This is a genomic window from Nocardioides sp. CFH 31398, assembly GCF_022436705.1.
Lineage (GTDB): Bacteria > Actinomycetota > Actinomycetes > Propionibacteriales > Nocardioidaceae > Nocardioides.
This window is the reverse complement of sequence record NZ_JAKUHT010000011.1, coordinates 114,092-168,376: the sequence shown is the minus strand read 5'-3', so window position 1 is coordinate 168,376 and position 54,285 is coordinate 114,092. Positions and strand designations below refer to the sequence as shown.

Genomic DNA, 54,285 nt, shown 5'->3' with positions numbered 1-54,285 from the left:
GCGTCACGTCGTGGGCGGAGCGACCCGGTCTCACGACGCGGGGTCGTGAGCCGGTGGACGCCGGGGCGTCGAAGGCCAGGACGAGGGCGTGCGGGAAGCGCGTCCGCAGACGCTCCATCGCGCCCGCCGGCCGGGGGCCGGCGTCGGTCAGGGTCGCCTCCACCCACGAACCCTCGTGCCCGGCGAGGTCAGGGTCGGCGAGGAGGTCGGCGAGGTCGCCCCGGATCCGCGCGAGGGGGCGAGGGACGGGGGCAGGCACGAACGTGGCGGTCGACGAGCCGTCGGCGGCCAGGTCGACGAGCCAGGACCCCTTGGTGTGGCCCGCCTCGGAGAAGGAGTAGGCGAGCGGGGACCCGGAGTAGCGGATGCGCTCCGTCAGCGTGTGAGCCCCGTGCAGGTGGCCGAGCGCGACGTGGTCGACGCCGTCGAACACCGAGGTCGGCACCACGGAGATGCCGCCGACCGCGATGTCGCGCTCCGAGTCGGAGGGTCGACCTCCGGCGACGAAGGCGTGCGCGAGGACCACCGACCGCGCGCCCGGCCGGCCGGCGAGGTCGGCCCGGACCCGGGTCATGGCGGCGTCGAGCGCCACCTCGTGGGAGCGCCCGGTCAGCCCCCAGGCCCCGCGGACCGCGTCCGGGTCGAGGTAGGGCAGGGCGTGGACCACGACCGGACCGTGGGCGTCGGCGAGCTCGACGGCGCGGCCGACGTCCTCCGGCCGGGTGCGGACGTGGAGGCCGGCGGCGTCCATCACCCGTGAGCCGAACCCGAGGCGCCGCGCGGAGTCGTGGTTGCCGGAGCTGATGACCACCGTCGCCCGCGACGCCGCGAGGCGCGCGAGGGTGTCGTCGGCCAGCGCGACCGCGTCGACCGGGGGCAGGGCGCGGTCGAACACGTCGCCCGCGACGACGACCAGGTCGACCTCCTCGGCCTCGACCACCTCGAGCAGGTGGTCGACGTACGCCGCCTGGTGGCCCAGCAGGTCCGCGCGGTGCAGCGAGCGGCCCAGGTGCCAGTCGGAGGTGTGGAGGATGCGCACACCAGCAACCTAGGAGCGACGTCCGACAGCGCCGGGAGGCCACGCCGCGGTGGGCGATCTCACGGCCCCGTGGGTCCTGAGGTGGTCGAGCAGCGAGGAGCCCTGGCGACGAGCGCGTCGAGACCGCCGGCGCGACCGGGTGGTTCCCGCTCAGGCGTAGCGGACGACCCGTCTCGGGGAGGTGAAGCCGTACAGGACGAGCCCGGACTCGGTCGCGAGGCGGACCGAGAGGCTGGTGGGGGCGCCCACCGACACCAGGGAGCCGATGCCCGCCGCCACGGCCTTCTGGACGAGTTCGAACCCCGCGCGCCCGGAGACGACCAGGCAGGCACCGGTGCCGTCCTCGCCGGCGAGCACCCGTGCGCCGGTGACCTTGTCGACGGCGTTGTGGCGGCCGACGTCCTCGCGGGCGACCAGGAGGTCGCCGTCGACGGTGAACAGCCCGGCGGCGTGGACGCCCCCGGTGCGGCTGAACACGGGCTGGTGCTCGCGCAGCACGTCGGGCAGTCCGCGGACGACGGCGGGCGTGGGCACCGGGCCGTCCCACGGCCGGCCCGAGGCGGCGGCCAGCACCTCGCCGACGCTGTCCTTGCCGCACACCCCGCACGCCGACGAGCCGGAGGACGAGCCGCCGTGGCGGTGGCCGGGGTCGCGGCGCGGCGGGGCCGCGAGGGTGACGGTGACGACGTTGAACTCCTCCTCGGGGGAGAGGTCGACGTCGGTGCAGTAGGCGACCCGTTGCAGGTCGCCGGGAGCGAGGACCTGCTCGTGGCGGAGGTAGCCCGTGGCCAGCTCGAAGTCGTGCCCCGGGGTCCGCATGGTCACCCAGACCCGTCGGGCGTCGGCCCCGGGCCACGCGAGGCGGATCTCGAGCGGCTCCTCGGTGGCCACGCGGTCCTCGCGGCGCCTCTCGCCCCGCTCGTTGGTCTCGGTGACCTTGACCCGGACGGAGGGGCCGGGTCGGCGGCTGCGACGGTCGGCGGTCACGAGGCGCTCCTGGGTCCGAACTCGCGCTGGACCGCGAGGTTGCGGGCGAGGTCGTCGGCGCAGTCCAGGAGGGTGCGCCGCAGGCCGGAGGCGAGGCCGTCCCGCGCGGCGAGGGCACGGACGCCGTCCACGGTGACCTGCGACCACCAGGTCCGGGGGAAGAAGGCCCGGGCGGCGTCCGCGAGCAGCCAGCCGGTGCGGTGCTCCGCGGTGGCGGGGAGGTCGGCGAGGTACCGGTCGGCGTACGGCGCCAGCAGCTCGCCCTGGTCGGCGTGCCAGAAGGCGTTGCCGGCGGCCTCGACCTCGTAGTTCGAGCCCTCCACCTCGCCGGTGAAGAGCTGCCAGGCCCAGGCCTTCGCCTCGGCCGTCGGCATCGAGGCGCGGGCGGCGACGCGCGAGACGACGGCGTGCGAGGTCCGCTCCCGGGCGACCTCGGCGTCCAGCTCCGCGACGTCGGTGGCACCCAGCACGGCGAGGCGCCGCAGCACGCGCCACCGCAGGTCGAGGTCGAGCGAGCAGCCCGGGGCGGGCTCGGCGCCCGCCAGCCAGCTCCGCAGGAGGTCCACGTCGCCGGCGGACGCGGTCGCGGCCTGCACGGCCGAGAGCTGCAGCGTCGACCCGGGCTCGGCGGACCGGGCGCGGGCCAGGGCGGCCTCGTGGACGTGCTGCGCGGCCGCCTCGGGGTCGACGGCGTGGGGGACGACGCTGCCCAGCACCCACGGCAGCACCCGGGTGACGGCGTCCTCGTCGGTCTCGGTGGGGATGGTCCGCTCGACCATGGCGAGGACGACCGCCGGGTCGACCGCGGCCTCCCCGAAACCGCTGCGGACCTGGCCCCAGACCGCGGCCCGCAGCGCCCGGTCGGTGGAGCCGAGCAGCGTCGGCAGGGCTCGCAGGGTCACCTGGTCGGGGACGGTCAGCGCCCAGGTGTCCTCCCCGGAGTCGACGACCACGGCAGCGCCGTCCGGGACGGACAGCTCGGCCTCGTCGCCGGTGACGACGAGGGGCACGCGCTCCCAGTCCGGGCCCAGCGCGACCTGGACGGCGTGCTCCCGCCGGGGCGCCTCGGGGGAGTAGGGCCGGCAGCGCACCACGCCCGCGGACCGGTCGAGGGTCAGGGTGTCCGGGCCCGCCGTCCGCAGCCACCCGGAGACGAACCCGGACAAGTCACCGGCGCCGGCACGCTCCCAGGACCCGACGAGGTCGGCGAGAGTCGCGTTGGCGAAGGAGTGGGTCCGCATGTGGTCGGACACGCCGGCCCAGAACACGCCGTCGTCGCGGGAGGCGAGCTGACGGAGCACGGCCGCGCCCTTGGCGTACGAGATGCCGTCGAAGTCGCCGAGGGCCGTGGCCGCGTCGGGCGCCGCCGTGCCCGGCTCGCCGGCGACGGGGTGGGTGGTCGGGCGGCGGTCGGCGCCCAGGCCCCACGGCCGGCGCACGTAGGACTCGTTGGTCCACGCGTCGTCGTACTGCGTCGCGTCGGCGGCGACGCGGGTGCCGGCGTACTCGGCGAACGACTCGTTGAGCCAGAGGTCGTCCCACCACCGCGGCGTCACGAGGTTGCCGAACCACTGGTGCGCCATCTCGTGGGCGATCGTGGTGGCGCGCCCGATGCGCTGGTCGCGGTTGACCCGGGAGCTGAACACCATCGGGTCCCGGAACAGCACGCACCCGGCGTTCTCCATCGCGCCGGCGTTGAACTCCGGCACGAACGCCTGGTGGTACTGGCCGAAGGGGTAGCGGATCCCGAACAGCCGGTGGAGCTCGTCGAAGCTCTGGCGGGTCAGCGTCCACAGCTCGTCGGCCTCACGGTCGAGGTCGGGGGCGAGGCTGCGGCGGGCCGACAACCCCAGCGCGATGCCGTCGTGCTCGCTCTCCAGCACGTGCCAGCCGCCCGCGACCAGCGTGACGAGGTACGTCGGCAGCGGCTGCGTGCGCTCGAGCCGCCAGCGGGCGACGTCGTGGTCGGCCCCCTCGCGGACGGCGACACCGTTGCCGCGCACCGTCCACGCCGCCGGGGCGGAGACCGTGACGTCGAACGCCGCCTTGAGGTCCGGCTGGTCGAAGCAGGCGAACGCCGACGGCGCGGCGTCCATGAAGCACATGAGGTAGAGGTACGGCGCCCCGTCGGCCGGGTCGATCGCCCGGTGCAGGCCCTCGCCGTCGCGGCGGTAGCCCATGGTCGCCCGGACGACGAGCTCGTGCTCGCCGGCGTCGAGGTGCAGCGGCAGGCGCCCGTCGTGGACGGTCGCCGGGTCCAGCGGTGCCCCGTCGAGGTGCACCGCGGTCACGGACCGGGCGTGGACGTCGACGAAGGTCTCACCGGCCCCGGAGGAGAACCGGACCGTCGAGACCGAGCCGAACTCCTCGTCGCCGCGGGTGAGGTCGAGGTCGACGACGTAGGAGTGCGTCCGCAGCAGGGCGGCGCGCTGCTCGGCCTCGTCACGGCGCAGGCTGCGCGTCGGCGCGGGGGTGGGGCTGCTCACGTCCTCACAGTAGGGCGCGGCCCCGACACCGGTTCGACCGGGAAAGCCGCTCCGGGTCGCCGAGCAGCCGGGCCCCGCGTCAGCGGGGCTCGTGGGTGCCGGTCTCGTCGGGGGTGCGGGGGCGGGTGAGGCGGAAGACCTCCGGCGGGTGGCCCCACTCGTCCCGGCCCAGGCGCGACAGGGGCTTGAGGGCCTCCATCGTCGGGTGGTCGCCGTCCAGGGCCGAGGTGTGCACCGACACCAGACGGACGTCGCCCAGCACCAGCACGGAGTTCCCCAGCTCGTGCGTGGAGTGCAGCGTGCACTCGATCGACGCCGGCGACTGCGCCAGGCGCGGCGGGGCGACGCTCGTGCTGGGGGCGAGCTCGAGGCCGAGGTCGCCGGCCTCGTCGACCTCGGCGTCGTACGGCGCGGAGGAGTCGTTCACGGCGCCGAGCAGGTCGGCGGAGGCGACGTTGACCACGAACTCGCCGGTCGCGAGGACGTTGCGCAGGGTGTCCTTGTTGCCCACCGAGGTGAAGCACACGATCGGCGGGTCGGCGCAGGCGACGCTGTAGAACGAGTGGGGCGCGAGGTTGCCGACGCCGTCGGGGCCGACGGTGGAGACCCACGCGATGGGCCGCGGGACGACCACCGCGGTGAGCAGCTTGTAGGGGTTGACGCCCTCGTCGCCGACGCGGAACTCGCGCCGCTCCGGCTCAGTCAAGGGTCACCGACTCGATGGTCGCGTCGTCCTCGGCGGCGGGCGCACCGTCCGGGGCGCCGCCCTGGGCGCCCTCCTCCGCGATCGCGTCGATCACCTCGAGGCCCTCCTCGCTGATGCTGCCGAACACCGTGTAGTCCGGGGGCAGGGGCGAGTCGTCGTAGACCATGAAGAACTGCGAGCCGTTGGTGTCGGGGCCCGAGTTGGCCATGGCCAGCGTGCCCCGGCCGTAGGTGTCGTCGGGCGACGTCTCGTCGCCGAAGCTGTAGCCGGGCCCGCCCGTGCCGCGCAGCATCGGGTCCTCGGTCGGGTCCCCGCACTGCAGGACGAAGATGCCGTCCGTGGTGAGGCGGTGGCAGGGGGTGTCGTCGAAGTAGCCCTGCTCGGCCAGCGAGGTGAACGAGTTCACGGTGCAGGGGGCGTCGGCGGCGTCCAGGGTGATCGGGACGTCGCCCCCGCCCAGGGTGATGGTCGCGGCGACCTCCCCGGAGGCCTGCGCCTCGGTCGGCGGCGGGTCGACCTCACGGGCCGGCGGGCGGCCGTCGGCGGGATAGTCGCACTCGACGGTCTCGCCGCCCTCCGACGCGGTGGTCCCACCGTCGTCGCTGCCGCACGCCGACAGACCCAGGGACAGCAGGACCAGGCACGAGGCCACCGAGAGCGAACGCATGACCGCGAGCCTAGGAGGGCCGACCCAGGACCCCGGCGGGGGCCTACATCTCCTCGTGGACGTCGGGGTCGCCGCCGAACAGCCGTCCGTCGGGCTTCGCCAGCCCCGAGATCGCGGCCACCTCGTCGTCGGTGAGCTCGAAGCCGAACAGGTCGATGTTCTCCGCCTGGCGCGACGGGGTCGCGGACTTCGGGATCGGGACCGCCCCCAGCTGCAGCTGCCAGCGCAGGATCACCTGGCCGGGCTCCACCCCGTGCGCCTCGGCGGCGGCTGCCACCGGCTCCTCGCCGTACGGCGCCTGGCGCTTGCCCAGCGGGCTCCAGGACTCGGTGACGATGCCGCGGCGCTCGTGCTCGGCGCGCATCTCGGCCTGGGGGAAGTACGGGTGGAGCTCCACCTGGTTCACGGCCGGGGTCACGCCGGTCTCCTCGACGATCCGGTCCAGGTGGGCCGGGGCGAAGTTCGAGACGCCGATGGAACGGACGAGACCCTCGCGCTGCAGGTCGACCAGCGCGCGCCACGCCTCGCCGAACCTCCCGACGCTCGGGTTCGGCCAGTGGATCAGCTGGAGGTCGAGGTAGTCGGTGCGCAGCGTCTCGAGCGAGGTGCGCACGGAGGCGAGCGCGTCGTCGTAGCCGTGGTGGCGGCCGGGGATCTTGCTGGTGATGAACACGTCCTCGCGCGGCAGCCCGCTGCGTCGCACCGCCTCGCCGACGTCGCCCTCGTTGCCGTAGTTCACCGCCGTGTCGAGCAGCCGGTAGCCGAGCTCGAGGGCGCTCACCATCGCGGTGACGCCCTCCTCGCCGTCCAGCTGGTAGCAGCCGAGGCCCACCACCGGGATCTCGTGGCCGTCGTTGAGGGAGCGGGTCGGTACGGCGGTGCTCTGGCTCATGGGCACAAACTAGAGGGATGGAGGTCGTGACCGAGGTGTGGGACGCCGTCGTCTCACGCCAGCCGCGCCTCGACTCGACCTACGCCGTGGCCTCGGCCGCCGTCGCCCTCGCGCTCGTGCTCGTGCCCGGCCTGTGGCGCCGGGCCCGCCACCTGGTGACGATCGCCCACGAGGGCGGTCACGGGGTGGTCGCGCTGCTGACCGGCCGCCGGCTGGCGGGCATCCGGCTGCACTCCGACACCTCCGGCCTCACCGTCTCGAAGGGTCGGCCCACGGGGCCGGGGATGGTGCTGACGGCGCTCGCGGGCTACACCGCGCCGGCGCTGCTGGGCCTCGCCGCGGCGTACGGCGTGGCCGCGCGTCATCCCGTCGCGGTGCTGTGGGTCGCGCTCCTGCTGCTGGCCCTCCTGCTGCTGCAGATCCGCAACTTCTTCGGCTTGTACGCCGTCGGGCTGGCCGCCGCGGGCGTCTTCGCCGTGTCCTGGTGGGCGACGGGACAGGTGCAGTCGGTCGTCGCGCACGCGGGGGCGTGGTTCCTGCTGCTCGCCGCGCCGCGCACCGTCGTCGAGCTCGCGCGGACCCGCCGCAGCGGTGCCGGCCGGAGCTCGGACGCCGACGTCCTGGCCCGGCTCACGCGGGTGCCGGCCACGATCTGGGTGGTCCTGTTCGGCCTGGTCGCGCTCGGCGCGCTGGCGCTGGGCGGCTCGGCACTGCTGGCCGCTTCCCGCTGATCCACCCCCTGTGCCAGGGTCGAGGGGTGACCCAGGTCACGCCGCGTGTCTCCGGTGATCGAGACCGGCGCGGCAGCCGACAACCGAGGGAGAGCTGCATGTCAGGGAACCGCGTCGTCGTCTACAAGGGTCCGGGAGAGGTCGCCGTCGAGACCATCGACTACCCCAAGCTCGAGATCCCGAAGGAGGTCGCGCAGGGGATGGGCATCAAGCAGGCCGCCCCCCACGCCGTCATCCTCAAGCTCGTCACCACCAACATCTGCGGCTCGGACCAGCACATGGTCCGCGGCCGCACCACCGCCCCCGTCGGGCAGACGCTGGGCCACGAGATCACCGGCGAGGTGGTCGAGGTCGGTGACGACGTCCTGTTCGTCAAGCCCGGCGACATCTGCTCCGTGCCGTTCAACATCGCCTGCGGGCGCTGCCGGATGTGCAACGAGGGCAAGACCGGCATCTGCCTCAACGTGAACCCGGCCCGCGCGGGCGCGGCGTACGGCTACGTCGACATGGGCGGCTGGCTCGGCGGCCAGGCGGAGTACGTGATGATCCCGTTCGCCGACTTCAACCTGCTGAAGTTCCCCGACCGCGACCAGGCGCTGGAGAAAATCCTCGACCTGACGATGCTCTCCGACATCTTCCCGACCGGCTACCACGGCGCCTACACCGCCGGGGTGACCACCGGGTCGACGGTGTACGTCGCGGGCGCGGGCCCGGTCGGGCTCGCCGCCGCCCACGCGGCGCAGCTGCTCGGCGCGTCGGTCGTCATCGTCGGGGACATGCAGGCCGACCGTCTCGAGCAGGCGCGCAGCTTCGGCTGCGAGACCGTCGACCTCTCCAGCGGCAACTCGCTGGTCGACATGGTCGAGCAGGTCCTCGGCGAGCCCGAGGTCGACGCCGCCGTCGACGCGGTCGGCTTCGAGGCCCGTGGTCACGGCGAGGGCGCGGCCGAGGCCCCCGCGACGGTGCTGAACGACATCATGACGCTCGCGCGTGCCGGCGCCTCGCTGGGCATCCCGGGCCTCTACGTCACCGGCGACCCGGGTGCGGTGGACGACGCCGCGAAGGAGGGCCAGATCGGCGTGAAGCTCGGCCTGGGCTGGGCGAAGTCCCACGCGTTCGTCACCGGCCAGTGCCCGGTCAAGAAGTACAACCGGCAGCTGATGAACATGATCCTGGCCGACAAGGCGCACGTCGCGAAGGCGGTCAACGCCAAGACGATCGGCCTGGACGACGCTCCGCGCGGCTACCAGGAGTTCGACGCCGGGGCGGCGACGAAGTACGTCATCGACCCGCACGGGTACGTCGGCTCGGCCGCCTGACGACGACCCGGCTCGGCCCGTGGAAACGGGTCGAGCCGGGGCTCGCCGCCGGGCATCATGTCCGCGGTGAGCACTCCGGAGGACGAGGACCTGGTCAGCGAGCTGGTCCGTCTGCTGCGACGCGCGGGCGAGCTGAGGACGGAGCAGGGCGGTGAGCTCGCCGCGCTCCTCGACGAGCACCTGGGTCGCCCCGCGGCGGAGTGCACGATCGTCACCGACGGGGTCGCACCGTGGCGGCTCGTGGACGCCGACACGGCCCTCAGGACGCTGGACCCGCACGCCCGGCTGGTCGGGGTGACCGTGCCCCGGGGCTTCGACGGCGACCTGCGCGGTCTGCTGCTCAGCCGCAGGCCGGGGATCACGGTCGGCCCGGTGGACCACACCACCGTGCCCGTCGGACCCGGTCTCGAGCGTCGGGTCATGTCCAGCGGCGTGCGCCTCATGACGTACGAGGGCCGGCCCGTCGCCGTCCTGCAGCGGGCAGCCGACCCCGACTGGGGACGGCGCGCCACCACGCTGGAGGTCGTCGGCACCGACCCGGACCTGGTCGACGCGTTCCGGGCGGACGTCCGGCGCCTCATGGTCGAGCACAGCGTGCTGCGCGGCCAGGTGATGAGCTTCAGCGGCGGCGGGTTCGACGAGAACCTGGGCGGTCTGGTGTTCGTGGAGCCGCCGAGGGTCGCTGAGGCGGACGTCGTCCTGCCCGACGGGGTGCTCGACCGGCTGCACCGTCACGTCGGGGGCGTCGGCGAGCACCGGGCGCGGCTGCTCGCCGCGGGCCAGCACCTGAAGCGCGGCATCCTGCTGCACGGGCCCCCGGGCACGGGCAAGACCCACACGGTGCGGCACCTGGTCGGGCGGACGGACGGGGTGACGGTCTTCCTGCTGTCGGGGGCGTCGATGCGATGGGTCCGCGAGGCCTCGCGCCTCGCCCGCGCCCTCGAACCGGCGATGATCGTCCTGGAGGACTGCGACCTCATCGCGGAGGACCGGGGCATGGGCGGCGGCGGTGAGCTGCTGTTCGAGCTGCTGGAGGCGCTCGACGGGATGGACGGTGACGCCGACGTCGCGTTCGTCCTCACCACGAACCGACCCGACCTGCTCGAGCGCGCCCTGACCAGGCGCCCCGGCCGCATCGACCTCGCGGTCGAGGTGCCGCTCCCGGACGAGGCGGCGCGGGCCCGGCTGTTCGGCCTGTACGCCGCGGGACTCGGTCTCTCGGACGCCGTCCTGGCCGACGCCGCCGCGCGCGCCGAGGGTGTCACGGCGTCGTTCGCCAAGGAGCTGGTGCGTCGCGCCGTCCTGGTCGCGGCGGTCGCCGGGGAGGAGCTGGCCGACGTCCACCTGACGACGGCCCTCGACGAGCTCCTCGACGACCGTGAGGCCCTGACCCGCAGCCTGCTCGGCTCGGGCCAGCGGGCCACCGAGGACCAGGGCGACCTCGAGCCGGCGGGACGGGCCTACCTGGCGTACGTCGACGACGAGGAGGACGAGGGCGGCGCGAGCTGGTCGATGCGCTGGGAGTGACCGCGCCGACCCGGCTACGTGCTCTCCGCCAGCGCCTGGCGGACGACGGGCTCGAAGGCCTCCGCGATCGCGGCGTACCCGGCGTCGTTGGGGTGGAAGAAGTCCGGGGCGAGCCGACCCGACCACGACTGGGGGCCGGCGGTGCGCATGTCGACCATCCACAGCCGCCCCCGTCGTACGGCGGCCTCGACGTGGCGGTTGGCTCGCTCGGCCGCGGTCGCGGGCTGGGGGAGCGTCGCGACGACGGCGCCGTGGGGCAGGGCCTCGACGAGGCGGCGGAAGGCGTCGGGCAGGGCGTCGCGCACGGTGCGACCGGCGAACAGGTCGTTCGAGCCGATCATCACGGTGACCAGGTCGGGACCGGCGCCCGGGCCCGGGGCGGGCGGCAGCCCGGCCATCACGGGGAGCTGCTGGTCGACGACGTCGAGCGTGCGGGCGCCGGTCGCGGACAGGTTGACGACGTTGGGCGGGGCGGCGTCACCGAGGAGCCCGACCAGGTGGCCGACCCAGCCGCCGTCCACGTGGGAGGCGCCGACGCCCTGGGCCATCGAGTCCCCGAGCACGATCCACCGCCGACCCGGTCGGGCGATGGTCTCGCCGTTGCGGGCGTGCCAGGCGTCGGCGTACGGCTCGACCTGCGCGCGGACCTTCGCCACCCCGGGCAGGACGCGCCCGAGGACCCGCAGGACCCGACCCGAGGGCCTGCCCGTCCGGTTGTCGTAGGTCAGGCCTCCGACCTCCGTCACCGCGCCAGGACCTCCCGCAGCAGGTGGAGCACGGACACGACGGTGCGCCGCCGCACGTGGTCCCGGTCACCCCCGAGCTGCAGGCGACGGGGATGGACGCCGTCCGGACCCGCCACGGCGACGTGCACCAGCCCGACCGGCTTCTCCGGCGTGCCGCCACCGGGACCCGCGACGCCGGTGACGCCGATGCCGTACGTCGCGTCGTACCGCTCCCGGACGCCCTCGGCGAGGGCGACCGCGACCTCCTCGCTGACGGCACCGACACGCTCGATCGTCTCCGCGGGCACACCGACATGGTCGGTCTTCACGTCGTTCGCGTAGGCGACGACCCCGCCCCGCAGGTACGCCGAGGAGCCGGGGCGGTCCGCCAGGCGACCGGCGACCAGGCCGGCCGTGCACGACTCCGCCGTCGCGACCGTCGCACCGGCGGCGATCAGCGCCTCGGCCACGAGGTCGTCGACCCGTTCGCCCGCCGGCGAGAACACGGCGTCGCCGAAGCGGTCGGTCAGCGCGGCGACGAGGGCGTCGGTCCGCTCCTGGGCCGCGGGGGAGTGGCGGACGACGACCTCCAGCTCGCCGTCGCGCAGGCAGGTGGTGACCTCGAGGTCGTCGAGCGCGCCCGGGTGGGTCTCCTCGTGGTCGCGCAGCAGCGCGGCCAGCTCGGCCTCGGGCGGCCCCCACAGCCGCACGGTGCTCTGCCGCAGCTCCTCGGCGCCGGACAGGGCCTCGCGCACCAGGGGGTGGTCGACGGCGTCGGTCCACATGGGCTGCAGCTCGCGGGGCGGCCCGGGCAGGACGACGACCACGGGCCCGTCCTCGTTCGCGGGGACGACGAGCCCCGGGGCGGTGCCGACGGGCTCGAGCACGCCGGCGCCCTCGGGGACCATCGCCTGCTTGCGGATGCCCGCGGTGAAGGCGTCGCTGTCGCCGTCCCAGCCGCGCTGTCGGGCGATGCCGGTGGCGATCGCGGAGACCCGCTCCTCGAGGTCGACGTCCAGCCGCGTCGGGCGGCCGCGCAGGTCGGCGACGACCTGGGCGGTCAGGTCGTCCGCCGTCGGCCCGAGTCCGCCGGAGGTGAGGACGAGGTCGTGGTCGGCCAGGGACCGCAGGGCCGCCACGAGGTCGTCGGGTCGGTCGCCGACCACCACGATGCGACCGACGTCGACGCCGCGGGAGCGGAGGTCCTCGGCCAGCCAGGGCCCGTTCGCGTCGGCGACCCGGCCGGTGAGCACCTCGGTGCCGGTGACGACGATCCCCGCGCGCGCAGTCATGCCCCCGAGTCTAGGAAGCGGTCCACGACCGCTCGTGGGCGTCGATCTCCGCGAGCAGCGGCGCCTGCTCCGCGGCGGGCAGGAACGAGGTGCGCACCGAGGCCCGCGCCAGCTCGGTGACGCCGGCGCGGTCGAGGCCGAGCAGGTCGGCGGCGACGACGTACTCGTCGGCGAGGGTGGTGGAGAACATCGGCGGGTCGTCGGAGCCGATGCTCAGCGCGACCCCGGCGGCGACCAGCGTCGGCAGCGGGTGCTCGGCCAACGAGGCCACGGCGCCGGTGCGGACGTTCGACGTCGGGCAGACCTCCAGCGCGATCTGGTGCTCGACCAGGTGCGCCATGAGGGCCGGGTCCTGGGCGGCCGCGATGCCGTGGCCGATGCGCTCGGCGCCGAGGTGGGTGATCGCGTCCCACATCGTCTGCGGGCCGGTGGTCTCGCCGGCGTGCGGCATCGAGTGCAGCCCCTCGGCGCGGGCGGCGTCGAAGTACGGCGCGAACTGCGGCCGCGGCACCCCGATCTCGGGCCCGCCGAGACCGAAGGCGACCAGGCCGTCCGGGCGCTGGGTGAGAGCGACGTCGAGGGTGCCCTCGGCCGCGGGCAGCCCGGCCTCGCCCGGGATGTCGAAGCACCAGCGCAGCTGCGTGCCCACGTCGCGGGCCACGCGGTGGCGGGCGTCCTCGATGGCCTCGCAGAAGGCGGCGGCGTCCATGCCGCGCGAGGTGTGGTTGTACGGCGTCACCGTGAGCTCGGCGTACCGGACGCCCTGCCCGGCCATGTCGACCCCGATGTCGTAGGTGAGGTCGGCGACGTCCTGCGGGTCGCGGATCAGGTCCACCACGGACAGGTAGACCTCGATGAAGTGGGCGAAGTCGGTGAACGTGAAGTAGTCGGCGAGCAGCGCCGGGTCGGCCGGGACGGCGGTCGAGCCCTCGTGCCGCGCGGCGAGGCGCGCCACCGTCTGCGGGCTGGCCGACCCCACCTGGTGCACGTGCAGCTCCGCCTTGGGCAGCGAGACGATGTAGGGACGCAGGTCCGTGGTGGGCCCGAGCGGGCCGTCGGTGGGCATGACGGCAGGCTAGGAGGGCCGTGGCGGGCGCCGACGGGGGCCACCCGGGTGGTCTAGTCCGCCCCCGCCAGGGCGCTGGTTCCTTGCTACTTTCCGGCCATGTCAGCGATCACCGTGCGCCGCCTGCCCGAAGGGGTGAAGCAGCGACTGCGGCTGCGGGCCGCGGCGAACGGGCGCTCGATGGAGGCCGAGGCCCGCCACATCCTGGTGGACGCCCTGCACGCCGACCGCCGCGTGGACCTCGACTGGGTCGACGGGCTCATGGCCGTCGGCGCGGAGTTCGGAGGCGTGGAGGTGCCCGACGTGCCCGACGACACCGCCGGCGCCGCCCGCTTCGACGGGTCGTGATCGTCCTCGACACCGGGCTCCTCGCCGAGCTCGTGCGCGGGCCGCGCGCCGACCCCGCCGTGCTCGCCTGGGTGCGGAACCTGGCCGAGCAGCCGGTGTCCACCGTCGTCAACCGCGCCGAGCTGCTGGCCGGCATCGCCATGCTGCCGGACGGCAACCGTCGTACGGCCCTCACGACGGCGGTCGAGGACGCCCTCGCCGACCTCGCGGTCTGCCTGCCGTTCAGCACGGACTGCACGATCGTCTACGCCCGCATGGTCGCTGCCCGCGCCGCCACCGACCGCCCGTTGACCACCCGCACCGCGATGGTCGCCGCCATCGCCTCCGTCAACGGCGCGGCGCTCGCCACCACCGACCCGGCGGCGTACGACGGCCTCCCCGTGGGCGAGCCGCCCCCCCCCCGGGGGGGCGCCGGACCCCGCCGGGGGGGGGGGGGGGGGCCCGGCCCGCCCCCCCCCGGCCGGGGTCAGGCCGGTGGGACCCGCCGCTGCATGACGCAGTCGAACTGTCCCTTGGGGCGGTCGTAGGTGAAGCCCACGCGCTCGTACATCCGCCGGGTGCCGTTGTAGAGGAACGACGAGGAGGTCTTCCTGCCCTCCTTGAGAGCCATGTCGTGGGGGTAGCCCTCGACCAGGCCTCCGCCGTGGGAGGCGATCAGGTCGACGGCGCCGCGCAGCGCGACCTCGGCGAGACCCTGGCGGCGGTGGTGCTTGAGGACCTGGATGCACGTCACCCGCCAGTCGGGGTCGGCGACCTTGGTGGCGTCGTACTGCTTGCGGTGGTGGATGTTCGCGAGCTCCGGTGGTGGCCCGTACTGCGCATAGGCGACGGCGTGGCCGTCCCGGACCACGAGAGCGGCGTGGGCGGACCCCTCCTCGACGAGGCGCTGCTTCAGCGCGCGGTTGTCCTTCGTCTGGTCGACGAGCCCGTCCGGCGCCCAGGGCGGGTCCGGGTGGAAGTGCACGCACCAGCACCCGCCGAACAGACCGCCCTGCCGCTCGAAGAACTCCGCGAACAGCGGCCACGTCGTCGCCGAGAGCTCCTCGATCCCCGTGTCGGCCATCCCCGCAGGTTAGGTGGGTTCGGCACACTCGTGCCATGAGTCACTGGCCCCGTCGCCTCCTGACCGCGGCCGCCGGCCTCGGCGTGCTCGGTGTCGCCTCGGTGGTCGTGGCCAACCTGGTGGTCGTGCAGCGCACCGACCAGCACGTGACCGGCGACCTCCGCGCCGTCGAGGAGGCCCAGGTGGCGATCGTGCCGGGCTCGCTGGTGCGCGGGGACGGCACGCTCGGTGACGTCGTCGCGGAGCGGGTCGGCGCCGCGGTCGCGCTGTACGACGCGGGCGCCGTGGACGCCCTCCTGGTCTCCGGCGACAACGGCACCGCGGAGTACAACGAGCCGGACGCGATGCGCGACGCGGCCCTGGCCGCGGGGGTGCCCGCCGAGGACGTCTTCACCGACTACGCCGGGTTCAGCACCTGGGCGACCATGCGCCGGGCGCGGGAGGTCTTCGACGTCGACACCGCCGTCGTCGTCACCCAGGACGCCTACGCCGCCCGGTCCGTCGACCTCGCCCGTGCGGCCGGCATCGAGGCGACGGCGTACGAGTCGGGGAGCGCGGGCGGGGGTCTGCGCGAGGTCCTCGCCCGGGTCCGGGGCCTGGGCCAGGCGACCTGGCGACCGGAGGTGACCGGCGGTGAGACCATCCCGATCACCGGCGACGGCCGTGCGTCCTGGGCTGACGCCCCCGCCTGACGCCCCCGTCTGACGACGCGCCCCGCCTCAGTCGGCTCGCCCGGAGCCGTAGTCGGCGTACACCCGCCGGGCCGCGCCATCCACCGTCATGAACCCGCCGTACGGGACGATCCACTGCGGCCGCGTGTGCCCGAACGGCGGCCCGACCACCACCACGGCGTCGGGGTTGTAGCGGCTGACGACCTCGATCGCGGTGTCGCGCTGCTCGTCCCGCTTCGCCCGCCGCACGTCGGGGCCGGGGCGGGTCTCGAAGTCGGACGTCGGGGGGCGGGCGACCACCACCGCGTCAACCGCCGCGAGCAGGCCGCGCTCGCCGAGCGAGCGCACGATGAAGCCGAACTCGCGGGCGGGGATCAGCTCCTCGGAGGACTCCAGCAGCAGCACGCCCCCGTCGACGACCGCGGGGTCGGTGGGGAAGCGTCCTGCGGTGAGGACCCACTGCACGACCTCGACGCACCCGCCCCAGGTGCGACCGGTGACGGAGCGTGCGGGCCCGGCCCACGTCCAGGGCTCGGTGGGCTCCCGCTCGCCGTGCTCGGTGAGCGCGCGGGGGTCCTGCCAGTCGTGGCCGACGTCCTCCGACTCGCCGGGCTCGGTGACCTCGAGCCGCTCCCCGGTGAGCAGCGCGGCGCGCAGCGACGCCGCGTGGACCGGGTCGACCCGCGGCCCGGGGCCGAGGTGGACCTGCGTCGACCCCCCGTAGAACCCGGGCACGCCGAGCGTCCACAGCCAGCTCAGGACGTTGGTGTTGTCGCTGTAGCCGAGGAACGGCTTCGGGTCGCGGCGGACGGCGTCGGCGTCGAGGTGGGGCACGACGGTGATCTGGTCCTCCCCGCCGACGACGGCCAGCACGGCGCGGATCGCCGGGTCCGCGAACGCGGCGTTGAGGTCGGCGGCGCGGTCGAGGGCCGACGCCCCGAGGCGACGGGTCGTGGGGTACTCCACGGGCTCCAGGCCGGTGAGCTCGGCCAGCCGCCGCATCGCCTGCTCGTGGACGGCGGGGGCCACCGCCGGCGCCGCGAACGACGGCGCGACGACGGCCACGCGGTCGCCCGCCCGGGCCTTGGGTACGGCGAGGAAGTCCATGGTCCGACGGTAGGCCTCACCCCGTCCGTGCCGCCCGGGCGTCCCGTCGTGCCGTGGCGGGTGGGCGCCACCACCGCGTCGGGGCCGATGAGTTCCGGACGCGACGCAGGTCATCCGGTCATGGGCCAGCTCCTCTACTCCATGATCACCTCCCTGGACGGCTACGCGATCGCGGCGGACGGGGACCTCGGCGGCGGCGAGGGCGACGACGAGGAGCTGCACCGCTTCGTCGACGAGACCTTCCGCGGCGTCGGGACCTACCTCTACGGGCGCCGGATGTACGAGACGATGGTGTTCTGGGAGACGGCGGACGCCGACCCCGCGCTCCCCGCCTACGTGCGTGACTACGCGCGGGGGTGGCAGGCCGCGGAGAAGGTCGTCTTCTCCACGACCCTGGACGCCGTCTCCAGTGCCCGCACACGCGTCGAGCGCAGCTTCGACCCCGATCTCGTCCGTCGGATGAAGGCGGAGTCGGACCACGACCTGACCGTCGACGGGCCGACCCTCGCAGCCCAGGCGATCCGGGCGGGGCTGGTCGACGAGTACCACCTGTTCACCACGAGCACCGTGGTCGGCGGCGGCGTCCGCTTCTTCCCCGACGGCGTCCGACTCGAGCTCGCGCTCGTCGAGCAGCGCACGCTCGGAAACCGGATGACCTACACCCGCTACCGGTCGTAGCGTCGGCGCGGTGGGGGAGCGCAACTACCTGGTCGAGGGTGTGTCGGGCACGGGCAAGACGTCCGTCTGCCACGCGCTCCGGGCCCGTGGCTTCCACGCCGTGAACGGTGACCGTGAGCTCGCCCACCGGGGCGACCCGGTGACGGGCGGGCCCACCGCCGCCGCCCGGCACTGGCACCACCTGTGGTCGGTCGACCGGCTCCGCGCGATGGTCGCCGACGCCACCGAGCCGGTGAGCTTCTTCTGCGGCGGCTCACGCAACCACCCCACGTTCCTGGACCTCTTCGACGCCGTCGTCGTCCTCCAGGTCGACGTCGGGACCCTCACCTCCCGCCTGGCGGCGCGGGGGGACGACGAGTTCGGTGGCTCCGAGGACGAGCGGGACCTCGTGCTGCGGCTGCACCGCACCGGGGAGGACACGCCCCCGGCCGACCTCGTGGTCGACGCGACCGCGCCGCTCGAGGAGGTCGTGGACCGGATCCTCGACGGGTTGGGCCTCCCGGCGACGGCGACCCGCTGAGCGCTCAGCCGTCCTGGGCCCCCGCCGCGCGCCAGCGGCGCACGGCGTCGACCACGTCGCCCGAGCGGCCCCGGGTGAGGTCGCGGTCGCGGTACGGCGACGTCGAGCCGCGGGCGGCGGGCGCACTGTGGTGGATCCTCTGGGCCAGGTCGTCGAGGTAGGCGCGCCCGCCGCGCTCCAGCCCGGTGCGCTCGGAGTCGGTGAGCTCGACGAGGACCGAGTAGTCGAACGCGCTGTGGGAGCAGTGCACGTCGAGCAGGAGCGCGTCGCCGTCGGCCAGCAGGAACCAGCGCGACGGGCCGTGGTCGACCACGTGCAGGCCGTCCCGGTCCGACGCGGGGGGCTCGTGCGAGGTCATGGCGCGAGCCTCGCAGGTCCGGACCCGTCAGGGGGTGATGGTCACCTCGACCACCGGGTCGTCGTCCAGGCGCGCCCACAGCTCGACGTCGCGGCGGGTGCCGTCCTCCCCGAGCCGCGAGCGCAGGGTGCCCTCGTGGCGCAGTCCCGCCTCCGCGTAGGCGGTGGCGAGCAGGTCGTCCTCCGGTGCGGCGAGGGCGGTCAGGCGGTGCAGGCCGAGCACGCGGGTGCCGTGCTCGACGGCGTGCCGGACGCCGGCGACGGCCTCCTCGACGCTGGCGGGGTCGTCGACGTACACCTCGGCCGCCGAGTGACCCGCGTCCAGGTGCCGTACGCCGCACCGCACCGCCCGCCCCTCGGCGACGACGCTCAGCGACGAGCCGTCCACGGCCGGGCCGCGGCGCCCGAGGCGACGCAACCCGTGCTTCAGCCGGCTGGCCGCGTACTTCGCCAGGGCGACACGGCAGCCGGGGGAGGAGGGCAGGTGGTCGACCCGCCGGCTGCGGCGCGGCACGCGGTCCGCGGCGCCCTCGGAGCGGGTGGCCGGGCGTCGGGCGAGCAGGCCCCCGCGCGGGCGGTCGTCGGCGTGGAGGGACAGCAGCCGGTGGTCGCCCCACCCGCCGCTGATGTGGGAGTAGCCGCGCATCGTGGCCTCGGGGGTGAACCCGACGTGCTCCGCGGTGACGGCGGCCGGCACGTTCGCGGTGCTGACGGGAGCGGTCACGACGTCCAGGCCCAGGTGGTCGAAGGCGTGGTCGACGATCGCGCACACGGCAGTGGCGGCCACGTCGCGTCGGGCCACCGCGCGGTCCACCCACACGCCCACCTCGGCGGTCCGCGCCCCGGGGTCGATCCCGGTCAGCGTCACCTGCCCGGCGAAGCGCCCGTCGACCTCGACGACGAACGACAACCCGCTCCCCGCCGCGGCCTCGTGGCGCAGGTCGTTGACCTCACGGGCCCAGCGCCACTCCGTGTGCTGCTCCGCCCAGGTCAGCTCGGAGCTGGGCCAGAAGCGCTTGATCGCCCGCTCGTTGCGGAGCCGGACCTCCCGCCACTGCGCGTGGTCGGAGTAGAGCGGCGGACGGAGCACGAGCAGACCCCCGGCCACCGGGATCGGCCCCAGCTCCAGCGCAGCGAACGGGGGAAGCAGGGCGGAGGGTCCGCGCCGACCGGCGGCGGACGCGCTGGACGGACCGTGGTGCGCACTCGACACGGGCCGAGGCTAGGGACGTCACCTGGCCTGGCCCTGTCGGCGACCTGTGCCTTCCTGGGAGCGGGTCGGAGGGACGAGGCGAGTCGCGCGCGGGTCGGGGTGGAGACGGCTCACGGGCGGGCCGCCAGGTGGTCGAGGTCGCGGACGGCGTAGCGGTGGTGCTCCCACTCCTCCTCGAGGATGGTGTGCAGGCACGACAGCACGGTCTCCGAGTGCTCGGGGGCGTGCGGGTTGGGGCGGGCGCGGGTGAGGTCCTCGGCCGTGACCGTGGCGAGGTGGTCCCGCACCAGGCGCTGTCGGTCGGCGCGCGCGGCCAGCACCTCGTCGTACGTCGGCGCGGTCGTGCTGAAGACGCTCGGGTCGTACGCCGGGCTGCCCTCGCCGCCGTCGTCGTGCGCGAGCCCCGCCGGGTGGAAGGGTTCGGCGAGGTCGAGGACCGCCCTGCCCAGCCAGAGGTCGGTCGCCATCACCAGGTGCCGCAGCGTCTGCGCCAGCGACCACTCGCCGGCCACGCTCGCGTCGACCGTGCCCTCCGGCATGATGGCGGCCCGGTCCAGCGTCGCGGCCCAGGAGCGCTCCAGCGCCGCCCACGCCTCTCGCAGGCCGTCGGGGTCGGTGGCCCTCCTCAGCCCGCGCCCCGGGAAGCGACGGTCGAGCTCGGCGTCGACGAAGGCCACGACGTCGACGCCGTTGACCCGGAACGGCTCGCCCTCCTCGACCAGCCACGGCGAGTCCACCTCCATCCCGCCGACGAGGCTCCCGCGGACGACGACCCCGGAGAGGTCGCAGTCGTGGAAGCTGGAGCCCCGCAGGCTCCTGTGGCGGAAGTCCTGGTCGCGCAGCGGCGGAGGCTCGGTGGTCATGGCCCCACCCTGCCCGCGTCCGCCGACAGTGCGCGAGCCCCGACCGCGTCCGCCCGACGGCGCCGCTCCAGGGTCCGCTCGCGGACGAGGAGGAACAGCGGGATCGCGAACGCGGCGGCCACCACACCGCACAGGACGAGGTAGAGCACCGGCCACCGGATGCCGAGCCGCCGTGACTCGGCCAGCACCAGCACGACACAGGCCGCGGCGAGCACCGCGAGGTCGGTGCTCAGCGAGCGTCCGGCGGGCGTGCTCGTCGCGTCGGTGACGAAGCTCCAGGCGCTGCCCTGGTGCATGAGGTTCTGGGGGACCGTCCCGACGACCCCGAGGACCGCGAGGACGCCGTACGTCACCTGGCGGACGAGGGACCAGCGCGAGGCGTTCACGGGCGATCGGTACCCATCGGCCCCGCGGGCGCGGAGCGCCAGGACGTGCCGGTCGGCCCGGTCGGCCCGGTCGGCCCGGTCGGCCCGGTGCGGGCGGTAGCGTCCGTCGGGATGTCCGAGCCTGACCAGCCGCGACCGACGACGGGGCGCCGTCGGGCCGACGTGACCCGGGTCGAGCTGGTCGGCGGCGTCGAGCGGCGGGACCTGTACCTCGTGGAGCCGGATGAGACCTGGCCCGCGCAGTACGCCGTCCATGAGCGCCGCATCCGGGACGCCCTGGGGCGCGTCGCGGTCGACGTCCAGCACATCGGGTCGACCTCGGTGCCGGGCCTCGCGGCGAAGCCGATCGTCGACGTGCTCGTCCTCGTCGAGGACGTCACGGCCGAGGAGGACTACCTCGACCCCCTGCTCGGGGCCGGCTACGTGCTGCGGGTGCGCGAGCCGGGCCACCGGATGGTGCGCACACCGGAGCTCGACGTCCACGTGCACGTCCGGGAGGTGGGCGCCCCGGAGGTCCCGGACTACACGCTGCTGCGCGACCACCTGCGCCGCGACTTGGAGGACCGGGCGCTGTACGAGCGGACGAAGCGCGAGCTGCTCGCGGGGGAGTGGGCGGACATGAACGCCTACGCCGACGCGAAGACCGCGGTCATCGACGAGATCAAGACACGCGCGCGGACCCGCGCAGCGGACGGCTAGCCGCTCGGCGACGGGGTGGAGATGACGACGCGACCGACGCCGTCCTCGGTGGGACCGTCCTGCGTGACCGCCCGCACCTGGCCGAGGAGGCTCCAGCCCACCACGACCACGCACAGGGCGACGTAGGCCGCGACACCGGTCAGCAGCGCCCGTCTCACGGGCAGCGCGTCCGGGCACGGGTGTGGGGCACGTCGGCATTCTCGTCGTGACGACGGGTGATCGCTACGACGCGTCGGTGAAGGTGACCGGGGTGCCCGTCGAGCGAGCGTGGGCGACCTCCCGCGCCACGGCGTCGCCGACGTACCCGCCGGGGTTCACGACCAGGACGCGGTCGGCGAGGTCGATGCGGCGCAGGTGGAGCTCGGAGAGCGTCCGGCGCTGCTCGTCGGTCGGCTCGGGCGCCCCGAGGTCGACCGGGGCGAGGACGATCGCGCCCGCGAGGGTGAGGTCGCGCGCGACGGCTCGGAGCTCCTCGGCGAAGCGCAGCGAGCCGCACAGGCAGACGATCTCCGGGCGCTCGGTCATGGCGCGTGGGACAGTACGCCGATGAGCGAGCACCTCGTCGTCGCTCCGGCCGACCCGGCCGACCCGTCCCTGCGGGCGCTGGTCGAGGCGCACCTGCAGGACATGGTCGCGACGACCCCTGACCCCCGGAGCCGCCACGCGCTCGACCACGAGGCGATGTTCGCCCCGGGGACCTCGGTGTGGGTCGCCCGCCTCGACGGCCACGTGGTCGGCTGCGGTGCGCTGCAACCGGTCGCCGCGGACCCCGGGGCGGCCGAGGTCAAGGCGATGCGCACCACCGCGGACGCCAGGGGACGGGGTGTCGGGACGGCGGTCCTGCGTCATCTCGTCGCCGAGGGACGACGCCGGGGTCTCGGGCGCCTCGTGCTCGAGACCGGTGCCCAGGCCTTCTTCGCTCCCGCCCGGCGCCTCTACGCCGCGCACGGGTTCGTCGAGAGGGGACCCTTCGGGTCGTACGCCGAGGACCCGTCGAGCGTGTTCATGTGCCTCGACCTCGACCTTGGGCCGGGGGAGCGGCCGTGACGGTGCTGCTCGACGAGCCGGGGAACTGGTCCGGGTCGCTCCACCTGACCGACGTCGAGGTGGGTCCGCGGCGCAGCGTGGCATCCTGCCTCCGGGCGGCAGCGGGAGAGGGGGCCACGTGACGCGCGTCAGTCATCTCGTCGTCCACGTCGAGCAGGAGGTGCCGAGCGCACCGACCGAGCAGTTCTTCGCGGCCCGGCTCGTCGCGGTGACGGAGTCCGGGACCGAGCACGACCTGCTGACCGACCGCGGCTGGGGGGCGAGCGGGCCCGCCGCGTCGCTGGCGTCGACGACGGCGCAGGAGGTGGCGGACCTCGCGCGGATGGTGACCGGTCCCGACGAGCCCGACGACGACCGCAGCCCGGAGGACGAGGCGTCCGCGCACTGGTCGCACCTGTCGCGGGTCCTGGCCGGTCACGGCGTCCACGTCGGCCCGGAGGAGCTGGCGGGCTTGTCGGTCCGCGTCGTCTTCGGGCCGGAGCTGTCCCGTCGCTGGACGGACCGCTCGACGCCCCCGTCCCACCGCTGACGGACCGCGGACGACCCCGGTCCACGAGCATCCCCGAATCGAGTTCTGCCCGCCTACGATCCGGCCATGGGGACACGACGGGGGACCGCCCGGTGAGACGTCGGCCCGGACGGCGGTGCGCCGGCACCCTCGCCGTGCTCGTGACGATCACCGGCCTGCTCACCGCCTGCTCGGGCGAGGACGGCGGTGGCGGCTGGTCGCTCCCGGTCCTCGGCCCGCCCGACGTCGACGTGGACACCCCCGGGCTGCGCGCGGCGAAGAGGTCCGCGGGGATCGACGACTGCCCGGCGACCGACGACCCGCCGGGGGAGAGCGACCTGCCCGCGCTGACCCTGGAGTGCTTCGGTGGCGGACCCTCGGTGGACCTCAGCCGGCTCCGAGGCCCCCTGGTCGTCAGCGTCTGGGGCGCCTGGTGCCCGCCGTGCCGCGAGGAGATGCCTCACCTCGCGGCCTTCCACGACCGGTTCGGTGAGGAGGTCCCGATCCTCGGCATCGACGTCCAGGACGTGCAGCCGGACCTGGTCATGTCGGAGCTGGAGGACTCCGGGGCGACGTACCCGCAGCTGGCGGACCCGGGCGGCTCGATCCGCGGTGTCGGTCCGTTCAGCGGCCGTCTCGACGTCCCGTTCCTGGTGCTGCTCGACGACGACGGCCGGGTGGCTCACCGGCAGGCCGTCGAGATCGACTCGCCGGACGAGCTGCGCGACCTCGTCGAGGAGCACCTCGGGCCCCTGGGGACGGCGGACGCGGGCTGAGTCAGACGGGTCCCGGAGGTCCCACGGCAGGTCGCTCGCGCCACCGCGCCCGGACGACGGCGATGCCGACGACCAGCGGCGCCGCGACGACGGCGTAGCCCAGGTAGATGCCGGCGAACGCGCCGGCGTCCGCCCAGGGGCCCACCAGCGCGGCCCCCGCGGCGTTGCCCACGAAGAGGGCGCCCGCGAAGAACGAGACCATCGTCGCTCGCGCCGTGACGACCACCTGGGTCGCCCAGGTCTGCAGCGTCGAGTGCATCGAGGACCAGGCGAGGCCGAGCAGCGCGGCGACGAGGAGCCCGACCGCCGGCGCGACCGAGACCGTCGGCAGGACGCTCGCGAGCACCGCGGCGGAGCCGCCGAGGGCGACCAGGCGGACGGGGGACCAGGTCGCTGACAAGCGCCCGAAGAGCTGCGAGCCGACCAGGACGGCGACGCCGTACGCGCCGGTCACGAGGCCGGCCACGCTGGCGCTGGCGCCCCCGGCCTCGACCGCGGTCGGCAGCAGCGTCAGCGCGCCGAGGAGGACCGCGCCCTCGAGCAGGGCGAACAGCAGCACGGCCAGGGCGGTGGGGGTGCGCGCGACGATGGCCACGGAGGCGAGGGCTCCCGGCCGCTCTGACCCGTCGGGCTCGGGGAGGCGGCGGAGCTGCCAGCTGAGGAGGAGGGCGAGGGTCCCGGTGACGACGAACGCGGCGCGCCAGGTCAGGTGGTCGGCGAGGACGCCGCCGCTCGCCGAGGCGAGCCCGGTGCCCACGGCGACGCCGACCATCAGACCGGTGATGGAGCGCTGGCGCGTGCGCGTCGGCACGGTGTCGCCGACGTAGACGAGGGTCGAGGGGTAGGCGGCCCCGAAGAACCCGCCGGCCGCGCCCCGCAGGCAGGCGAGCACGAGGACGTCGGGGCTCGCCGACGACGCGATGGTCAGGACGCCGGCGAGCAGCAGCGTGCCCCGCATCGTGACCACGCGGCCGAGGCGGTCGGAGACGAACCCCCACAGGGGCTGGCACAGGCCGTAGGCGAGGAAGTACGCGCTCACGGCGAGGACGACCGACGACAGCGGGACGCCGAGGTCCGCGGCGATCGCCACCAGCATCGGCGGCATGACGTACCGGTCGAACGTGCTGACCGCGGTGGTCGCCCGCAGCAGCAGTGCCGTCGACGGCGCCCCGGTCAACGGGGGAGGACCGGTACCGGTCGCGGGTCACCCATGGTGGAGGCGTCGTTGACCCAGGACCGGGCGGTCGTCACGGAAGCGTCCACCGTCCCGGCGCGCGTCGTCGGCGTAGATGCGGCTGGGACCGGAGGAGGAGGCCGCGGCCAGTGCTCCGAACCGCACCCAGCGGGGCCTCTTCAGGCAGCTCCGGGGCACGGTGACGACGACGCGGTCCTGCCGGGCGAAGAACCGGCCGGCCAGACCGCGACAGTCGACGCCGGTCGTGCCGCGTCGGGTGCTCCTCGCCATCAAAAGGGTCTTCTCGCCGTCCTCGTCGCGACCCACCTCGACGGTGTAGTCGGCGCCGGTGGGGCTCCGCACCTGCAGGGCGATGAACATCTCCCGGTCGGTGAGGTCGACGAGGTCCATCGCCACCGTCAGCGAGGACCCGGCGTGCTCACCACGCAGCCGCAGGACGTCGGCCGAGGCCACCGCGCCCCGCTGCACGCGGACGACGTCGCCGCGCGGGTCGTCGTGCACCTCGACCTCGGCCGCGGCGGGGGAGACCAGGCCCCAGGTCGCCAGGGCGGTGGACATCAGCAGCACGACGAGGCGGGGACGCATGCGCGCATTGTGTCCTCGGGCCGGTGGCGTCACGACGCCGGCACAGGGTCGTCCGACTCGACCTGACGCCGTCGCGAGGGGAGCGAGGCCATCGCGCGCACGGGTGGCTCGTCGAAGCGAGGTCAGGGCCGCCCGGACGCACGAGACCTCGACGTCCGTCACCACGTGCGTCCCGTCGTCCATCTGCTCGCGCAGGGGTCGGCCATCCAGGCGTTGCTCGATCGTCGCCACCTGGTCGCCGACGTCGAGCACCCGCTCGATGGACGGCGTCGCCAGACCCGTGCCGCCGGCCCGGACGAGCTTCGACCCGTAAGCACGTCGCACATTCCCCGCGAGAGGTGACGCCCCTGAGCCGTCCGGCGGCGTACGCTCGGCCGACCCGCCACGACCAAGAGGAACACCCGTGACACACCATCGATGGCATGCAGCGTGGGTCGGGGTGCCGATCGGCATCCTCCTGACGAGTGCGCTGGCGTCGGCCCCGGTCGCGGTCGCCGAGCCGACGAGCCAGGACGGTCGGCCGAGCGCGAGCGGGCGCAGTGCCGGTGGACCGGCCCCCGTCCTGGTCGACGCGCAGGACCAGCGCAGTCGTGAGCGGCTCGAGGCCTCCGGCGCGGAGCTGATCTCCGACTACGGCGCCTTCTCCCTGTGGCGCGTGGAGGACGCCGGCGAGGCGGTCGGGGCCCGGTCGCTCGCGCGGCCCGCAGCCCTCACCAGCATCGGGCTGCGCGATGGCGCGCTCGACACGACGGGCGACGTACCGCCGCCGGACCACCTGGCGGCGCCGGCCAGCAGCGGCATGCAGCTGCGTCTCGTCCAGTTCGCCGGTCCGGTGACGCCGGAGTGGCTCGAGGACCTGACGGCGAGAGGGGCCCGAGTCGTCAGCTACCTCCCGGCCAACGCCTACGTCGTGTGGGTGAGCGCTCGGACCGCAGTGGAGCTGGACGCCCTGGTGGGCTCCTCATTCCACGTGCAGTACAGCGGTCCCTACGACCCGGCGTACCGCCTCGCCCCTGACCTCCACCCGCTCGCACGCGAGGGAGGGGAGCGGACCGTCGACGTGACGGTGCAGGTCGTGCGTGGCGTCGACACCACGCTCGAGGACGTGACCGCGGGGCGCACGGTGGTCGAACCCGCCTTCGACGTGGGGTCACTCAGGTCGGTGACCGTCAGGGCCTCGCGGTCGGACCTCGACGACATCGCGTCCCTGCCAGGAGTCTTCAACGTGGAGCCGTACGAGGCCCCGGTGCTGCATGACGAGCGGCAGAACCAGCTGTTGGCAGGCAACGTCGCACTCCGCGAGGGGAAGACCGTGCCGAGGGCGCCGGGCTACCTCGCGTGGCTCCGCAATCGCGGCTTCCCGACCACCCCCTCGAGCTATCCCCAGGTCGCGGTGGTCGACACCGGGATCGACACCGGCTCGAACATGCCGAAGCACCCCGACTTCGCCGGGCCGCGGTCGGGAAGCCCGGACCGGCTCGTCGTCAACGGCAACTGCACGACCGCGGGCACCGCCCGCGACGTGGCAGGTCACGGCACGCTCGTCGCCGGCATCGTCGGGGGCTACAACGCCAGGACGGGTGCGGCGCACGAGGACCGAGCGGGCTATCAGTACGGACTCGGGGTCTCGCCGTACGGGCGCTTCTCGGGCGTCCGGATCTTCCGGCCCGACGACGGCTTCGACCTCGGCGGCTGCGGGGGTTCCGTGGTCGGGGTCGTGGAGAAGGCGTACGCGGGCGGCGCCGACGTCACCAACAACTCGTGGGGCGAGAGCTCCGGGGTGTACAACGCGCGGGCCCAGGCCTACGACGCGCTGACCCGCGACGCCAGTGCGCGGACGCCCGGTCTCCAGGAGATGCTGCACGTTTTCTCGGCGGGCAACTCGGGCGATGATCCGGAGGAGGACTACAACATCAGCTCGCCCGGCACCGCGAAGAACGTGCTCACCGTGGGTGCGACCGAGAACGTGCGCGAGGAGGGCACGCCCGACAGTTGTCGTGTGAGGGACGCGGACAACGCCTCCGACATGGCTGACTTCTCCTCCCCGGGCCCCACCCGTGACCGGCGTACCAAGCCGGACGTGGTGGCCGCCGGCACCCACATCCAGGGCCCGGCCAGCCAGGACCCCCGCTTCGATGGTGTCTGCGGGGTTCGCGGCAGTCGCTACCACCCGAGGGGACAGACCCGGTACGTCTGGTCCAGCGGCACCAGCCAGGCCGCGGCCGCCATCTCCGGAGCGGTGGCCCTGGCCCAGGAGTACTACGGGCGGGTGCTGTCCCCGGGACGGACCGCCAGCCCGGCGATGTTGAAGGCGCTGATGGTGAACACCCCGCGCTACCTCACCGGCGTCGGCGCGGGGGACACGTTGCCCGGCTCGTCGCAGGGCTGGGGTGCCCCGAACCTGTCGCGGATCACCGAGTCGTCGCTGCGTCGGGTGGTGCGGGACCAGGCCGACAACCGCACGTTCACAGCGGCGGGGGAGCAGGAGTCGTGGACCGGTGAGATCGTGGACTCCGCAAGGCCCGTCCGCGTCAGCCTCGCCTTCACCGACGCCCCTGGTGCGACCACCGGGAACGCCTGGGTGAACGACCTCGACCTGGAGGTGATCGCCGGCGGCCTGACCTACCGCGGCAACGTGTTCAGCGGCAGCACCTCGGTCACCGGGGGCGCCGCCGACCCCCGCAACAACCTCGAGAACGTGTTCCTGCCGCCGGGCACCACCGGGCCGGTCACCGTGCGGGTGGTCGCCAGCGGCGTCAACGGTGACGGCGTACCGGGCAACGACACATCGCTCGACCAGGACTACGCGGTGGTGGCGTCCAATGTGACGACCCGGTAAGGGGAGGGGCGACCTGTCTTCTACTGGAGACCCTGCGCATCAAGACCCGTCGTACTGACCTCGCGCCGGACCGCCGGTGCCGCACGGGGACCGCTCACCGGGGTCGCATCCGGACGGGTCTTAGGGGGACCGTAGCGATGACGCTGGCGTCCTGACCTGCGCGCGTCCCGCACGGGGTTCGGCTCATCGTCCCGGTGGCGAGCATGGCTCCGCCGACGACCACGCAGACCACACCGACTACGCCAGCCACTGTCCTCATCCGGCGACGCTAGATCCGACGGTTCTTCGGCGGCACCCCCCGCGTGAGCGGGAGCAACTGTCGGTTGACTTGGCCGTACGTCGTCGGGTGCGCCCGCGCCGCGAGCGGACGGTCGACCTCGGAGGGAAAAGGTCCGTGAAGCCGCGGGAAAGGTACTTGACGAGGGGATCAGGCTTCTGGGCGGTTGATCACTTGGTCTTTAGCGGGTTCCGAGCAACAAGTCCACGAGCCGACCGGGGAGATCGGTAGTGAAGGGCACCCCGGAGACGAGCTGTCGGTAGAAGACGGTGCCTGCGAGAGCGTCGAGGAAGAGCTCGACGTCAGTGTGGGCGGGCAGGTCGCCTCGTGAGATTCCGCGGCGGACGAGCTCGGCGCAGCCAGCTCGTCGCTCGGCGAGGAACGCCTCACGGAAGGCTGTCACTCCGTCGGGAGTCGAGGCGAGGTCGCCGATCAAAGCGGGCAAGGCGATGCCGGCTCGGGTGCCGGCGTAGTTGGCGATCGTGACCTCAATCCAGGCGATCAGGTCGCCGCGGGTAGTGCCGGTGTCAGGGACCGGGCCAACGACCATCCTGTTGGCCAGGGCGTTGGCGACCAGCGCAGGTTTGCCCGACCACCAGCGGTACAGAGTCGTCTTGTGAACGCCAGCCCGGGCGGCGACGCCCTCGACGGTGAGCTGCTGATAGCCCTGGTCGACCAGTCCGTCCATCACTGCATCCAAGATCGCCGTCTGCTGGCGCGCTCGCGGCAACTTCGCGTCGTCGATCGCCTTCTCCGTTCGAACCACTCGCTGAGTGTGGCACGCTGCAACGCAACGTCGCGTTGCGTCTCTCGGCGGCGTCGGGGCGAATCAGGAGGAAGATCGGTGAGGGTCGCGGTTTTTGCCGGCAGCAACGGCGCGGTGGGCTCGCACGTCGAGGCCGCGCGCGCGTTGGGCGAAGGCCTTGCGGCCCAAGACGTGGCCCTGGTCTACGGCGGAGGTCGGGTCGGCCTGATGGGCGCCTTGGCAGACGGAGCCCTTCAAGCCGGGGGCAGCGTCATCGGTGTCATGCCCCGACATCTGGTGGATGCCGAGATCGCTCATCCCGGGCTGACCGAGCTTGTCGTGGTCACCACGATGCACGAGCGCAAACAGCGCATGGCCGACTTGGCCGATGCGTTCTGTGCACTGCCGGGCGGCGCCGGCACCTTGGAGGAGTGGTTCGAGGCGTGGACCTGGCAGCAGCTTGGTCTGCACCGGAAACCCGTTGCTCTCATCGACGTTGACGGATTCTGGCAACCACTGCTCGCCACGCTCAACGAATTGGTGGCACACGATTACCTGCGCGCAGCGGACCGCGACACCGTCGTGGTCGCAGCCGGGGCAGACGACCTGCTGAACGGTCTTGCCACGTGGAGGCCAGCACACCCCAAGTGGCGCGACGACAACGCGCACGACACGCTTGAGACAGTGGCCTGGGTCCACGTCGAGCATGGTCATCTGCTGACCGTGCGGACCCGCGGGCAAGATGCCTTCTATCTGCCTGGAGGCAAGCTAGAGCCAGGCGAGAGCCACCCGACCGCGCTGCGACGCGAGGTTCGAGAAGAACTCGGCCTCGACCTCGATCCCACCAGCATCACCCCGCTGACCGTCATTGACGCCCCCGCGCACGGCCGCGATGGTCAACGCCTGCGCATGCACTGCTACACCGCGCAAGCCACCGGAACACCCGCCACAAACAGTGAGGTCGACGAACTCTGCTGGCTCGGCTCGTCTACCGATCCGCGATGTGCCCCCGCAGTAGCCCAGCTTCTGCGATACCTCGCTCCAGACCTTTGACCTCTCGCGCAAGTCCTTCGTGACCAGATGCGCTCGCCGACCACCGATCCTGCGCTCCGCGCGCCGATCGTCACAGGGAGCGTGACGATTCCGTTGTGGTCACGCTCCCTTGTCGGCGGCGTGTTACGCCGTATGTCAGAGGGGAGTGAGGCGGCCTCGACGTCGTTGATGCATCTGAGCCAATACGCAGAGCACTGAGTGACATAATGTCACTTATCGGCGCATTGGAAACTTGCGTCGAGGGTGCCTGGCCCGGCCCAACAGTGTCCTGGAGCCGGACCTCGCTATCTGTAAGCAGACGCGAACTCGCCTCGGCCGTCGTGGCACCTGCAGACGGTCGGCGTGACGTCCGAGCAGATGCGCGGCCGGGTCGACCAAGTGAAGGACACCAGCAAGGCGGTGTGCGCCAAGTCCTGACGCGGGACGGACAGGCACTCACGTTCTGACGCATCACAGTCGCGGTGGCTGTGAGAAATGGCTTGCAGTCGAACATGTGTTCGATTACTCTTGCGCCATGACCACCGCAGCCATCCCCCTCCGGCCCCGGGACTCCCTGTCCCTGGCCGTGCAGGTGGACGTGCTGCACCTGGTCGTCGACGACCTGCACGCGACCACGGTTCGCGCCGCCGACGCCGGGTTGCTCGCCGAGGTGCACCGCGCGCAGGCGCGGCTGGACGGGCTGCGGCTGAAGCTGATCGCCGCCGCGCAGGCCGCGGACGTGCCCGCCGGCGACGGGCAGGCCTCGACCGCGGACTGGGTCGCGAAGAACACCCGCGGCACCCGGCAGGACTCCGCCCGCGACGCCGGCCTCGCCGGCTCCCTGGCCGGTGACGACGACCAGCCCGCCCTCGACGACACCCGCTCGGCACTCGAGGACGGCGCGCTGTCCGCGTCGCACGCGAAGGTCATCGCCGACGCGATGAGGAAGCTCCCCGCCGGCCTGACGCCCGCCCAACGGCAGGCGTGCGAGGCGAGGCTGGTCGACCTCGCCGGACGCCTCGACCCCGCCCAGTTGCGCCGCGCCGCACGGCGGGTGCTGGAGGAGGTGGAGCCCGACCCCGAGGTGGTCGACGCCCACGAGAACGACCAGATCGTCGAGGAGGAGGACGCCGCCCACGCCAAGGCGCGCCTCACGTTCCACGACAACGGCGACGGCACCACCAGCGGCCACTTCACCCTGCCGAACCTCGCCGCCGACGCCCTGCGCAAGATCATCGAGGCCATGACCGCACCCCGGCGCACCAACGGTCGCGATGCGCGCCAGGGCCGGGCGGCGAGCCGGGAGTCCAACCCGTTCGTGCGTGACCAGACCGACCCCGCCCGTGATCCCGCCCATGCCCGCGGCCTCGCGCTGGCGCAGCTGTGCGAGCACCTGCCCACCGACCACCTCCACGGCGCCGCGACCACCCAGGTCACCGTCCTGATGGACATCGAGACCCTCCGCGGCCACCTACGCGCCGCCGGCCTCGACACCGACCGCCCCATCTCCGCCGGCGAGGCCCGCCGCATGGCCTGCAACTCCGGCATCGTGCCCACCGTCTTCGGCCGCGCCCTCGACGGCAAACCTCGCGTCCTCGACCTCGGCAGGCTCTCCCGGCTGTTCACCGAAGCCCAACGCGCCGCCATCACCGCCCTCCACACCCACTGCGCCGCCCGCGGCTGCACCCGACCCGTCGCCTGGTGCGAGCTGCACCACAAGACACCCTGGTCCCACGGCGGCACCACCGACCTCGACAACGCCGCACCACTCTGCGGATGGCACCACCGACGCATCCACGACCACCGCTACACCCACCACTGGCACACCGACGGCACCGTGTCGATGTCACTGCGGACGTGAACCGGACGCGGCGTGCACTCCCCTGTGCGTCTGTCGGAGTCATCTGGTGCTACGGATAAGGGCATGACCAAGACCGACGCCGTGTCACCTACTCGCCGGTTCCTCGAGGAGCACGTTCCCACCGCGGTGGTGCGTGAAATGGCCGACGACACCTCGACGGTCGACGCGGCGGCCCAGGCGCTCGGTGTCGAACCCGCGCGCATCGCGAAGACGCTGGCGCTGCGGGCCGGTGACCGGAGGCTGCTGCTCGTCACGAGCGGGCTCGCCCGGCTCGACAACGCCAAGTTCAAGGCGCGGTTCGAGGCAAAGCCACGGATGCTGCCCGCCGACGAGACCGAGGCTCTCACCGGCCAGCCGCCAGGTGGCGTGGGCCCCTTCGGGCACCCCTCCCCTGTGGCCACCTACTGCGACGTCAGCCTGCGGGCGTTCGACACCGTCTTTCCCGCCGCAGGGAGCCGGACGAGCGCGTTCGAGATCCCCGTCGAGCGGCTCGGCGAGCTCACCGGAGCCGCCTGGGTCGACGTGTGCCGGGTCCCGGACTGAGGCCGTGGCCGCGTCCTTGGGCATCGTGATCCGTGAGTACGACGACCGGTGGCCGGCGGAGTTCGAGGAGGTCGCCCGCCTCCTGCGAGCCGGGCTCGGCGGCCTCGCGCTTCGCGTGGACCACATCGGGTCCACGTCGGTGCCCGGTCTCGCGGCGACGGACGTGATCGACGTCCAGGTGAGCGTCGCGGACCTCCACGACTCCCGGCTGCTCCGGGCCCTCGAGGAGCTCGGCGCGACGGACACCGGGCTGCGGACCGACCACGTCCCTGCGGGCGCCGGGCGGGAGTTCTCGGCCTGGGAGAAGAGGTACGTCCGCCCGCCGGCGTGGCGACCGACGCACGTGCACGTGCGGGAGGTGGGCCGGGCGAACACCCGGTACGCCCTGCTGTTCCGCGACTACCTGCGTCACTCCCCCGCCGCGGCGGCGGCGTACGCCGAGGTCAAGCTCGCGCTGGCCCGGCTGCACCCCGACGACGTCGAGGCCTACTACGCTGTCAAGGACCCGGCCTGCGACCTCGTGATGGACGCGGCCGAGCGGTGGGCGCAGCAGACGGGCTGGTCTCAGGACCCGGAGCGGTGACGCCTGGCCTCAGTTGTGCGACAGCCGCTTCGTCCCGAGGACCGGCCGGAAGGTGCGGCTGTTGCCGCCGTCGCGCCGCGCGTCGTCGGCGTACACCCGGGCGAAGCCGCGGGACGCGGCGGCCGCCAGTGCGCCGAAGCGTACCCAGCGGGGGCGGTTGATGCAGGAGCGAGGGACCGACACGGCCATCCGGTCCTGCTGGTCGAAGAAGCGCCCCTCGAGCCCGGGGCAGTCGACGCTGCCGAAGCGGTCGCGGTCCGAGCGGTAGATGGTCACGTCCTTGCCGCCGTCACCCTCCCGGCTCAGCTCCACCGTGAACTCGGCGCCGGTCGGGGTCAGCAGACGGATCCCGGCGTACGCCGGCTTGCCGGTGAGGTCGACCACGTCGAGCTGCACGTCCACCGAGTCCCCCGCGTGCACGCCGCGCAGGCGCAGCACGTCCGCCGACGTCCTCACGCCGCGCTCCTCCACGCGCTGGGTGTCACCCCGGGGGTCCCGGTGCACCTCGACCTCCGCCGACGCCGGCGCGACCAGGGCGCTGGTCGCGGTCATGGCGGTGAGGACGAGGGCAAGGCGGCGCAGCGTCATGGGCGCATCCTCATCCGACTGCGCCTCGCCTGCGAGCACCGACACGCCGCACGGTCCCCACGGCGGCAGACAGATCGCCCGCCGCTGGCTAGCGTCTCGGGATGGACATGCTGAGCAGGGACGAGATCGCCGCGGCCGGCCTGCGGGACTGGTGCAAGCTCGCCCAGGGCCTGCACGCCCGCTTCCTCACCGACGACTTCGCGGAGGGCGCGCGCTTCGTGTCGGCGGTGGGTCAGGCGGGCGACGTGCTCGGCCACCATCCGCGGGCCGTGGTCGGACCCGACCACGTCGACCTCACCCTGGTCAGCGACGACGCGATCTACCGCGAGGACGACGGCACCGAGCACGTCGTCCAGTGGGTCACGCAGCAGGACCTCGACGTGGCGCGGCGCATCAGCGACATCGCCGCCGACCAGCACCTGCCGGCGGACCCGGACGCGGTCAGCACGGTCGAGCTGGGCCTGGAGACGGCGCACCCCTCGACGGTCGCCCCCGTGTGGGCGGCCCTGCTGGCCGGCGAGCCCGAGGCCCAGGGGCGCGGGACACCCGGTGACGAGGTCCGCGACGCCTCGGGCCGGGTGCCCAACCTGTGGTTCGACGACGGGGTCCAGGACGCCGAGGTCGCTCGGCAGCGGGTCCACGTCGAGGTCTACGTCTCGGCGCGGGAGGCTGAGCGCCGCATCGCGGCGGCCGTCGCCGCGGGCGGGATCGTGGTCGACGACAGCCAGTCCCCCGGCCTCACCGTCGTCGCCGACCAGGACGGCAACCGCGGCGTCGTCTGCGTGGCCGCCGCCCCGGGCTGAGCGACACCTCGACCCGCCCGCGGCGCAGCCTCGGGCCGACCGCGCACCCACCGGCCGCGGACCGCTCACTGCGGCGCGTGGCGCAGCAGGTAGCCGGTGAGCGACGCCTCGACGTGCTCGGCCATGAGGGCGGCGGCGCGTTCGGGGTCGCCGGCGGTCACGGCCTCGGCGATGGCGGCGTGCTCGGACCACGAGTGCGGGCCCCGCACCCCGACGTCCATCGCGTAGAGCCACTCGATCTTCGCGGCGACCTGTCGGAACAGCGAGACGAGCACGGTGCTGCCGCTGAGCTCGGCGATCGTGGCGTGGAAGGAGGTGTTCAGGGCGGCGACCTCCTCGGGCCACTCGCGCAGGGCGGTGTGGCCCATGGCCACCAGCGACGTGAGCCGCTCCCCGAGCTCCTCGAGCCCGGGGTCGCGCCCGGCGACCGACGTCCTGTCTCGCATCCGGGTGGCGGCCCGGCGGGCCGTCGTCTCCTCCAGCGCTCGGCGGACGGCGAACAGGTCGGCGGCCTCGTCGGGCCCGAAGCGCGCCACCCGGACCCCGGCGTACGGCCGCGAGACGACGAAGCCCTCGGCCTCCAGGTGCCGCAGCGCCTCGCGCACCGGGACCCGCGAGACCCCGAACTCGCGGCACAGGTCCGCCTCGACCAACCGGGTGCCGGGCGCGTAGGTGCCGTCGACGATCCCGCCCCGCAGGCGGGTGACGACCGTGTCGGCGAGCTTGCCCACGCCTCTCCCCCGTCGCGCCGCTAGGAGAAGAACCCGGCGCCGGGGATGGCGTCGAGCAGGTCGCGGGTGTACTCCTCGCGTGGCGAGGCGAACACCTCGTCCACGGTGCCGTGCTCGACGACCCGACCGCTGCGCATGACGACGACGTCACGGGCGAGCTGGCGCACGACCGCGAGGTCGTGGGTGATGAACAGGTACGAGATCCCCAGGTCGCGCTGGAGGTCGTCGAGCAGGGTCATCACCTGGTCCTGCACGAGGACGTCGAGCGCGGAGACCGCCTCGTCGCACACCATGAGACGGGGGTCGAGGGCGAGCGCACGGGCGATGGCGACGCGCTGGCGCTGCCCGCCGGACAGCTCGCCCGGGAAGCGCTGACCCACGGACGCCGGCAGCGCCACCTGGTCGAGCAGCTCGGTGACCCGCGCCCGGCGTGAGGCCCGGTCGCCGACCTTGAACACCCGCAGCGGCTCGTCGACGATCCGCTCGACGGTGAAGGTGGGGTCGAGGGAGGCGTAGGGGTCCTGGAAGACCGGCTGCATCGTCCGGCGTACGGCGCGCCGCGCCGCGCCGCGGGCCGTGCGGACGACCTCGCCCTCGAGCCGGACCTCGCCGGAGGTGGGCTCCTCGAGCCCCAGCACCATGCGCGCCACCGTGGTCTTGCCGGAGCCGGACTCCCCCACCACCGCGGTCGTCGTCCCGGCCTGCAGGGAGAACGAGACGTGGTCGACGGCGACGAGGGGCTCGCGACGGCCGCGGACCTTGTACGTCCTCACCAGGTCGTCGACCTCGAGCAGGGGGCGTGCCGACGGCTCGCCGGCGGCCGGGGCCGCCTGCCCGGTCAGCCGGGTGCTCCCGGCGGCGACGACCTTCGAGGCGTTCACGGACGGGGCCGCCGCGACGAGCCGCCGGGTGTACTCGTGCTGCGGGTCACGGAGGATCGCCTCCGCGGGTCCGGTCTCGACGACCTCGCCCTTCGACATCACGACGATGCGGTCCGCGCGGTCGGCGGCGAGGCCGAGGTCGTGGGTGACGATCAGCAGTGACGCGCCGCGCGAGGCGCGCAGCGACTCCAGGTGGTCGAGGATCCGCCGCTGCACGGTGACGTCCAGCGCGGACGTGGGCTCGTCGGCGATGAGCAGCGCCGGCTCGCAGGCCAGCGCCATGGCGATCAGCACCCGCTGGCGCATGCCGCCGGAGAACTCGTGGGGGTACTGCCGGTAGCGGCGCTCCGGCTGCTCGATGCCGGCCTCGCCGAGCAGCTCGATCGCCCGTTCCCTCGCCGCGCGGCCCCTCGCGAGGCCGTGGGCGACGAGGGTCTCGGCGACCTGCGCCCCGACGCGGGTGGCGGGGTTGAGGTTCGACATCGGGTCCTGCGGGACGAGGCCGACCTCGCGGCCGCGCAGCCGCCGCAGCCGGGACTCGTCGGCGTGGGTGACGTCCTCGCCGCGGAAGCGGATGGCGCCGCCGGTGACCCGGCCCCGCCCGGGCAGCAGCCCGAGGACGGCGGCCGCGGTGGTCGACTTGCCGGACCCGGACTCCCCCACCACGGCGACGCGCTCCCCGAGGGCGACGGTGACGTCGACGCCGTGGAGCACGGGGACCTCGCCGTACGACACCTCGAGGCCGCGCACCTCGAGCAGCGGGTCCTGCGTCTTCTCAGCGTCCGACGGCATAGCCCTGCGCTCCTCGGGGGTTGGCGGCCGCGCCGAGCAGCCCGGTCTCGGGGTCGCGGGTGACGGCGGAGAGCCGTCCGAGGGCCCAGTCGCCGGCGCGGGTGACGACGTGGCCGCGGGCCTCGAGGCCGCGGATCACGTCCTCACCGAGACGGTCCTCGACGACGGCGCCGCCCGGCGTCCACTCGCGCGGCCAGAACGACCCGGCCATCGACGTCGTGTGCAGCGTCGGGGCGTCGATGGCCTGCTGCGGGGTCCAGCCCCCCACGATCGTGCGCAGCAGGTAGGACAGCTGCCACTGGTCCTGCTGGTCCCCGCCCGGCGTGCCGAGCGCGGAGAACGGCACCCCGTCGCGGAGCAGCAGCGTCGGGGTGAGCGTGGTCCGCGGGCGGCGACCGGGGCGCAGCGCGGACGGCGAGGCCTCGTCGAGCCAGGTCATCTGCAGGCGGGTGCCGAGGCAGAACCCGAGCTCGGGGATCGTCGGCGAGGACTGCAGCCAGCCCCCGGACGGCGTCGCCGAGACCAGGTTGCCCCACCGGTCGACGACGTCGATGTGGCAGGTGTCGCCGCGGGTGCGTCCGGCGACGGAGACGGTCGGCTCCCCCGCGCCGGCGGCGGCGCCGGCCGCCCCGGGGCCGCCGGTGGCGACCAGCGGCGGCAGGTACGGCTCCCGGCCGTCGACCGTGCCGGGTCGGATCTCGTGGGAGGCCTCGTCACCGATCAGCGCGCGGCGCTCGGCGGCGTACTCGGTGGACAGGAGCCGGTCCAGCGGCACGGGTGGCTCGTCGCCGGCGGGGTCGGGGTCGCCGTACCAGGCGTCGCGGTCGGCGAGGGCGAGCTTGAGGGCCTCGAGGACCCGGTGGGCCCCTGCCTCGGTGGAGGGGTCGACCTCCTCCGGGGCGAAGCCCTCGAGGATCGCCAGGGCCTGCAGCAGCACCGGGCCCTGGCCCCACGCGCCGGTCTTCGCGACGGTGACGCCGTGGAAGTCCAGGGTGGTCGCCGGCTCGTACGTCGCCCGCCAGCCGGCCATGTCGGCGGCCGTCAGCACGCCGGCGTGGTCGGTGCCCGAGGAGTGGCGGTGCTCGCCCTGCACGAACCGCTCGACCTCGGTCGCGACGAAGCCGGAGCGCCACTCGGCGAGGACGGCGTCGATGCGGGCCTCCCGGCCCTCGCCGGTGCCGGCGTCCAGCAGCCGGCGCAGCGTCCGCGCCCAGGCGGGCATCGGCAGGACGGCGCCCACGGCGGGCAGCTCGCCGCCGGGCAGCCACAGCGCGGCCGAGGACGGCCAGTGGTCGGTGAACAGGTCCAGCACGCCGGCGATGGCCGCGGCGACACGGGGCCCGATCGGGACGCCGTCCTCGGCGTAGCCGATCGCGGGCTCGAGCACGTCGGCGAGCTCCCAGGTCCCGTGGTCGCGCAGCAGCGTCAGCCACGCGTCGACGGCGCCGGGGACGGCGGCCGCCAGCGACCCCGCCCCGGGCACGAGGTCGAGGCCCTCGGCGCGGTAGTGCTCGACGGTCGCGGCCGCCGGGGCGGGTCCCTGGCCCACGAGGACCTGCGGTGCCGGGTCGCCGGCGGTGGCGAGCAGCGCCGTGACGTCGCCGCCGGGCCCGTTCAGGTGCGGCTCGGCGACGTGGAGCACGAAGGCGCCGGCCACCGCGGCGTCGAAGGCGTTGCCGCCGCGCTCGAGCACCGACTGCGCCGTGGTGCTGGCCAGCCAGTGCGTCGAGGCGCACATGCCGAACCGGCCGACGAGGTCCGGCCGGGTCAGCTCGGCGGGCGGGTCGGGGAAGGGGGTCGCCTGGGTGGTCACGGGGTCCTCTCGTGCGGGGTCATCGGCGGGACGTCGGGTCGAGGGCGTCGCGCAGGGCGTCGCCGAACAGGTTGAACCCCAGGCAGATGACGGCGATCGCGACGCCCGGGAAGATGGCGGCCGAGGGCGCCCGGAAGATGTACTGCTGGGCGTCGGACAGCATGATCCCGAGGCTCGGGGTGGGCGGCTGGATGCCGAGGCCGAGGAACGACAGGATCGCCTCGCCGATCACCGCGACCGGCATGATCACCGTCGCCTGGACGATGATCGTCGACGCCGTGTTGGGCAGCACGTGCTGGGCGAGGATGCGGCCCGAAGACGCGTCGAGGCTCCTCGCGGCGGTGACGAACTCGAGCTGCTTCACCCGGATGGTCTCGGCCCGGACGACGCGGACCATCGTCGGGACCTGCGAGATGCCGAGCGCCACCGCGGCGCCGGTGAGGCTCGCTCCGTTGATCGCGGCCAGCCCGACGGCGATCACCAGGAACGGGAACGCCAGCATCAGGTCGGTCAGGCGGGACACGATCGCGTCCAGCCAGCCCCACCAGCCGGCGGCGAGCCCGAGCGGGGTGCCGACCGCGACGGCGAGCCCGACGGCGATGAGGCCGACGAGCAGCGACGCGCGGGCGCCGTAGGCGATGCGGGTCCAGACGTCGCGGCCGAGGTCGTCGGTGCCCAGCGGGTAGCCCTCGGTCAACGGCTTCTGGAAGGGCAGGTCGAAGTCCACCTCGGTCGGCGAGTACGCCGTGATCAGCGGCGCCAGGACGGCGACGAGGACGACGAGGAGCAGCAGCCCGCCGCCGACCAGGCCGAGCGGGTTGCCCAGCAGCTCGCGGACCACGCGACCGCGGCGGGAGCCGAGGTCCGCCTCCGAGCCGGGTGTCGTCGGGGGTGGCGGGGGCCCGCCCACGGGCGGGTCGACCGGTGTCGAGGTCATGCCTGGCTCCCTCCGACGCGGATGCGCGGGTTGATGACCGAGTAGAGGACGTCGACGGCGAGGTTGATGAGCACGTAGGCCGCGGTCACGACGATGACGACGGCCTGCACGACCGGGTAGTCGCGCGTGAAGACGGAGTCGAGCGTGAGCTTGCCGAAGCCCGGCAGCCCGAAGATGCGCTCGGTGACTACCGCGCCGGAGATGAGGCCGCCGAGCTGGAGACCGACGATGGTCACGACGACGATCAGCGAGTTGCGCAGCGCGAACCGGGTGAGGACCTTGCCGCGCGGCATGCCCTTCGCCCGGGCGGTGCGCACGTAGTCCGTCGACAGGGCCGTGATCATCGACGCCCGGGTCTGGCGCATGACGACGGCGGCGAGCGCCGTCCCGAGCACCAGCGACGGCAGGACGAGGTGGTAGGCCCAGCGCAGCGGGTCCTCGCGCAGCGGCACGAACCCGGAGGCGGGGAACCAGCCGAGGCCGACGGCGAGGTAGAGGATCGCGAGGATGCCCAGCCAGAAGCTCGGCACCGACAGCGCCACGAGGGTGAAGCCGTTGGCCACCCACTCCGGCCAGCGGCCGCGGTGGACGGCCGCGACGACGCCCGCGCCGATGCCGACCACGATCGCGACGAGCAGGGCGCCCAGGGACAGCCAGAGGGTCACCGGCAGCGTCGCGGCGACCAGCTCGGTGACCGGCTGGCCCGTGCGGACCGACGTCCCGAGGTCGCCGCGCAGCACCTGGCCGAGGAAGGCGAGGTACTGCTGCGGCAACGGGTCGTCGAGCCCGAGGTCGGCGCGGATCGCGGCGAGCGTCTCGGGCGTGGCCTCCTCCCCCGCCAGCGCCCGGGCGGGGTCGCCGGGCAGGGCCCGGACGCCGAGGAAGACCACGATCGACGACAGCACGAGGGTCACGACGGACTGCAGCGCCCGGATCCCGAGGTACCGCGCCATCACTCCTCCCCCGCCTCGGGGTCGGCGAGGTAGGCCGCCCGGCCGAGCCGCACGACGCCGTCGCCGTACGTCGCGATGTCGGTGACCTCGCGCGAGTAGCCGGTCAGGCTGGTCAGCCGGTAGAGGTAGACGATCGGCAGGTCCTCGCGCAGCACCTCGATGGCCTCGCCGTACGTGCGGGCCCGCTGCGCGGTCCCCTCCTCCTGCGCCGCTCGGGTCATGAGCTCGTCGACCTCGGGGTTGCTGTAGCCGGCGACGTTGTCGGGCTGCTCGGTGACGACGAAGCCGAAGAGGTTGCCGTGGGGGTCGATGCGGCCGGACCAGCCGAGCTGCAGGGCCTCGTAGTCACCGCGGTCCTGCTGGTCGAGCAGCGTGGAGTACTCCACGGGCGAGATCTCGAGGTCGAAGCCGCCGTCGGCCACCATCGCCTGCAGCGCCTGGGCGAGCCGCAGGGTGTCGGGGGTGTTGCTGACCGTCATCTCGATCTCGACCGGCGTCTCGACACCGGCCTCCTCGAGCAGCCGCAGGGACTCCTCGGGGTCGTGCTCGGGACAGTCGTTGCTCACGTCGGTGGCGTACGGCGTGTCCGGCGAGATCGCCGAGCAGGCCGGCGCGGCCTCGTTGTTGAACACCGAGTTGACGAGGGCCTCGCGGTCGATGCTGAGCTCGAAGGCCTGGCGCAGCCGCGGGTCCTGGGCCAGCGGCGTGTCGATCTCCCCCGGCGGGTTGCCGACGCCGTCGGTGTTGCCGACGTTGAAGGTGACGCCCTGGTAGCCCAGCGAGCCCACCTGCAGGGTGCCGAGGCTGTCGTCGCGGCGCAGGTAGGAGACGTCCTGCGGGGAGACGGTGTCGATGACCTGCACCTCGCCGGCACGCAGGTTGGCCGCGCGGATGTTCGCGTCGGTGATGATGCGGTACTCGATGCGGTCGAGCATGACCTCGTCGGCGTCGTAGTACAGCGGGTCCTTCTCGACGGTGATCGAGGTCTGCGGGATCCGCTCGACGAACCGGAACGGCCCCACGCAGACCGGGGACTGGCCGAAGTCGTCGCCGAGCTCGTCGAGGGCGGCGGGCGACATGATCATCCCGGCGCGGTCGGCGAGCGAGGCCGTGATCGGCGCGAACGGCTCGTCGTACGACAGGACGACGGTGCGCTCGTCGGGCGTGGTGATGTCGGTGACCGGACCCATCTCGCCGCTGCGGGCGGAGTCGTCCTTGGTCAGGTGCCGATCGAGCGTCTGCTGCACGGCCGCGGCGTCGAAGTCGGTGCCGTCGGCGAACCGGATGCCCTCGCGCAGCGGGATCTCGACCTCGCGCCCGCCGCGGCGGATCGTGGGCAGGTCGGCGGCGAGCTGCGGCACGATCTCGTTGTCCGCGTCGATGTCGTAGAGCTTCTCGCAGATCGTGTTCATCACGTAGCGGGTGTAGAGCGAGCTCGACGTCGTCGGGTCGAGGACGTCGGGCTCGGCCGACAGCCCCATGGCCAGCTCGCCGCCGCGCCGCAGCTCCTGCCCGTCGGCCGTCACCGCGGTGACGTCGGGCCGGTCCACCGCTTCCTGGCGCGGCTGCACCGGGGAGCAGGCCGTGGCCAGGAGGGCGACACCGAGGGCTGCGGCCAGGAGTCCCGGGGCCGGTCCGCGGGCGCGCCGGTGCAACAGGTCCATCAGGTCACCTCGTCCGAGTCAGGGGTGCCGGCGGCGTTTGTATACATTCCGACCCTGCCCCAGGTCGTCCCGCGCGGTCAACAGGTTGACGTGGCGGTGGGGGTCGTGCCCCCGCGGGTCAGCCCGTGAACGGGACCACGGACTTGACCAGGGTCGACCGGGCGACGACCCGGTCCCCGACGTGGGCGGTGACGCCGACGAAGGCGAGGCGCGACGTGCGGCGGTCGAGCACCCCGGAGGCGCGGACCGACCGGCCCCCGGCCGCGACGGACACGAACGTGGTGGCGGCCGAGTGGGTCACCGCGTGCTCGGCGGTCGTCAGCGCTGGGGCGAGCGCGAGGTACCCGGCCACCTCGAGGAGGACCGAGAGCGCCCCCGCGTGCGCTCCCCCCGCTCCGTTCGCGGCGAGGTCGCCCACCTCCAGCACGGCGCCACCGGCCGGGTCGCCCTCGTCGACCAACCGGATCCCGAGCGCCGCCGGGAGCGGGAGCCCGAGCGCGAGTGCGGCGCGGTCGCGCAGGAGGGGGCCGGTCAGGAGGGGTGCCGTGTCCACGCGGCCGGTCTAGTCCTCCGAGGTGAACAACGGGTGCGGGCCGAGGCCGGTGCGGCACCCCTCCCGATCGGACCACCGCCGACGAAGCCGGTCATCGACGGCCGCACCAGCGTCTGCGTCGGCACGACCCGCATCATCCCCCGCACGACGACCCTCAGGACGACGCCTCGTCCACCGGGACGCCGGTGAGCCGCACGCGGGTGAGCAGCGGGCGCGTCGCCCCGACGACCGCCACGAGGACGGCGAGCCCGAAGGCCCCGAGGAGGACGGCGCGCATGCCGAACGCCTCGGCCAGCGGGCCCGCGGCGAGCAGACCGATCGGCGTGGCCACGAAGGAGAAGAAGCCGTCGATCGCCAGGATGCGCGACAGCATGTGCTCGGGGACCTTCTCCTGGACCGTCAGGTCCCACGCCAGGCTGAGCAGGCTGAGCGCTGCGCCTGACACGACGAAGGCGCCGGCGAGGAGCCAGAGCTCGACCCGGGTGCCGAGCACGACCATCGGCACGCACCAGATCGCGAACGCGACCATGATCGTGCGCAGCGGGACCCGGATCGTCACCCGGGCGAGGAAGTACGCCGTCACGAAGATCCCAACCGCCTGTGCCGACAGCGCCAGGCCCCACCCCTCGCTGCCGATCGTGCCGTCGGCGACCACGGGACCGAGCACCTCGATGCCGCCGACGAACAGCGCGTTGAACACCAGCGCCGCCATGGACGCCGGGATCACCCAGCCGAGGTCCCGGGCGAAGGACCAGCCCGCGACCATGTCGCCGAGGACGCTGGGGCGGGCCTGGCTGCGGTCCCCCGGGGGCAGCCGCACCAGGGACAGGAAGAACGCCGCGCCGGCGTACGTCGCGGCGTCGATCGCCAGCGCCCACCCCGCGCCGGCCGTGGCCACCAGGAGCCCGGAGAGCGCAGGGCCGAGGACGGACACCGCACTGTCGGCCTGGCCGATCAGCAGGTAGGCCGCCTTGCGCTGGGGTGCGGGCAGCAGGATCGGCACCATGCCGAGGAACGCCGGGTAGCTGACGGCACTCACCGTCCCAGCGACCGCCTGCAACGCCACGAGGTGCCAGATCTCGGCGTACCCGGTCAGCACCAGCGCGGCCGTCACGGTCTGGCAGGCGCACTGGACGAGGTTGCAGCCCCGCAGCACCACCGCGCGCGGCAGGCGGTCGGCGAGCGCGCCACCGGGGAGCATGAACACGACGGTCGGGATGCTGTTGGCCGCCAGGACCAGTCCCAGCGCGGACGGCGACGGGTCGATCGCCAGCACGGCGAAGGCGAGCGCGACGCCCGACATCGACGAGCCGGAGCGGTTGATCACCTGCCCCACGAAGAAGTACCGGAACGCGGGCACCTGCAGCGGTGCGAGCCGTGTCCCCATCCCGGGACCCTAGGCGCGGGTCGTGTCCGATGCACCCGGGTTCCGCGCCGGGCGGACCGGTGTGAGCGGGGCGCGACACGCCGCCGGTGCCGTGTGTGACCGCAGTCACAGAAAGGCGTGCGACCGTCGAGGACCACCGACTCGGAGGTCATCCATGCCGAAGCGCCCGCTCGTCCCCGCCCTGCTCACCGCTGCCGCGCTCGCGCTCGCCGCCCTGGGGGCGGTCGGCCCGGCTGCGAGCGCCGGACCGGCGTCCCAGGTCGCGACCGCCGACCCCGCCGCCGACTGCCCCCAGCTGCAGCTCGCGGACCGCTGGTACGGCGACAACGCCGAGCGGATCCAGCGGGTCATCGACCGCCGCGGGCGGTGCGGCTGGGTCGACGGGGAGCCCCCCGCGCGGACGCCGTACGCGGTCTTCGACTGGGACAACACGATGATCAAGAACGACATCTCCGACCAGACCCTGTTCTGGATGATCGGGCACGACAAGATCCTCCAGCCGCCCGGCAAGGACTGGCGCACCACCAGCCAGTACATGACGGACGCCGGGGCGCGGGCGCTGCGTCGTGCCTGCGGACCGCTGGCGGAGGCGGGCGAGCCGCTGCCCACCCGGGCCCGGGAGCCACGCTCGGTGCGCTGCGCCGACGAGATCCTGTCGGTGCGCACGGAGCAGACCACGACCGGTGGCGCGAAGGTGTTCGCCGGCTACCACCACCGACGGATGCAGGGGATGTACGCCTGGGTCGGGCAGGTGCTGCAGGGCTACACCCCCGCCCAGGTGCGCCGCCTCGCCACGCGGGCCCGGACCGCCGCCCTCGAGGCGCCCGTGGGGGCGACGCAGCGGGTCGGCTCGTCACGGGAGACGGCCTGGATCCGGTACTACCCGGAGATGCGCGACCTCGTGCGCACGCTGCGCGCGGCCGGCATCGAGACCTGGATCGTGTCCGCCTCGCCGAAGGAGTTCGCCGACGTCTGGGGTCGCGCCGTCGGCATCGGCCCGGACCACACCCTCGGCGTCTTCCAGCTCACCACCAACGGGCGGCTCAACGGCCGGCTCGAGGGCTGCGGCGGCGTCCCGGACCGGGCCGACTCGATCATGACCTACGTCGACGGCAAGCGCTGCTTCATCAACGAGCGGATCGTCGGGATCACGGGCCGCACGGCGCTCCGGCCGGCGCCGTACGCCCAGCGCCCCGTCATCACCGGCGGCGACGCCACCACCGACGTCTCGATGCTCTCCGACGCCACCGGCGCGCGGATCGTGCTCAACCGCAACGACGACGAGGTCATGTGTCGGGCCTACGACGACCCGGACGGCCGCTGGCTCGTGCAGCCCATGTTCATCCAGCCGCTGCCCCGCAAGGAGGGCCGCTACCCCTGCTCGACCACGGGCGCGCTCGACCCCGACGGTGACGAGGTCCCGGTCCGCCGCCCCGACGGCACCGTCGTGCCCGACCAGCGGGACACGGTCCACGCCGAGAACTGAGGCCGGCAGGTCGGCCCCGCGCGGGCCTGGGCCTAGGCACGGACCCTGACCCGACGGAACGGGGTCGCGGCGAGCGCCACGGTCACCACCGCGAAGCCCACAGCGGCGAGGGCGAGCACGCCGGCGAGGCTCCAGGTGTCGGCGAGCAAGCCGGCCAGCGGCGCGACCACGACGACGACGCCGCGGTTCAGCGCGCGGAGCGAGGTGTTGGTGCGGGCCTGGAGCTCGTCAGGCGTCACGAGCTGGCGGTAGCTCATCTCGTGGGAGTTGCTGGCGCCCATCGCGACGCCGTAGAGCACCTGACCGGTCACCAGCAGACCCATCGCTGCCCCGCCCGGGCCGACCGAGCCGGCGGCCACCATCGCCAGGACGGCGACGGTGGTGGCGGCGTGGCAGGCGATCACCGTCCAGCCGGTTCCGAGGCGCCGTCCGACCACCGTGGTCACCAGGGCCCCGAGCAGCGCACCCGCTCCCCCGGCGGCGCCGACGAGACCGAAGGCGGCGGCGCTGAGCCCCAGCGTCACCAGCGAGTAGGGCGCGAGCACGACCATGACCGCGGCGTGGGCGGCGAACCATCCGTGCGCCGTGAGGGCGAGCGGCGCGAGACCGGAGCTGCCGTACGCCCATCGGAAGCCCTGCGCGACGTCGTGCAGGAGGTCCCGGACGGTGACACCGGTGCGCGCCGGCGGCTCGTCCACGCCCAGCCGTCGAAGCGTCAGGGCCGAGTAGAGGTAGGTCGCCGCGTCCAGGAGCACCGTCAACGGCGCCCCGACCACATTGACGAGCAGCCCGCCGAGGGCGGGACCGCCGGTCGAGGCCACCGCGTCCGCGCCGTCGAGGCGTGCGTGGGCGCGCTGCAGGTCGGACCCCGCGACCAGTCGCGGCAGCAGCGACATGTCGGCCGCGGCGTTGACCACGGACGCGGCGCCGTACGCCGCGACGACGACGAGGAGCGAGGGCATCGAGAGCAGACCCGCCCACCACAGCAGCGGCAGGAGGATCAGCAGACCGGCCTGCACGAGGTCGGTGGAGACCATCAGCGGGAGCCTCCGTCGACCGTCGACGACCGCGCCGACCACCAGGCCCAGCAACAGGAACGGCAGCCACCGAGCGGCGTTCAGCAGGCCGACGTCGACGGCGGAGCCGTCGAGGGTGAGGACGACGAGCGCCTGAAGGGCGAGGAGGGTGACGTAGGTCCCGAGGCCCGAGACCGCAGAGGCTCGCCAGTACCTCAGGAACGGGTGCGTCGGGAACACCCCGTCGCCGGCCATGGGTGGACCTTACGGTCCGGTCCGGGGCACCATGCGGCGACGATGCTCCCCTCAGGTCCGCTCCTCGACGAGGCCCGACGCCGCGGCGAGGTGTTCGCGACCTTCGCGGCGCAGGACTCGGGCCACATCTCCTTCGGGGTGCGGGACGCCCGCGGACGACGGTGGTTCGTGAAGACCTCCCTCGACGCGGCCGCCCTCCGGCGGACGGCGCTCCTGCACGCCGAGGCCTCCCACCCGGCCCTGCTCGAGGTCGTCGAGCACGAGGAGACCGAGAGCGGCGCCGTCCTCGTGCAGCCGTGGTTCGACGGCGAGCTGCTGCGGGCGCCCGCGGGGCGCCGCGACCACCCCGCCGAGGCGTTCGCACGGTTCCGGGCGCTGCCCCTGCCGCGGCTCCACGCGGCGCTCGACACCGTCGTCGACCTCCACGTCGTCCTGGAGGCGGCCGGCTGGGTTGCCGGGGACCTCTACGACGGCTCGCTCATGCACGCCTTCGGGGCCGGCCGGACGGTCGTGGTCGACCTCGAGTGCTACCGGCGCGGGCCGTGGGTCAACGACGTCGGTCGGCTCCCGGGCTCGACGCGCTTCATGGCACCGGAGGAGAACCGTCGCGGTGCGGTCGTCGACCACCGCACCACCGTCTTCGTGCTCGGGCGCGTCCTGGACGTGTTCCTGCCGAGCGAACGTCGCTCGGAAGCCGTCGCCACGGTCGTGCGAGCCGCGACGTTCGACGACCCGGCGGACCGGCTGCCCTCGGTCGCCCACCTGGCGGCCCGGTGGCGAGCCGCGATCGCCGAGCAGGGCTGAGCGCTCAGACCCGTCGGGGGTCCCCGTCGACGACGTCGACGACGGCCACGTCCACCGACACCTGCTCCCGGGCGTCCGCCAAGCGGGGCAGGAGGCCCTCGAGCACCGCCAGGACGCGCGCCCGCACGTCGTCCGCCATCGTCACGAGGTCGACGCCGAAGGCGGCGACCAGGGCCACCCCGACGGTGTCCAGGCGCTCGCCCGTCACGGTCAGCGTGAGGTCGTCCGGCGCGTAGGACGCGTCCTGCGTGAGGTCGGTGCGCAGCAGGTCGACGACGACGCGCGAGGAGACGACCGTCCGCGACCCGTCCGGCCTCACGTCGGCGAGGATCGGGTCGTCCTGCCGCCGCAGCTGGCGGGCCCGGCGCATGACGTCGTCGGCGATCACCGCCCAGCCCGACGGCTCGGTCTCCCGGGCCACGGCCGTCGCACGCTCCAACGGGTCCATGACAGGTTCAGTGCCCTGTCCGTTCACCGCCATCGGGACATCCTCTCCGCCAGCACTCGTCGTCCCCGGTGCAGGTGCCCACGGACGCTGCCGACGGGGATCGACAACGCCTCTCCGATCTCGGCGTACGAGAGGCCCTCGACCTCCTTGAGGAGCCAGCAGGACCGCTGGAGCCACGGTAGTTCGTCCAGCGCCTCCTGGAGCGCCTCGAGCAGCTCGCTGTCCAGGACGTCCTGCAGCGGGTTGTCGACCGCGGGGCGCGCGACGTGCGAGAGGAGCTGGTCGTCGATCGGGACGGGCCGACGGTTCCGCTGGATGTCGGCGGCCCGGCGGTGGACCATCCGGAACAGCCAGGTCTTCAGGCTCGACCGGCCCTCGAAGGTCGGCAGGCTCCTCCACGCCGAGATCAGCGCCTCCTGGGTGACCTCCGCCCCGTCGTGGGTGCTGCCCCGCATCAGGCGCACCGCGTAGCGGTACATCGCCGGGCCGTGCCGGTCGACGATCACCCGGAACGCGGCCTCGTCGCGCAGCTTCGCTCGACGCACCAGTGCTTCGTCGGAGGCGTCCTCGAGACCCCAGGAATCCCCGGCGTCCTCGGACGTCGTGCGCGTCATGCCGACCAGAACAGCAGGCCGTCTCAAAGTGTTACCGCGATCACAGGAGAATTTCCGTGACGTTTCCGTGACCTGATGCGACCAACTGTTGTCCGACCGAACGCCGGTCGTCCACCCAGTGAAGGAGAGCATCGTGACTCAGACCAGCACCGAGAAGACCACCAAGCCGGCCACGACCAACGAGGGCCCGCTGGTGACCGAGCACGGCCGCACCACCATCGCGGACACCGTGGTCTCGAAGATCGCCGGCATCGCGACCCGTGAGGTCGCCGGCGTCTACAACCTCGGTGGCGGCACCGCCCGTGCGGTCGGCGCGCTGCGCGAGCGCATCCCGGGCTCGAGCACCAACCACTCGCAGGGCATCTCCGTCGAGGTCGGCGAGCGCCAGGCCGCCGTCGACGTGCAGCTCGTCGCCGAGTACGGCGTGTCGATCGCGGACCTGTCCGCCGGCGTGCGTCGCAACGTCATCAACGCCGTGGAGCGGATGACCGGTCTCGACGTCGTCGAGGTCAACATCACGGTCAACGACGTCCACTTGGACGACGGCTCCGACGCCGACGACGAGAAGGACGAGGCCCCGGCCCGTGTCCAGTGACACCTCGCCCGCGACCGCGGGCGAGCCCACCCCCTCCGACCCGGCCGAGAGCCTGGCGGAGGAGGTGCTGGCCCTCCCCGGTGTGGCGGGCCTGCACGGCGGCCTCTTCGGCGAGGTCGCGACGTACCTCCCGGGGCGCCGCGTGACCGGCATCCGACTCGAGGACGACCGCACCGACGTCCACGTGAGCGTGACGTGGGGCGCGGACGTCCACGAGGTCGTCGACGCGGTCCGGCGCACCACGGAGGCCCACGTCGGCGGCGGCCGCGTCGACGTGTACGTCGAGGACGTCGTAGCGCCGACGTCCGCATGAGCCGCGCCGGTGGCGGCGCTTTCCCCTCGCCGCCACCGGCACAGGCCCCGGCACCGTCCGGACGCACGACCCCGGTCCGTCCGCGGCCATCCGCCGCGACGAACCACTCCCCCCGACTTCCCACACCCCGAGACACCCCGAGAAGAACGTCTGGAGAGACTCATGACCACCTCGACCCTCGGCCTCATCGCCGGCCTCCTGCTCGCCATCGCCGTCACCATCGGCGGTTTCGGAGGCTTCCTGCTCGCGCTCGTCCTCGGCGCCGTCGGCTACGTCATCGGTGGCCAGCTGGACGGCGAGATCGACGTGACCGCGATGGTCCGTGGTCGCCGTGGCTGACACCGTCGCTCCGGAGGCTCCGGAGGCTCCGGAGAGGGCCACCACCCCGGCACCCGCCACCGGCCCCGGGCACGTCGCCCAGGGCGCCGAGCGCGCGCCGGAGGAGCGGGGCTCCCTGGAGCTGAAGACCAAGGCGCTCGCCCACCTCGCCCAGCACGCCGCCACCGAGGTCTCCGGCACGGTGCGGTCCGGCAACGCCGTGCGCCGCACCCTGGGCCGTGACTACCCGCGGGCGTCCGCCCGGATGGACGGCCTCCAGGCCTCCATCGAGCTCGACGTCGCCGTCCGCTGGCCGGCACCCGTCGCCGACATCGCCGGTCGCACCCGCGACCTCGTCCTGCAGCGCACGCGTGACCTGGCCGGGATCGACATCCGCCGGGTCGACGTCACCGTCCACGTCGTCACCGACGACGAGTCCACCACCGACACCAGGAGGGTCCAGTGAGCAGCAAGGCTCCGTCCACCCCTCCGGCCCGCACCCCCGCGGCCGGCCTGGTGGCGTCGCTCCTGGCGATCGGCCTGATCGCGCTGGCCGTCGTGGCCGTGCGCGACCTCGCCGTCGCGCAGGGCTGGACCACCGGCTCGCCGTGGACGCCGCCGGCCGTCTCCGCCCTCGACGGCCTGACCGCGAACGGCACCGTGCTCGCCGTCGGCGGTGTCGCCGGCGTGCTCGCGCTCCTGCTGCTGTACGTCGTGCTCAAGCCGGCGCGCAAGACCCACGGCCAGGGCGGCGACGACTCGACCGACCTCTGGGTCAGCCCCGGCGCGGTCGCCACGCTCGCCCGCGAGGCCGCCGACCGCACCGCAGGCGTCCGCGCCGCCGAGGCCCGCGCGACCCGACGCTCCGTCACCGTGACCGTGGCCGCCGAGCCCGGCGCGGGCGACGTCGAGGCCGCCGTCCGTGCGTCCGTCGAGCAGCAGCTCGCCGGCCTCGCGAGCACCACCGTCAAGGTCCGTTCCCGTCGCGTGGAGGAGAAGAGCGCATGAGCCGCAGGTTGAACGCGTTCGACCGCCTGGTGACCCTGCTGGTCGCCCTCGGTCTCGCAGCGCTGGCGTTCTTCGCCTTCGACTGGCGTTACGGCTGGGTGTTCACCTACCCGAGCCAGCTGTCCACCGGCCCCGTGACCACCGCGGTCGAGGCGACCTGGTTCCCGTGGGCGTTCGCCGGTGTGGCCGTCGTCCTGGGCCTGCTGGCCCTGTGGTGGCTGGCCTCGCACGCCCGACGTCCCCACGAGTCCACCATCCGTCTGCGCGGCTCGAGCAACGCCGGTCGCCTGGAACTGGACCTCTCGTCGCTCGCGTCGGCGGCGGCGGACCGCTTCGGGCAGCTCGCCGGCACTGACTCGGTGCGCGGCCGGACCCGGACCATCGGGTCGCACCAGGTCGTGGAGATCACGGCCCGGCTCGACCCGCGGTCCGACGGCCCCAGCGTCGCCGCCGCGGCCCGCACCTGCGCCGCGGACGTCGCCGCAGCCCTCCCTGACGGGGACGCGACCTGCCGTGTGCTGGTCGACGGGCCCCGCGGCCGGGCAGACCGGGGCAGGACGGCCACCGTCGGGGCGCCGTAGGCCCCACCACGAGACGTCCGCCGGACCACCCGGTCCAGCGGCACCGACCATCCCGGAACCGGCCTCCCGTGAGGCTCCCGCGGGTACCGTCGGTATGTAGCACCCACCACACCCCGCCGGGTGGACGAGCCGTCCGGCACACCAGAGAGGGAGTTGATCCACATGGGTATCGGCGACAAGATCCAGAACGCTGCTGAGGACCTCAAGGGCAAGGCCAAGGAGGCCATCGGCGACGCCAAGAACGACGACCAGCTCAAGGCTGAGGGCAAGGCCGACCAGACCAAGGCCGACGCCAAGAAGGCCGGCGAGAACGTCAAGGACGCCTTCAAGAACTGACGCGTCCTGGCGTCACGCCAGAGCTCGGCACGACGGGCCGACCGCACTGCGGTCGGCCCGTCGTCATGTCCGGGGACGCCTCGTCACCCACGGTACCTTACGCTGTAAACCCAGGCGCCGCCGTCCCGGCTGCGCCACCGGCGACGGAGGTGGCCAGACGTGGTGGACAGCGCGGGAGGGCGCCTGGCGGAGACCGACGACCTCGTCGTCCCCGCCCTCGGTGACAGCGTGCTGGCGGTGCGTGCCGTGGTGGCGATGTGCAGCCTCTCGGCGCGCGGTCACGACGGGGTGGCCGACCTCTCGGGAGCGCCGGTCGTCGTCGACGCCGAGCCCTCGGACGCCGGACCGCCCCGCCTGCGGGTCCGGCTCGGGATCGTCGCGGCGTACGGCGCGGACCTGCACACGCTGGCCGACGACGTCCGACGTGGCATCACCACGACCCTGACCGGCATGACGGGCCTCGAGGTCGTCGGCGTCGACGTCGCGGTCACGGACGTCGCGCTCCCGGACTGAACCGCGGAGAATCGTCGGTCAGGCGCCGAGCCGGCGGGCGAGGACGGGCAGCCCGTCGCCCGCGAGCTCGTCGAGGGCGACCCCCCGCCCGGCCATCGCCATCAGCAGCGCCTCCCCCGGCCCGACCACCTCGGGCCCGGAGCCGGCGTCGTAGCCGGCGTCCTCGGCCACCAGACGCAGCCCCTTGGTCAGGCCCCGCGCCGGCAGCGTCGGGGCAGTGCGGGCGAAGTCGAGGACCGTGAGCAGCTGGGGCGCCGGGATGGTGCGGGGCAGGCCCAGCGCGCGACGGACGTCCTGGTGGTGGATGGTCCCGTCGGTCAGGGCGATCCGACCGCCGAAGCCGGCCGTCAGTCCGCGTGGGCGCTGGTGCCGCGCGACGAGGTCGACGACCGACTGCGGCGACATCGCGTCGTACGCGTGCAGGACGAGGTCGTTCACCCGGTCGACCCGGAACCCGCCGCGCACGAACGCCCCACCGAGCTGTCGGGTGGTCAGGGGGTCGTAGGAGACCACGTGGACGGCGACGTCGCGAACGGACCACCCCTCGCACAGCGAGGGTGCGGCCCACTGCTCCGGGGTCAGTCCCCGCAGCAGGGCCAGGAGCTCGGCGCGCTCGGCGACCGCGAGGTCCATCGGCGAGGAGGCGCTCACGCCGCCGACCCGGAGGCCGTGGCGAGCCGGTCGAGCCACAGCGGCCAGCCACCCCCGGCGTCCAGGCGCCTGGCCAGCTCCTCCGAGCCGGCGCCGTGCCGCTCGAGGTGGCGGTGCACGAGCAGCACCGTCGTCCGGCCGTCGTCGAGCGGGGTGAACGTCACCTCGATCTCGCTGGCACGGCTCGGGTCGTCGGCCACCCGCCAGTCCGGGCCGATCAACCACGCGAGGACGAGGCGGCGGGGCGGCTCGTGCGCGAGCACCCGCGCCCACCGGCAGGTGGAGCCGTCGGACCCGCGGTCGTAGACGTCGCCGCCCGGCCACGGCTCGAGCACGGTCTCCTCGATCGGGACGTCGAGCAGGTTGTGCTCGCGCGGCTTGACGGCGTCGAGACGCGAGAACGCCGCGAAGACCCGCTCCTGCGGGGCGTCGACGACGACCTCGTGGCGGACCGTCCCGTCCTCGGTGATGCTCATCGGCCTCGTTCCTCCTCGTCGGTGGCGACCTCCGTCGTCGCGAGCCGGCCCAGTGCCGTCGTCCAGAAGTCGTCGAGCTGTCGGCGGTACGCCGCGAGCCGGTGGGCGTCGAGGCTGTACACGTTCGTCCGACCGACCTGCCGGTCGCGCACGATCCCGGCGTCCTTGAGGACGCGCAGGTGCTGGCTCACCGCGGGCCGGGTGATCGGCATGGCGGCCGCGAGCTCGCCCACGGTGCTCTCGCCGGCGGCGAGCCGCTCGACGATGCTGCGACGGCTGGCGTCGCCCAGCAGGTCCCAGGCCGCCGATCCGTCAGTCGTCACGAACACGTAAGTTACCACTGACACGTTGAGGCGCAACCCCGCCGCCCGACCGGGTCTGCCAGGGTGTGTGCGTCGGAGGGAGGAGCAGCCGGTGGACGCACGACGGATCGCGA

General features: G+C 73.9%; 64 protein-coding genes (2 of these 64 only partly in view). 29 read left to right on the top strand and 35 right to left on the bottom strand.

Annotation, left to right across the window (positions count from 1 at the left end):
- The 6 genes from MJ876_RS22220 to MJ876_RS10530 form a co-directional block, all read right to left on the bottom strand.
- A protein-coding gene (locus MJ876_RS22220) for an exonuclease SbcCD subunit D (RefSeq protein WP_240236240.1) crosses the window boundary here: on the bottom strand, positions 1-1,039 show its 5' portion. The gene continues 113 nt to the left of window position 1, outside the view; the window shows 1,039 of its 1,152 coding nt (coding positions 1-1,039); its start codon is at positions 1,037-1,039; its stop codon lies off the left edge, out of view.
- 150 nt (positions 1,040-1,189) lie between these two features.
- Positions 1,190-2,026 (bottom strand): formate dehydrogenase accessory sulfurtransferase FdhD, encoded by an 837-nt coding sequence (locus MJ876_RS10550; RefSeq protein WP_308192590.1) that lies wholly within the window; start codon positions 2,024-2,026, stop codon positions 1,190-1,192.
- Complete coding sequence (gene pepN / locus MJ876_RS10545) at positions 2,023-4,512, bottom strand: aminopeptidase N (protein WP_308192589.1); 2,490 nt, start codon at positions 4,510-4,512, stop codon at positions 2,023-2,025. The genes MJ876_RS10550 and pepN overlap by 4 nt, the downstream gene beginning before the upstream one ends.
- Before the next feature lie 79 nt (positions 4,513-4,591).
- Entirely contained in the window at positions 4,592-5,218 is a 627-nt protein-coding gene (locus MJ876_RS10540) for a flavin reductase family protein (RefSeq protein ID WP_240236239.1), read from the bottom strand.
- Entirely contained in the window at positions 5,211-5,885 is a 675-nt protein-coding gene (locus MJ876_RS10535; RefSeq protein ID WP_240236238.1) for a peptidylprolyl isomerase, read from the bottom strand. Before MJ876_RS10535 ends, MJ876_RS10540 begins: the two co-directional genes overlap by 8 nt.
- A 43-nt stretch (positions 5,886-5,928) precedes the next feature.
- Positions 5,929-6,777: an aldo/keto reductase gene (locus tag MJ876_RS10530; RefSeq protein ID WP_240236237.1), complete on the bottom strand. Its 849-nt coding sequence runs from the start codon at positions 6,775-6,777 to the stop codon at positions 5,929-5,931.
- Positions 6,778-6,794: 17 nt separating this feature from the next.
- On the opposite strand from MJ876_RS10530, the gene MJ876_RS10525 reads away from it, so the two are divergent.
- The 3 genes from MJ876_RS10525 to MJ876_RS22215 all read left to right on the top strand — a co-directional run bounded on the left by MJ876_RS10525 (position 6,795) and on the right by MJ876_RS22215 (position 10,354).
- Complete coding sequence (locus tag MJ876_RS10525) at positions 6,795-7,508, top strand: M50 family metallopeptidase (protein ID WP_240236236.1); 714 nt, start codon at positions 6,795-6,797, stop codon at positions 7,506-7,508.
- Between the two features lie 98 nt (positions 7,509-7,606).
- Entirely contained in the window at positions 7,607-8,827 is a 1,221-nt protein-coding gene (fdhA, locus tag MJ876_RS10520) for a formaldehyde dehydrogenase, glutathione-independent (protein ID WP_240236235.1), read from the top strand.
- Positions 8,828-8,893: 66 nt separating this feature from the next.
- A complete protein-coding gene (locus MJ876_RS22215) occupies positions 8,894-10,354 on the top strand; it encodes an ATP-binding protein (protein ID WP_240236234.1) in 1,461 nt (486 codons plus the stop codon).
- Between the two features lie 14 nt (positions 10,355-10,368).
- On the opposite strand, the gene MJ876_RS10510 is transcribed toward MJ876_RS22215, so the two are convergent.
- Genes MJ876_RS10510 through MJ876_RS10500 form a run of 3 tightly spaced genes read right to left on the bottom strand, consistent with a single transcriptional unit; the run spans position 10,369 to position 13,437 of the window.
- Complete coding sequence (locus MJ876_RS10510; protein ID WP_240236233.1) at positions 10,369-11,100, bottom strand: SGNH/GDSL hydrolase family protein; 732 nt, start codon at positions 11,098-11,100, stop codon at positions 10,369-10,371.
- A complete protein-coding gene (locus MJ876_RS10505) occupies positions 11,097-12,371 on the bottom strand; it encodes a competence/damage-inducible protein A (protein ID WP_240236232.1) in 1,275 nt (424 codons plus the stop codon). Before MJ876_RS10505 ends, MJ876_RS10510 begins: the two co-directional genes overlap by 4 nt.
- 10 nt (positions 12,372-12,381) lie before the next feature.
- A complete protein-coding gene (locus tag MJ876_RS10500) occupies positions 12,382-13,437 on the bottom strand; it encodes an adenosine deaminase (protein ID WP_240236231.1) in 1,056 nt (351 codons plus the stop codon).
- Between the two features lie 99 nt (positions 13,438-13,536).
- Between MJ876_RS10500 and MJ876_RS10495 the strand changes: the two genes are divergently transcribed.
- The gene (locus MJ876_RS10495; RefSeq protein ID WP_240236230.1) at positions 13,537-13,785 is read left to right on the top strand and encodes an Arc family DNA-binding protein; all 249 of its coding nucleotides are present in this window, start codon (positions 13,537-13,539) and stop codon (positions 13,783-13,785) included.
- On the top strand, positions 13,782-14,312 hold the full coding sequence (locus MJ876_RS10490; protein WP_240236229.1) for a PIN domain-containing protein: 531 nt from the start codon (positions 13,782-13,784) through the stop codon (positions 14,310-14,312). The genes MJ876_RS10495 and MJ876_RS10490 overlap by 4 nt, the downstream gene beginning before the upstream one ends.
- Here MJ876_RS10490 and MJ876_RS10485 read toward each other — a convergent pair.
- Entirely contained in the window at positions 14,252-14,848 is a 597-nt protein-coding gene (locus MJ876_RS10485; protein ID WP_240236228.1) for a GNAT family N-acetyltransferase, read from the bottom strand. The genes MJ876_RS10490 and MJ876_RS10485 overlap by 61 nt on opposite strands.
- A 35-nt stretch (positions 14,849-14,883) precedes the next feature.
- Here MJ876_RS10485 and MJ876_RS10480 point away from each other — a divergent pair, with 35 nt between their 5' ends.
- Positions 14,884-15,540 carry a vancomycin high temperature exclusion protein gene (locus MJ876_RS10480; protein ID WP_240236227.1) on the top strand — a complete coding sequence of 219 codons (657 nt, stop codon included), beginning with the start codon at positions 14,884-14,886 and terminating at the stop codon, positions 15,538-15,540.
- 27 nt (positions 15,541-15,567) lie between these two features.
- Here MJ876_RS10480 and MJ876_RS10475 read toward each other — a convergent pair whose 3' ends face one another.
- Complete coding sequence (locus MJ876_RS10475; RefSeq protein WP_240236226.1) at positions 15,568-16,626, bottom strand: LD-carboxypeptidase; 1,059 nt, start codon at positions 16,624-16,626, stop codon at positions 15,568-15,570.
- Between the two features lie 120 nt (positions 16,627-16,746).
- Between MJ876_RS10475 and MJ876_RS10470 the strand changes: the two genes are divergently transcribed.
- Together MJ876_RS10470 and MJ876_RS10465 are read left to right on the top strand one after the other, a co-directional pair.
- Entirely contained in the window at positions 16,747-17,304 is a 558-nt protein-coding gene (locus MJ876_RS10470; protein WP_240236225.1) for a dihydrofolate reductase family protein, read from the top strand.
- Positions 17,305-17,314: 10 nt separating this feature from the next.
- A complete protein-coding gene (locus MJ876_RS10465; protein ID WP_240236224.1) occupies positions 17,315-17,824 on the top strand; it encodes an AAA family ATPase in 510 nt (169 codons plus the stop codon).
- 4 nt (positions 17,825-17,828) lie between these two features.
- Here the strand turns inward: MJ876_RS10465 and MJ876_RS10460 are convergent, their stop codons facing one another.
- The 4 genes from MJ876_RS10460 to MJ876_RS10445 all read right to left on the bottom strand — a co-directional run bounded on the left by MJ876_RS10460 (position 17,829) and on the right by MJ876_RS10445 (position 20,643).
- Complete coding sequence (locus MJ876_RS10460; RefSeq protein WP_240236223.1) at positions 17,829-18,182, bottom strand: hypothetical protein; 354 nt, start codon at positions 18,180-18,182, stop codon at positions 17,829-17,831.
- Between the two features lie 27 nt (positions 18,183-18,209).
- A complete protein-coding gene (locus tag MJ876_RS10455) occupies positions 18,210-19,394 on the bottom strand; it encodes a GNAT family N-acetyltransferase (protein ID WP_240236222.1) in 1,185 nt (394 codons plus the stop codon).
- A 110-nt stretch (positions 19,395-19,504) separates the two neighbouring features.
- Positions 19,505-20,257: a DinB family protein gene (locus MJ876_RS10450; RefSeq protein ID WP_240236221.1), complete on the bottom strand. Its 753-nt coding sequence runs from the start codon at positions 20,255-20,257 to the stop codon at positions 19,505-19,507.
- Positions 20,254-20,643 carry a DUF2834 domain-containing protein gene (locus MJ876_RS10445; RefSeq protein ID WP_240236220.1) on the bottom strand — a complete coding sequence of 130 codons (390 nt, stop codon included), beginning with the start codon at positions 20,641-20,643 and terminating at the stop codon, positions 20,254-20,256. Before MJ876_RS10445 ends, MJ876_RS10450 begins: the two co-directional genes overlap by 4 nt.
- 111 nt (positions 20,644-20,754) lie before the next feature.
- Here MJ876_RS10445 and MJ876_RS10440 point away from each other — a divergent pair, with 111 nt between their 5' ends.
- Positions 20,755-21,342, top strand: coding sequence for a GrpB family protein (locus tag MJ876_RS10440; RefSeq protein ID WP_240236219.1), 588 nt, complete (start codon positions 20,755-20,757; stop codon positions 21,340-21,342).
- Here MJ876_RS10440 and MJ876_RS10435 read toward each other — a convergent pair.
- Together MJ876_RS10435 and MJ876_RS10430 are read right to left on the bottom strand one after the other, a co-directional pair.
- Positions 21,339-21,500: a hypothetical protein gene (locus MJ876_RS10435; protein ID WP_240236218.1), complete on the bottom strand. Its 162-nt coding sequence runs from the start codon at positions 21,498-21,500 to the stop codon at positions 21,339-21,341. The two genes, MJ876_RS10440 and MJ876_RS10435, sit on opposite strands and share 4 nt — an antisense overlap.
- A 64-nt stretch (positions 21,501-21,564) precedes the next feature.
- Entirely contained in the window at positions 21,565-21,867 is a 303-nt protein-coding gene (locus MJ876_RS10430; protein ID WP_240236217.1) for a hypothetical protein, read from the bottom strand.
- Positions 21,868-21,888: 21 nt separating this feature from the next.
- Between MJ876_RS10430 and MJ876_RS10425 the strand changes: the two genes are divergently transcribed.
- The 3 genes from MJ876_RS10425 to MJ876_RS22210 all read left to right on the top strand — a co-directional run bounded on the left by MJ876_RS10425 (position 21,889) and on the right by MJ876_RS22210 (position 23,673).
- The gene (locus MJ876_RS10425) at positions 21,889-22,389 is read left to right on the top strand and encodes a GNAT family N-acetyltransferase (RefSeq protein WP_240236216.1); all 501 of its coding nucleotides are present in this window, start codon (positions 21,889-21,891) and stop codon (positions 22,387-22,389) included.
- Positions 22,390-22,507: 118 nt separating this feature from the next.
- Positions 22,508-22,918: a hypothetical protein gene (locus MJ876_RS10420; protein ID WP_240236215.1), complete on the top strand. Its 411-nt coding sequence runs from the start codon at positions 22,508-22,510 to the stop codon at positions 22,916-22,918.
- A gap of 92 nt (positions 22,919-23,010) precedes the next feature.
- Positions 23,011-23,673 carry a TlpA disulfide reductase family protein gene (locus tag MJ876_RS22210; RefSeq protein ID WP_240236214.1) on the top strand — a complete coding sequence of 221 codons (663 nt, stop codon included), beginning with the start codon at positions 23,011-23,013 and terminating at the stop codon, positions 23,671-23,673.
- A gap of 1 nt (position 23,674) precedes the next feature.
- Here MJ876_RS22210 and MJ876_RS10410 read toward each other — a convergent pair whose 3' ends face one another.
- Positions 23,675-24,850 (bottom strand): MFS transporter, encoded by a 1,176-nt coding sequence (locus tag MJ876_RS10410; RefSeq protein WP_240236213.1) that lies wholly within the window; start codon positions 24,848-24,850, stop codon positions 23,675-23,677.
- A 27-nt stretch (positions 24,851-24,877) separates the two neighbouring features.
- Positions 24,878-25,453, bottom strand: a complete 576-nt coding sequence (locus MJ876_RS10405; RefSeq protein ID WP_240236212.1) for a hypothetical protein — start codon at positions 25,451-25,453, stop codon at positions 24,878-24,880.
- A gap of 439 nt (positions 25,454-25,892) precedes the next feature.
- On the opposite strand from MJ876_RS10405, the gene MJ876_RS10400 reads away from it, so the two are divergent.
- Positions 25,893-28,292: a S8 family serine peptidase gene (locus tag MJ876_RS10400; RefSeq protein WP_240236211.1), complete on the top strand. Its 2,400-nt coding sequence runs from the start codon at positions 25,893-25,895 to the stop codon at positions 28,290-28,292.
- A 458-nt stretch (positions 28,293-28,750) separates the two neighbouring features.
- Here the strand turns inward: MJ876_RS10400 and MJ876_RS10395 are convergent, their stop codons facing one another.
- Positions 28,751-29,335: a TetR/AcrR family transcriptional regulator gene (locus MJ876_RS10395; protein WP_240236210.1), complete on the bottom strand. Its 585-nt coding sequence runs from the start codon at positions 29,333-29,335 to the stop codon at positions 28,751-28,753.
- A gap of 78 nt (positions 29,336-29,413) precedes the next feature.
- On the opposite strand from MJ876_RS10395, the gene MJ876_RS10390 reads away from it, so the two are divergent.
- The 4 genes from MJ876_RS10390 (at position 29,414) to MJ876_RS10375 (ending at position 33,333) form a co-directional block, all read left to right on the top strand.
- Entirely contained in the window at positions 29,414-30,367 is a 954-nt protein-coding gene (locus tag MJ876_RS10390; RefSeq protein ID WP_240236209.1) for a TIGR00730 family Rossman fold protein, read from the top strand.
- Positions 30,368-30,881: 514 nt separating this feature from the next.
- Complete coding sequence (locus MJ876_RS10385) at positions 30,882-32,207, top strand: HNH endonuclease signature motif containing protein (protein ID WP_240236208.1); 1,326 nt, start codon at positions 30,882-30,884, stop codon at positions 32,205-32,207.
- Between the two features lie 63 nt (positions 32,208-32,270).
- Positions 32,271-32,750, top strand: a complete 480-nt coding sequence (locus MJ876_RS10380; RefSeq protein WP_240236207.1) for a YbaK/EbsC family protein — start codon at positions 32,271-32,273, stop codon at positions 32,748-32,750.
- Positions 32,751-32,754: 4 nt separating this feature from the next.
- Positions 32,755-33,333, top strand: a complete 579-nt coding sequence (locus tag MJ876_RS10375; RefSeq protein WP_240236206.1) for a GrpB family protein — start codon at positions 32,755-32,757, stop codon at positions 33,331-33,333.
- Positions 33,334-33,342: 9 nt separating this feature from the next.
- On the opposite strand, the gene MJ876_RS10370 is transcribed toward MJ876_RS10375, so the two are convergent.
- A complete protein-coding gene (locus MJ876_RS10370; RefSeq protein ID WP_240236205.1) occupies positions 33,343-33,921 on the bottom strand; it encodes a hypothetical protein in 579 nt (192 codons plus the stop codon).
- 101 nt (positions 33,922-34,022) lie between these two features.
- Here MJ876_RS10370 and MJ876_RS10365 point away from each other — a divergent pair, with 101 nt between their 5' ends.
- Positions 34,023-34,724, top strand: coding sequence for a VOC family protein (locus MJ876_RS10365; RefSeq protein WP_240236204.1), 702 nt, complete (start codon positions 34,023-34,025; stop codon positions 34,722-34,724).
- A 65-nt stretch (positions 34,725-34,789) separates the two neighbouring features.
- Here the strand turns inward: MJ876_RS10365 and MJ876_RS10360 are convergent, their stop codons facing one another.
- The 8 genes from MJ876_RS10360 to MJ876_RS10325 all read right to left on the bottom strand — a co-directional run bounded on the left by MJ876_RS10360 (position 34,790) and on the right by MJ876_RS10325 (position 44,435).
- On the bottom strand, positions 34,790-35,455 hold the full coding sequence (locus MJ876_RS10360; RefSeq protein ID WP_240236203.1) for a GntR family transcriptional regulator: 666 nt from the start codon (positions 35,453-35,455) through the stop codon (positions 34,790-34,792).
- A gap of 20 nt (positions 35,456-35,475) precedes the next feature.
- Entirely contained in the window at positions 35,476-37,128 is a 1,653-nt protein-coding gene (locus MJ876_RS10355) for an ABC transporter ATP-binding protein (protein ID WP_240236202.1), read from the bottom strand.
- Positions 37,112-38,941 (bottom strand): gamma-glutamyltransferase, encoded by a 1,830-nt coding sequence (locus MJ876_RS10350; RefSeq protein ID WP_308192588.1) that lies wholly within the window; start codon positions 38,939-38,941, stop codon positions 37,112-37,114. The genes MJ876_RS10355 and MJ876_RS10350 overlap by 17 nt, the downstream gene beginning before the upstream one ends.
- A 19-nt stretch (positions 38,942-38,960) precedes the next feature.
- Positions 38,961-39,878, bottom strand: a complete 918-nt coding sequence (locus MJ876_RS10345; RefSeq protein WP_240236201.1) for an ABC transporter permease — start codon at positions 39,876-39,878, stop codon at positions 38,961-38,963.
- A complete protein-coding gene (locus MJ876_RS10340) occupies positions 39,875-40,831 on the bottom strand; it encodes an ABC transporter permease (RefSeq protein WP_240236200.1) in 957 nt (318 codons plus the stop codon). The genes MJ876_RS10345 and MJ876_RS10340 overlap by 4 nt, the downstream gene beginning before the upstream one ends.
- Positions 40,831-42,495: an ABC transporter substrate-binding protein gene (locus MJ876_RS10335; protein WP_240236199.1), complete on the bottom strand. Its 1,665-nt coding sequence runs from the start codon at positions 42,493-42,495 to the stop codon at positions 40,831-40,833. Before MJ876_RS10335 ends, MJ876_RS10340 begins: the two co-directional genes overlap by 1 nt.
- 118 nt (positions 42,496-42,613) lie before the next feature.
- Positions 42,614-43,048: a PaaI family thioesterase gene (locus MJ876_RS10330; protein ID WP_240236198.1), complete on the bottom strand. Its 435-nt coding sequence runs from the start codon at positions 43,046-43,048 to the stop codon at positions 42,614-42,616.
- A gap of 154 nt (positions 43,049-43,202) precedes the next feature.
- On the bottom strand, positions 43,203-44,435 hold the full coding sequence (locus MJ876_RS10325; protein WP_240236197.1) for an MFS transporter: 1,233 nt from the start codon (positions 44,433-44,435) through the stop codon (positions 43,203-43,205).
- Positions 44,436-44,589: 154 nt separating this feature from the next.
- Here MJ876_RS10325 and MJ876_RS10320 point away from each other — a divergent pair, with 154 nt between their 5' ends.
- Entirely contained in the window at positions 44,590-45,921 is a 1,332-nt protein-coding gene (locus MJ876_RS10320; protein WP_240236196.1) for a haloacid dehalogenase-like hydrolase, read from the top strand.
- A 32-nt stretch (positions 45,922-45,953) separates the two neighbouring features.
- Here MJ876_RS10320 and MJ876_RS10315 read toward each other — a convergent pair whose 3' ends face one another.
- The gene (locus MJ876_RS10315) at positions 45,954-47,192 is read right to left on the bottom strand and encodes an MFS transporter (protein WP_240236195.1); all 1,239 of its coding nucleotides are present in this window, start codon (positions 47,190-47,192) and stop codon (positions 45,954-45,956) included.
- A gap of 42 nt (positions 47,193-47,234) precedes the next feature.
- Between MJ876_RS10315 and MJ876_RS10310 the strand changes: the two genes are divergently transcribed.
- A complete protein-coding gene (locus tag MJ876_RS10310; protein WP_240236194.1) occupies positions 47,235-47,996 on the top strand; it encodes a hypothetical protein in 762 nt (253 codons plus the stop codon).
- Between the two features lie 4 nt (positions 47,997-48,000).
- Here the strand turns inward: MJ876_RS10310 and MJ876_RS10305 are convergent, their stop codons facing one another.
- Both MJ876_RS10305 and MJ876_RS10300 read right to left on the bottom strand, forming a co-directional pair.
- The gene (locus tag MJ876_RS10305; protein ID WP_240236193.1) at positions 48,001-48,444 is read right to left on the bottom strand and encodes a hypothetical protein; all 444 of its coding nucleotides are present in this window, start codon (positions 48,442-48,444) and stop codon (positions 48,001-48,003) included.
- Between the two features lie 23 nt (positions 48,445-48,467).
- Positions 48,468-49,058, bottom strand: a complete 591-nt coding sequence (locus MJ876_RS10300; protein WP_240236192.1) for an RNA polymerase sigma factor — start codon at positions 49,056-49,058, stop codon at positions 48,468-48,470.
- A 133-nt stretch (positions 49,059-49,191) separates the two neighbouring features.
- On the opposite strand from MJ876_RS10300, the gene MJ876_RS10295 reads away from it, so the two are divergent.
- From MJ876_RS10295 to MJ876_RS10260, 8 genes are all read left to right on the top strand, one after another.
- Positions 49,192-49,653, top strand: coding sequence for an Asp23/Gls24 family envelope stress response protein (locus MJ876_RS10295; RefSeq protein ID WP_240236191.1), 462 nt, complete (start codon positions 49,192-49,194; stop codon positions 49,651-49,653).
- Positions 49,643-49,966, top strand: a complete 324-nt coding sequence (locus MJ876_RS10290) for a hypothetical protein (protein ID WP_240236190.1) — start codon at positions 49,643-49,645, stop codon at positions 49,964-49,966. Before MJ876_RS10295 ends, MJ876_RS10290 begins: the two co-directional genes overlap by 11 nt.
- Positions 49,967-50,128: 162 nt before the next feature.
- On the top strand, positions 50,129-50,305 hold the full coding sequence (locus MJ876_RS10285; RefSeq protein ID WP_240236189.1) for a DUF2273 domain-containing protein: 177 nt from the start codon (positions 50,129-50,131) through the stop codon (positions 50,303-50,305).
- Positions 50,298-50,750 carry an Asp23/Gls24 family envelope stress response protein gene (locus tag MJ876_RS10280; RefSeq protein WP_240236188.1) on the top strand — a complete coding sequence of 151 codons (453 nt, stop codon included), beginning with the start codon at positions 50,298-50,300 and terminating at the stop codon, positions 50,748-50,750. Before MJ876_RS10285 ends, MJ876_RS10280 begins: the two co-directional genes overlap by 8 nt.
- Positions 50,747-51,292 carry a DUF6286 domain-containing protein gene (locus MJ876_RS22205; protein WP_240236187.1) on the top strand — a complete coding sequence of 182 codons (546 nt, stop codon included), beginning with the start codon at positions 50,747-50,749 and terminating at the stop codon, positions 51,290-51,292. The genes MJ876_RS10280 and MJ876_RS22205 overlap by 4 nt, the downstream gene beginning before the upstream one ends.
- The gene (locus MJ876_RS10270; protein WP_240236186.1) at positions 51,289-51,873 is read left to right on the top strand and encodes a hypothetical protein; all 585 of its coding nucleotides are present in this window, start codon (positions 51,289-51,291) and stop codon (positions 51,871-51,873) included. The genes MJ876_RS22205 and MJ876_RS10270 overlap by 4 nt, the downstream gene beginning before the upstream one ends.
- Positions 51,874-52,035: 162 nt before the next feature.
- On the top strand, positions 52,036-52,209 hold the full coding sequence (locus tag MJ876_RS10265; RefSeq protein ID WP_240236317.1) for a CsbD family protein: 174 nt from the start codon (positions 52,036-52,038) through the stop codon (positions 52,207-52,209).
- Positions 52,210-52,368: 159 nt separating this feature from the next.
- Positions 52,369-52,722 carry an Asp23/Gls24 family envelope stress response protein gene (locus MJ876_RS10260; protein WP_240236185.1) on the top strand — a complete coding sequence of 118 codons (354 nt, stop codon included), beginning with the start codon at positions 52,369-52,371 and terminating at the stop codon, positions 52,720-52,722.
- Between the two features lie 18 nt (positions 52,723-52,740).
- On the opposite strand, the gene MJ876_RS10255 is transcribed toward MJ876_RS10260, so the two are convergent.
- Genes MJ876_RS10255 through MJ876_RS10245 form a run of 3 tightly spaced genes read right to left on the bottom strand, consistent with a single transcriptional unit; the run spans position 52,741 to position 54,172 of the window.
- On the bottom strand, positions 52,741-53,373 hold the full coding sequence (locus MJ876_RS10255) for a maleylpyruvate isomerase family mycothiol-dependent enzyme (protein WP_240236184.1): 633 nt from the start codon (positions 53,371-53,373) through the stop codon (positions 52,741-52,743).
- Positions 53,370-53,849, bottom strand: a complete 480-nt coding sequence (locus tag MJ876_RS10250; protein WP_240236183.1) for an SRPBCC family protein — start codon at positions 53,847-53,849, stop codon at positions 53,370-53,372. Before MJ876_RS10250 ends, MJ876_RS10255 begins: the two co-directional genes overlap by 4 nt.
- The gene (locus MJ876_RS10245) at positions 53,846-54,172 is read right to left on the bottom strand and encodes a helix-turn-helix transcriptional regulator (protein ID WP_240236182.1); all 327 of its coding nucleotides are present in this window, start codon (positions 54,170-54,172) and stop codon (positions 53,846-53,848) included. Before MJ876_RS10245 ends, MJ876_RS10250 begins: the two co-directional genes overlap by 4 nt.
- Positions 54,173-54,263: 91 nt before the next feature.
- Between MJ876_RS10245 and MJ876_RS10240 the strand changes: the two genes are divergently transcribed.
- A protein-coding gene (locus MJ876_RS10240; protein ID WP_240236181.1) for an HAD family hydrolase crosses the window boundary here: on the top strand, positions 54,264-54,285 show its beginning. 716 nt of this gene lie beyond the right edge of the window; only the first 22 of its 738 coding nucleotides appear in the window; the start codon lies at positions 54,264-54,266; the stop codon falls past the right edge of the window.

Coding starts and splice junctions, on each gene's coding strand:
- MJ876_RS10475 (WP_240236226.1), bottom strand. CDS start 16,626: ATGGACTTCCTCGCCGTACCCAAGGCCCGGGCGGGCGACCGCGTGGCC.
- MJ876_RS10530 (WP_240236237.1), bottom strand. CDS start 6,777: ATGAGCCAGAGCACCGCCGTACCGACCCGCTCCCTCAACGACGGCCAC.
- MJ876_RS10345 (WP_240236201.1), bottom strand. CDS start 39,878: ATGACCTCGACACCGGTCGACCCGCCCGTGGGCGGGCCCCCGCCACCC.
- MJ876_RS10385 (WP_240236208.1), top strand. CDS start 30,882: ATGACCACCGCAGCCATCCCCCTCCGGCCCCGGGACTCCCTGTCCCTG.
- MJ876_RS10320 (WP_240236196.1), top strand. CDS start 44,590: ATGCCGAAGCGCCCGCTCGTCCCCGCCCTGCTCACCGCTGCCGCGCTC.
- MJ876_RS10310 (WP_240236194.1), top strand. CDS start 47,235: ATGCTCCCCTCAGGTCCGCTCCTCGACGAGGCCCGACGCCGCGGCGAG.
- MJ876_RS10335 (WP_240236199.1), bottom strand. CDS start 42,495: ATGGACCTGTTGCACCGGCGCGCCCGCGGACCGGCCCCGGGACTCCTG.
- MJ876_RS10450 (WP_240236221.1), bottom strand. CDS start 20,257: ATGACCACCGAGCCTCCGCCGCTGCGCGACCAGGACTTCCGCCACAGG.
- MJ876_RS10500 (WP_240236231.1), bottom strand. CDS start 13,437: ATGCCCACCGACGGCCCGCTCGGGCCCACCACGGACCTGCGTCCCTAC.
- MJ876_RS10325 (WP_240236197.1), bottom strand. CDS start 44,435: ATGGGGACACGGCTCGCACCGCTGCAGGTGCCCGCGTTCCGGTACTTC.
- MJ876_RS10365 (WP_240236204.1), top strand. CDS start 34,023: ATGGACATGCTGAGCAGGGACGAGATCGCCGCGGCCGGCCTGCGGGAC.
- MJ876_RS10440 (WP_240236219.1), top strand. CDS start 20,755: ATGTCCGAGCCTGACCAGCCGCGACCGACGACGGGGCGCCGTCGGGCC.
- MJ876_RS10485 (WP_240236228.1), bottom strand. CDS start 14,848: ATGGCCGACACGGGGATCGAGGAGCTCTCGGCGACGACGTGGCCGCTG.
- MJ876_RS10285 (WP_240236189.1), top strand. CDS start 50,129: ATGACCACCTCGACCCTCGGCCTCATCGCCGGCCTCCTGCTCGCCATC.
- MJ876_RS10270 (WP_240236186.1), top strand. CDS start 51,289: ATGAGCCGCAGGTTGAACGCGTTCGACCGCCTGGTGACCCTGCTGGTC.
- MJ876_RS10460 (WP_240236223.1), bottom strand. CDS start 18,182: ATGACCTCGCACGAGCCCCCCGCGTCGGACCGGGACGGCCTGCACGTG.
- MJ876_RS10430 (WP_240236217.1), bottom strand. CDS start 21,867: ATGACCGAGCGCCCGGAGATCGTCTGCCTGTGCGGCTCGCTGCGCTTC.
- MJ876_RS10340 (WP_240236200.1), bottom strand. CDS start 40,831: ATGGCGCGGTACCTCGGGATCCGGGCGCTGCAGTCCGTCGTGACCCTC.
- MJ876_RS10535 (WP_240236238.1), bottom strand. CDS start 5,885: ATGCGTTCGCTCTCGGTGGCCTCGTGCCTGGTCCTGCTGTCCCTGGGT.
- MJ876_RS10305 (WP_240236193.1), bottom strand. CDS start 48,444: ATGGACCCGTTGGAGCGTGCGACGGCCGTGGCCCGGGAGACCGAGCCG.
- MJ876_RS10480 (WP_240236227.1), top strand. CDS start 14,884: ATGAGTCACTGGCCCCGTCGCCTCCTGACCGCGGCCGCCGGCCTCGGC.
- MJ876_RS10355 (WP_240236202.1), bottom strand. CDS start 37,128: ATGCCGTCGGACGCTGAGAAGACGCAGGACCCGCTGCTCGAGGTGCGC.
- fdhA (WP_240236235.1), top strand. CDS start 7,607: ATGTCAGGGAACCGCGTCGTCGTCTACAAGGGTCCGGGAGAGGTCGCC.
- MJ876_RS10425 (WP_240236216.1), top strand. CDS start 21,889: ATGAGCGAGCACCTCGTCGTCGCTCCGGCCGACCCGGCCGACCCGTCC.
- MJ876_RS10300 (WP_240236192.1), bottom strand. CDS start 49,058: ATGACGCGCACGACGTCCGAGGACGCCGGGGATTCCTGGGGTCTCGAG.
- MJ876_RS10265 (WP_240236317.1), top strand. CDS start 52,036: ATGGGTATCGGCGACAAGATCCAGAACGCTGCTGAGGACCTCAAGGGC.
- MJ876_RS10315 (WP_240236195.1), bottom strand. CDS start 47,192: ATGGCCGGCGACGGGGTGTTCCCGACGCACCCGTTCCTGAGGTACTGG.
- MJ876_RS10470 (WP_240236225.1), top strand. CDS start 16,747: ATGGGCCAGCTCCTCTACTCCATGATCACCTCCCTGGACGGCTACGCG.
- MJ876_RS10525 (WP_240236236.1), top strand. CDS start 6,795: ATGGAGGTCGTGACCGAGGTGTGGGACGCCGTCGTCTCACGCCAGCCG.
- MJ876_RS10250 (WP_240236183.1), bottom strand. CDS start 53,849: ATGAGCATCACCGAGGACGGGACGGTCCGCCACGAGGTCGTCGTCGAC.
- MJ876_RS10380 (WP_240236207.1), top strand. CDS start 32,271: ATGACCAAGACCGACGCCGTGTCACCTACTCGCCGGTTCCTCGAGGAG.
- MJ876_RS10370 (WP_240236205.1), bottom strand. CDS start 33,921: ATGACGCTGCGCCGCCTTGCCCTCGTCCTCACCGCCATGACCGCGACC.
- MJ876_RS10405 (WP_240236212.1), bottom strand. CDS start 25,453: ATGCGTCCCCGCCTCGTCGTGCTGCTGATGTCCACCGCCCTGGCGACC.
- MJ876_RS10495 (WP_240236230.1), top strand. CDS start 13,537: ATGTCAGCGATCACCGTGCGCCGCCTGCCCGAAGGGGTGAAGCAGCGA.
- MJ876_RS10505 (WP_240236232.1), bottom strand. CDS start 12,371: ATGACTGCGCGCGCGGGGATCGTCGTCACCGGCACCGAGGTGCTCACC.